The sequence below is a fragment of the Bradyrhizobium sp. UFLA05-112 genome (genome assembly GCF_053572325.1).
In genome coordinates, this window is sequence record NZ_JBANBK010000067.1 from 1 (window position 1) to 47,337 (window position 47,337).

At 62.8% G+C, this 47,337-nt stretch carries 43 protein-coding genes, 1 tRNA gene and 2 pseudogenes; 22 read left to right on the forward strand and 24 right to left on the reverse strand.

Annotated features, from left to right (window positions below; translation table 11 throughout):
- Positions 1-151: 151 nt before the first annotated feature.
- Genes SO180_RS30620 through nthA form a run of 3 tightly spaced genes read right to left on the reverse strand, consistent with a single transcriptional unit; the run spans position 152 to position 1,817 of the window.
- On the reverse strand, positions 152-529 hold the full coding sequence (locus SO180_RS30620; RefSeq protein WP_449382559.1) for a nitrile hydratase accessory protein: 378 nt from the start codon (positions 527-529) through the stop codon (positions 152-154).
- Positions 529-1,188, reverse strand: a complete 660-nt coding sequence (nthB, locus tag SO180_RS30625) for a nitrile hydratase subunit beta (RefSeq protein ID WP_449382560.1) — start codon at positions 1,186-1,188, stop codon at positions 529-531. The genes SO180_RS30620 and nthB overlap by 1 nt, the downstream gene beginning before the upstream one ends.
- The gene (gene nthA, locus SO180_RS30630) at positions 1,185-1,817 is read right to left on the reverse strand and encodes a nitrile hydratase subunit alpha (protein WP_449382561.1); all 633 of its coding nucleotides are present in this window, start codon (positions 1,815-1,817) and stop codon (positions 1,185-1,187) included. Before nthA ends, nthB begins: the two co-directional genes overlap by 4 nt.
- Positions 1,818-2,016: 199 nt before the next feature.
- Between nthA and SO180_RS30635 the strand changes: the two genes are divergently transcribed.
- The 4 genes from SO180_RS30635 to SO180_RS30650 all read left to right on the forward strand — a co-directional run bounded on the left by SO180_RS30635 (position 2,017) and on the right by SO180_RS30650 (position 6,291).
- Positions 2,017-3,525 (forward strand): DASS family sodium-coupled anion symporter, encoded by a 1,509-nt coding sequence (locus tag SO180_RS30635; RefSeq protein WP_449382562.1) that lies wholly within the window; start codon positions 2,017-2,019, stop codon positions 3,523-3,525.
- Between the two features lie 220 nt (positions 3,526-3,745).
- Entirely contained in the window at positions 3,746-4,867 is a 1,122-nt protein-coding gene (locus SO180_RS30640) for a methionine ABC transporter ATP-binding protein (protein WP_449382563.1), read from the forward strand.
- Positions 4,857-5,522 (forward strand): methionine ABC transporter permease, encoded by a 666-nt coding sequence (locus tag SO180_RS30645; protein WP_449382564.1) that lies wholly within the window; start codon positions 4,857-4,859, stop codon positions 5,520-5,522. The genes SO180_RS30640 and SO180_RS30645 overlap by 11 nt, the downstream gene beginning before the upstream one ends.
- Before the next feature lie 94 nt (positions 5,523-5,616).
- On the forward strand, positions 5,617-6,291 hold the full coding sequence (locus tag SO180_RS30650; RefSeq protein ID WP_449382565.1) for an HAD family hydrolase: 675 nt from the start codon (positions 5,617-5,619) through the stop codon (positions 6,289-6,291).
- On the opposite strand, the gene SO180_RS30655 is transcribed toward SO180_RS30650, so the two are convergent.
- Positions 6,288-7,280, reverse strand: a complete 993-nt coding sequence (locus tag SO180_RS30655; protein WP_449382566.1) for a LysR family transcriptional regulator — start codon at positions 7,278-7,280, stop codon at positions 6,288-6,290. The two genes, SO180_RS30650 and SO180_RS30655, sit on opposite strands and share 4 nt — an antisense overlap.
- 117 nt (positions 7,281-7,397) lie before the next feature.
- Here SO180_RS30655 and SO180_RS30660 point away from each other — a divergent pair, with 117 nt between their 5' ends.
- Both SO180_RS30660 and SO180_RS30665 read left to right on the forward strand, forming a co-directional pair.
- The gene (locus SO180_RS30660) at positions 7,398-8,336 is read left to right on the forward strand and encodes an MBL fold metallo-hydrolase (protein ID WP_449382567.1); all 939 of its coding nucleotides are present in this window, start codon (positions 7,398-7,400) and stop codon (positions 8,334-8,336) included.
- Positions 8,337-8,425: 89 nt separating this feature from the next.
- The gene (locus tag SO180_RS30665) at positions 8,426-9,253 is read left to right on the forward strand and encodes a hypothetical protein (RefSeq protein ID WP_449382568.1); all 828 of its coding nucleotides are present in this window, start codon (positions 8,426-8,428) and stop codon (positions 9,251-9,253) included.
- Positions 9,254-9,315: 62 nt separating this feature from the next.
- Here SO180_RS30665 and SO180_RS30670 read toward each other — a convergent pair whose 3' ends face one another.
- The gene (locus SO180_RS30670) at positions 9,316-10,635 is read right to left on the reverse strand and encodes a GDSL-type esterase/lipase family protein (protein WP_449382569.1); all 1,320 of its coding nucleotides are present in this window, start codon (positions 10,633-10,635) and stop codon (positions 9,316-9,318) included.
- 186 nt (positions 10,636-10,821) lie between these two features.
- The gene (locus SO180_RS30675) at positions 10,822-12,015 is read right to left on the reverse strand and encodes a M24 family metallopeptidase (RefSeq protein WP_449382570.1); all 1,194 of its coding nucleotides are present in this window, start codon (positions 12,013-12,015) and stop codon (positions 10,822-10,824) included.
- Between the two features lie 486 nt (positions 12,016-12,501).
- Between SO180_RS30675 and SO180_RS30680 the strand changes: the two genes are divergently transcribed.
- From SO180_RS30680 to SO180_RS30695, 4 genes are all read left to right on the forward strand, one after another.
- Entirely contained in the window at positions 12,502-13,521 is a 1,020-nt protein-coding gene (locus SO180_RS30680; RefSeq protein WP_449382571.1) for a TRAP transporter substrate-binding protein, read from the forward strand.
- A 15-nt stretch (positions 13,522-13,536) separates the two neighbouring features.
- The gene (locus SO180_RS30685; protein WP_449382572.1) at positions 13,537-15,426 is read left to right on the forward strand and encodes a TRAP transporter large permease; all 1,890 of its coding nucleotides are present in this window, start codon (positions 13,537-13,539) and stop codon (positions 15,424-15,426) included.
- Between the two features lie 20 nt (positions 15,427-15,446).
- Positions 15,447-17,108, forward strand: a complete 1,662-nt coding sequence (locus tag SO180_RS30690) for an acyl-CoA synthetase (protein ID WP_449382573.1) — start codon at positions 15,447-15,449, stop codon at positions 17,106-17,108.
- Between the two features lie 225 nt (positions 17,109-17,333).
- The gene (locus tag SO180_RS30695; RefSeq protein ID WP_449382574.1) at positions 17,334-18,704 is read left to right on the forward strand and encodes an autotransporter outer membrane beta-barrel domain-containing protein; all 1,371 of its coding nucleotides are present in this window, start codon (positions 17,334-17,336) and stop codon (positions 18,702-18,704) included.
- A gap of 9 nt (positions 18,705-18,713) precedes the next feature.
- On the opposite strand, the gene SO180_RS30700 is transcribed toward SO180_RS30695, so the two are convergent.
- The 6 genes from SO180_RS30700 to SO180_RS30725 are packed head-to-tail and all read right to left on the reverse strand — an operon-like array spanning position 18,714 to position 25,317.
- Positions 18,714-19,511, reverse strand: coding sequence for an MBL fold metallo-hydrolase (locus tag SO180_RS30700; RefSeq protein WP_449382575.1), 798 nt, complete (start codon positions 19,509-19,511; stop codon positions 18,714-18,716).
- 14 nt (positions 19,512-19,525) lie between these two features.
- On the reverse strand, positions 19,526-20,302 hold the full coding sequence (locus SO180_RS30705) for a TatD family hydrolase (protein WP_449382576.1): 777 nt from the start codon (positions 20,300-20,302) through the stop codon (positions 19,526-19,528).
- Between the two features lie 10 nt (positions 20,303-20,312).
- On the reverse strand, positions 20,313-22,283 hold the full coding sequence (metG, locus tag SO180_RS30710) for a methionine--tRNA ligase (protein WP_449382577.1): 1,971 nt from the start codon (positions 22,281-22,283) through the stop codon (positions 20,313-20,315).
- 42 nt (positions 22,284-22,325) lie between these two features.
- A complete protein-coding gene (locus SO180_RS30715) occupies positions 22,326-23,372 on the reverse strand; it encodes a DNA polymerase III subunit delta' (protein WP_449382578.1) in 1,047 nt (348 codons plus the stop codon).
- A complete protein-coding gene (gene tmk, locus SO180_RS30720) occupies positions 23,369-24,055 on the reverse strand; it encodes a dTMP kinase (protein ID WP_449382579.1) in 687 nt (228 codons plus the stop codon). The genes SO180_RS30715 and tmk overlap by 4 nt, the downstream gene beginning before the upstream one ends.
- Positions 24,056-24,057: 2 nt before the next feature.
- Entirely contained in the window at positions 24,058-25,317 is a 1,260-nt protein-coding gene (locus tag SO180_RS30725; RefSeq protein WP_449382580.1) for a D-alanyl-D-alanine carboxypeptidase family protein, read from the reverse strand.
- A 154-nt stretch (positions 25,318-25,471) separates the two neighbouring features.
- Here SO180_RS30725 and SO180_RS30730 point away from each other — a divergent pair, with 154 nt between their 5' ends.
- Positions 25,472-26,428: an alpha/beta fold hydrolase gene (locus SO180_RS30730; protein ID WP_449382581.1), complete on the forward strand. Its 957-nt coding sequence runs from the start codon at positions 25,472-25,474 to the stop codon at positions 26,426-26,428.
- Here the strand turns inward: SO180_RS30730 and SO180_RS30735 are convergent.
- Positions 26,422-27,336 carry a septal ring lytic transglycosylase RlpA family protein gene (locus tag SO180_RS30735; RefSeq protein ID WP_449382582.1) on the reverse strand — a complete coding sequence of 305 codons (915 nt, stop codon included), beginning with the start codon at positions 27,334-27,336 and terminating at the stop codon, positions 26,422-26,424. The two genes, SO180_RS30730 and SO180_RS30735, sit on opposite strands and share 7 nt — an antisense overlap.
- An 831-nt stretch (positions 27,337-28,167) precedes the next feature.
- On the opposite strand from SO180_RS30735, the gene SO180_RS30740 reads away from it, so the two are divergent.
- Positions 28,168-28,299 (forward strand): hypothetical protein, encoded by a 132-nt coding sequence (locus tag SO180_RS30740; RefSeq protein WP_256375276.1) that lies wholly within the window; start codon positions 28,168-28,170, stop codon positions 28,297-28,299.
- 27 nt (positions 28,300-28,326) lie between these two features.
- Here the strand turns inward: SO180_RS30740 and SO180_RS30745 are convergent, their stop codons facing one another.
- On the reverse strand, positions 28,327-28,593 hold the full coding sequence (locus SO180_RS30745; RefSeq protein ID WP_449382583.1) for a hypothetical protein: 267 nt from the start codon (positions 28,591-28,593) through the stop codon (positions 28,327-28,329).
- Positions 28,594-28,751: 158 nt separating this feature from the next.
- On the opposite strand from SO180_RS30745, the gene SO180_RS30750 reads away from it, so the two are divergent.
- Positions 28,752-29,336, forward strand: coding sequence for a TIGR00645 family protein (locus SO180_RS30750; RefSeq protein ID WP_449382584.1), 585 nt, complete (start codon positions 28,752-28,754; stop codon positions 29,334-29,336).
- On the opposite strand, the gene SO180_RS30755 is transcribed toward SO180_RS30750, so the two are convergent.
- Positions 29,333-29,650 (reverse strand): DUF1476 domain-containing protein, encoded by a 318-nt coding sequence (locus SO180_RS30755; protein ID WP_449382585.1) that lies wholly within the window; start codon positions 29,648-29,650, stop codon positions 29,333-29,335. The genes SO180_RS30750 and SO180_RS30755 overlap by 4 nt on opposite strands.
- 233 nt (positions 29,651-29,883) lie before the next feature.
- Between SO180_RS30755 and SO180_RS30760 the strand changes: the two genes are divergently transcribed.
- The 5 genes from SO180_RS30760 to SO180_RS30780 all read left to right on the forward strand — a co-directional run bounded on the left by SO180_RS30760 (position 29,884) and on the right by SO180_RS30780 (position 32,575).
- Positions 29,884-30,108, forward strand: coding sequence for a hypothetical protein (locus SO180_RS30760; protein ID WP_449382586.1), 225 nt, complete (start codon positions 29,884-29,886; stop codon positions 30,106-30,108).
- A gap of 365 nt (positions 30,109-30,473) precedes the next feature.
- Complete coding sequence (locus SO180_RS30765; protein ID WP_449382587.1) at positions 30,474-30,761, forward strand: DUF3551 domain-containing protein; 288 nt, start codon at positions 30,474-30,476, stop codon at positions 30,759-30,761.
- Between the two features lie 358 nt (positions 30,762-31,119).
- Entirely contained in the window at positions 31,120-31,287 is a 168-nt protein-coding gene (locus tag SO180_RS30770; protein WP_449382588.1) for a hypothetical protein, read from the forward strand.
- 430 nt (positions 31,288-31,717) lie between these two features.
- Entirely contained in the window at positions 31,718-32,170 is a 453-nt protein-coding gene (locus tag SO180_RS30775; RefSeq protein ID WP_449382589.1) for a hypothetical protein, read from the forward strand.
- 168 nt (positions 32,171-32,338) lie between these two features.
- Positions 32,339-32,575, forward strand: coding sequence for a hypothetical protein (locus SO180_RS30780; RefSeq protein ID WP_449382590.1), 237 nt, complete (start codon positions 32,339-32,341; stop codon positions 32,573-32,575).
- A 1,068-nt stretch (positions 32,576-33,643) separates the two neighbouring features.
- On the opposite strand, the gene SO180_RS30785 is transcribed toward SO180_RS30780, so the two are convergent.
- The 9 genes and pseudogenes from SO180_RS30785 to SO180_RS30825 form a co-directional block, all read right to left on the reverse strand.
- The gene (locus tag SO180_RS30785; RefSeq protein ID WP_449382591.1) at positions 33,644-33,949 is read right to left on the reverse strand and encodes a hypothetical protein; all 306 of its coding nucleotides are present in this window, start codon (positions 33,947-33,949) and stop codon (positions 33,644-33,646) included.
- Positions 33,950-34,574: 625 nt separating this feature from the next.
- Positions 34,575-34,853: a hypothetical protein gene (locus SO180_RS30790; RefSeq protein ID WP_449382592.1), complete on the reverse strand. Its 279-nt coding sequence runs from the start codon at positions 34,851-34,853 to the stop codon at positions 34,575-34,577.
- A 410-nt stretch (positions 34,854-35,263) separates the two neighbouring features.
- The gene (locus tag SO180_RS30795; protein ID WP_449382593.1) at positions 35,264-35,449 is read right to left on the reverse strand and encodes a hypothetical protein; all 186 of its coding nucleotides are present in this window, start codon (positions 35,447-35,449) and stop codon (positions 35,264-35,266) included.
- Between the two features lie 480 nt (positions 35,450-35,929).
- Positions 35,930-36,019 (reverse strand) — tRNA-Ser (locus tag SO180_RS30800).
- A 315-nt stretch (positions 36,020-36,334) separates the two neighbouring features.
- Positions 36,335-36,661 (reverse strand): hypothetical protein, encoded by a 327-nt coding sequence (locus tag SO180_RS30805; protein ID WP_449382599.1) that lies wholly within the window; start codon positions 36,659-36,661, stop codon positions 36,335-36,337.
- Positions 36,662-36,890: 229 nt separating this feature from the next.
- On the reverse strand, positions 36,891-38,741 hold the full coding sequence (gene ilvD, locus SO180_RS30810; protein ID WP_449382594.1) for a dihydroxy-acid dehydratase: 1,851 nt from the start codon (positions 38,739-38,741) through the stop codon (positions 36,891-36,893).
- A 207-nt stretch (positions 38,742-38,948) separates the two neighbouring features.
- A pseudogene (locus SO180_RS30815) lies at positions 38,949-39,479 on the reverse strand (ABC transporter permease); the annotation flags it as partial.
- A pseudogene (locus tag SO180_RS30820) lies at positions 39,456-39,686 on the reverse strand (ABC transporter substrate-binding protein); the annotation flags it as partial. The pseudogenes SO180_RS30820 and SO180_RS30815, both read right to left, overlap by 24 nt.
- A gap of 30 nt (positions 39,687-39,716) precedes the next feature.
- Positions 39,717-40,538: a sugar phosphate isomerase/epimerase family protein gene (locus tag SO180_RS30825; RefSeq protein ID WP_449382595.1), complete on the reverse strand. Its 822-nt coding sequence runs from the start codon at positions 40,536-40,538 to the stop codon at positions 39,717-39,719.
- Between the two features lie 642 nt (positions 40,539-41,180).
- On the opposite strand from SO180_RS30825, the gene SO180_RS30830 reads away from it, so the two are divergent.
- The 4 genes from SO180_RS30830 to SO180_RS30845 all read left to right on the forward strand — a co-directional run bounded on the left by SO180_RS30830 (position 41,181) and on the right by SO180_RS30845 (position 46,331).
- Positions 41,181-41,555, forward strand: coding sequence for a DUF1330 domain-containing protein (locus SO180_RS30830; RefSeq protein ID WP_449382596.1), 375 nt, complete (start codon positions 41,181-41,183; stop codon positions 41,553-41,555).
- Between the two features lie 586 nt (positions 41,556-42,141).
- Complete coding sequence (locus SO180_RS30835) at positions 42,142-42,729, forward strand: hypothetical protein (RefSeq protein WP_449382597.1); 588 nt, start codon at positions 42,142-42,144, stop codon at positions 42,727-42,729.
- 1,569 nt (positions 42,730-44,298) lie between these two features.
- Positions 44,299-44,781 (forward strand): hypothetical protein, encoded by a 483-nt coding sequence (locus SO180_RS30840; RefSeq protein ID WP_449382600.1) that lies wholly within the window; start codon positions 44,299-44,301, stop codon positions 44,779-44,781.
- Between the two features lie 1,031 nt (positions 44,782-45,812).
- Entirely contained in the window at positions 45,813-46,331 is a 519-nt protein-coding gene (locus SO180_RS30845) for a hypothetical protein (protein WP_449382598.1), read from the forward strand.
- The last annotated feature ends 1,006 nt before the right edge of the window (positions 46,332-47,337 follow it).

The window sequence follows — 47,337 nt, forward strand, 5'->3', positions numbered from 1 at the left end:
CTTCGAACAAGGAGATGATCTGAAATGATCTAACAACCACTCATCCTTGACCAAGCCCATACAAGTATTCCAGAGGCGGTTGTGGGATACGGAGGAGCCGCGGCGTACTGGATTCCCGGCTTTCGCGGGGAAAGACAGTGGGTTGGGGCGACTAGCCGAAATCCTCCGCCCTGAGCACGATCGGCTGGCCGTGTGGCGTGCGGTCGGCGGCGTGATCCCAGGCATTGCGGTAGCGGTGCAGGGTTTCCGTCGAGGTGACGCCCTTGGTGGCGACCAGTTTTTCCAGCGTGGCAAGCCAGTGCAGATAGTAGGTCTCGCCGGTGTCGGGATCGCCCGCAGCCTGGGCGCGCCTGATCTCCTCTGCGAGCGCTGAGGCCCATTCGCTCCAGGTGAAGACGCCGCGCTCGTGCAATGTCAGCGCCATCGCGAAGGCCTGCGCCTCCCAGGGCGCGCGGAACACCGGACCGTCGTCATCTCGGGGAATGCTTGGGACGGCCGCAGTCGCTCTCGCAGCGGCGGCGGTACTCATCACGCCGGATCCAGATAGGGCTCGAACGCATCGATCGAGATCTTCGAGGTCGGATCGCCATCCGCGCCCCAGAGATCCCGCCCCTCGAACACCACCGTGTAGAGCCATTGCGGATTTTCGCCCAATTCCATCGCGGCCGAATCCGGAAACACCTGGCAGCCATGGTTGCGCTCGACCACGCCAACATGGCCGCGCACATAGCGCGGCAGCCGTGTATGCGTCGCCGGATGGATGTTCTTCGCGCGCACGCGATCGCCGATATTGAAACGCGCCGGCACTGGGGCGGGGCGGGCGAACTTGCCGCGCACCATGATCCGCTCGAGATCGTCGACCTCGAACTTGCCATTCCTAAGCGGCTTTGCCGGCGTCACCGCATGGCCAGCCGCGACGTCCTCCTTCGCGATATAGCCCTTGTCGAGCAGCATCTCCTCGAGCCCCAAAAACCATTTCTGGTAATAGGAGCTCGAGAGATAGACGTGCGGCAGCAGGGTCTCGCGATAGAAGCGCGAGGTGTCGATGTTGAAGGCTCCGGCGCCGCCCATCGCGCGCACCATGGCGAGGACGCGGGCTTCCCAGTCCGCGTGGAAGGTCGGCTCGTTCGGCTCGGGCTCGACCTTGCCGAACCCGTCCATGCCCCCCATGTCGTGCACGCCGTTCATGACGGCGCTCCCGGCGTCTTCGCAAAGCCGGTGCCGATCATGGAATCGCGCGTCACGAGCTCGGCGAGCTGCGCTTCGCTCCAGCCTTCCGTGCCCTCGGGCCGCATTGGCAGCACCAGGAAGCGCGTTTCGGCGGTCGAGTCCCAGACCCTGATTTCCGTCTCCTTCGGCACCGTCACGCCGAAATCGGCGAGCACGCCGCGCGGATCCTTCACCGCACGCGAACGATAGGGCGCAGCCTTGTACCAGACCGGCGGCAGCCCCAGCATTTCCCAGGGGTAACAGGAGCACAGCGTGCACACGACCATGTTGTGGCGTTCGGGCGTATTCTCGACCACGACCAGGTGATCGCCGACGCGGCTGACATGGCCGAGCATGCCGATCGCCTTGCTGCCGTCCTCCAGCAGGACCTCTTTGAAGGCGGGATCAGTCCAGGCCTTGGCGACGACGCGCGCGCCGTTGTGCGGGCCGATCCTGGTCTCGAAGGCCTGGATGATCGCATCCAGCGCGGCCGGATCGACGTAGCCTTTTTCGGTCAAAATGCTCTCGAGCGCGCGCACCCGCAGCTCGGTTTCGGAGAGTTCCGAATGGTCATGATCGTGATGATGGTGGTCGTGTTCGCTGCTCATGCCCGGCAAGATAGGCGCTTCGGTCCGAGCCTGTCGAGACCCCGCGAACCGGATGACGCCACGTGTTTGTGACCTCGCCGGCAGGCTGGCCTCGCGCGGCCATTGATCGCATTGTACTATCCGTGCACGGCCCCGTGGGGCCGGCTGAGCCTCGGTCAACGAGCCGGTACAATGCCACGGGAATTGAGGGGGAGAGCTCATGAAGGCAGACTCAACGCCGGATGACGCGAAGGTGGTCGGCGCGAAGGCACCGGAGGCGAAGGCATTTCGCTGGAAGCTGTACGCCCCGCTCGTGGTGTGGCTTGCGATCTACCTGTGGCCGGTGCCGCAAGGTCTCAACGCCAATCAGTGGCACTATTTCGCGGTGTTCGCGGCCGTCATCACCGGTCTCATCCTGGAGTCGATGCCGGTCGGCGCCGTCGGCCTGATCGGGCTGACGGTCGCCGGTATCAGTGGCTACATCGACCCCGATCCGACGAAATCGCTGCGCTGGATGCTGGCGGGCTTTGCCGAGAGCACGGTGTGGCTGATCGTCGGTGCGTTCGTGTTCTCGATCGGCTACCGCAAGAGCCAGCTTGGCCGGCGCATCGCGCTCGTGCTGGTACGCAGCCTAGGGGGCAACACGCTCGGGCTCGGCTATGCGGTCGCGATGTCGGATTTCCTGCTGGCACCGGCAACGCCCTCGAACACGGCGCGTAGCGGCGGCATCGTCTATCCCATCATCAGCAACATTCCGCGTATCTACGGCTCCGAGCCCGGCCCGACCGCTGGCAAGATCGGCACCTATGTGATGTGGACCGCGTTCGCGGCGACCGCCGTCACGAGCTCGTTGTTCTTCACCGCGCTTGCGCCCAATGCCGCGGCGCTCGCCATCGCCAAGAGGACCGCAGGCATCGACGTAAGCTGGGCGCAGTGGTTCATCGGCTTTGCGCCGCTCGGCATCCTCCTGATGCTGCTGGTGCCGCTTCTGAGCTATGCCATCTGCCGTCCCGAGGTGAAGCGGAGCCCCGAGATCTCCGAATGGGCCAGCAGGGAGCTGGCGACGATGGGGCCGATGTCGCGCCACGAATGGATCATGCTGGGCCTGATCGTGCTCGCGATGTTCCTGTGGATCACGGGATCGACGCCCGACATCAGCCTGCCCATCCTCGGCTCAAACTTCATCAACGCCACCACGGTTGTGTTCATCGTGATCTCCCTGATGCTGGTCACCGGCATCGTCGAGTTCAACGACATCGTCAGCGAGAAGAGCGCCTGGGAGGTGTTCTTTTATTTCACCTCGCTGCTGACGCTGGCCTCGGGCCTGAACGAGATCGGCTTCATCAAATGGTTCGCGAACGAATATGCAAAGCCGCTCGCCGTGCTGTCGCCGTCAACGGCGATGATCATGCTGGTCGCGCTGTTCTTCTGGATCCACTATTTCTTCTCGAGCATCACCTCGCACGCGGCGGCCGTGCTGCCGGTGGTGCTGGCGGTGGGCTCCGGCATCGCCGGGCTTCCGGTCACGACGCTTGCGATGCTCTGCATGTATTCGCTGGGCCTGATGGGCGTGATCTCGCCTTACGCCACCGGGCCGGCGCCGATGTATTTCGGCAGCGGCTATATCGGCAAAGGCCAGTTCTGGAGCTTTGGCCTGATCTTCGGGCTGATCTATTTTGCCGGCCTGCTCGTGATCGTGCTGCCGTGGTTGCAGCTCCGCGGAGGCTAGGACAGAGCGCGAACGAGTTTTTCTCCGACGGAGAGAAATCGGGAAAGCTTTGCCTAGCACGGCCCGAATATCTGCGATTGCAAGACGGACCGGATCGGACGATTGTCCTTGCTGCAACGCAGCGCGCAGTCCGGCAATTCCGCTCGCCTGACGCCAACCACCGCTGCGGCCTCGCCTGGCTGCTCGAGCCGGCGATGTCTTGCGAATGAGAGATTTTCGAATGAATGCACATCAAGCGCTCGCGGTCGGGGAACCGATCGGGGCACACGCAGCGATTTCGCCGGGCGATGCGCCCGACGCCATGGTCCGGTTCGAAGGCATCTCGAAGATCTATCCGGCCTATCGCGACAAGCCGGGCGTCCATGCCTTGCAGGACATCGACTTCGCCATTGCGCGCGGATCGATCACCGGCGTGATCGGCCGTTCAGGCGCAGGCAAGTCGAGCCTGGTGCGCCTGATCAACGGGCTGGAGAAGCCGACCACCGGCCGCGTCGTGGTCGACGGCCGCGACATCTCCGTGCTCGCCGGCCGGAGCTTGCGGCTCGCGCAGCGCTCGATCGGAATGATCTTCCAGCACTTCAACCTGCTGTCCTCGCGCACTGCCGCCGACAACATCGCGCTGCCGCTGGAAATAGCCGGCTGGCCGAAGGCCGAGATCAAGGCGCGTGTTGCCGAGTTGCTCGCGCTCGTCGACATCGCCGACAAGGCCGACCGATATCCCTCGGAGCTCTCCGGCGGCCAGAAGCAGCGCGTCGGCATTGCACGGGCGCTCGCGACGCGCCCTAACGTGCTGCTGTCGGATGAGGCGACCTCGGCACTGGATCCGCAGACCACGCGCGCGATCCTCGATCTGCTCGCGAACATCAATCGCGAGCTCGGCGTAACCATCGTGCTGATCACGCATGAGATGTCCGTGGTGCGGCAGCTCGCGAAGGAGGTGGTCGTGATCGATGCCGGCCACATCGTCGAGCGCGGCCACGTCGCCGACATCTTCACCAAGCCTGCGCATCCCATTACGCAATCCTTCATCGCGGAGGTGGTTGGCGACAGCCTGCCGGTGTCGCTGGCCTCGCGCCTCACGGCGCAGCCGGTTGCGGGCGGGCAGGCCGTGATCCGCGTCCAGGTGCGCGGCACGGGCGCGGGCGATACGCTCGTCGCGCGGCTCGCGCGCGAAGTTGGCATCGACGTGGCGCTGCTCGCGGCGCGCATCGACGAGATCGGCGGCCAGCATGTCGGTTCGCTGACGATCGGAATTCCAGGCGGCGAGGGGGCGGCACAGCAGGTGCTGGCCTGGCTCGCGCAGCATCAATTCAATTCGGAGCGTCTCGGCCATGTCGCCTGAAATGATCAATCTCATCGTCCAGGCAACCGGCGAAAGCCTGTTCATGGTCTCGATCGCCGCACTGCTCGGCACCGTCTTCGGACTGCCAATCGGCGTGTTCCTGGCGACCAGCCGCAAGGGCGAGCTGTTCGCCGCGCCTGCGGTCAATGCCGTGCTCGGCATGGTCGTCAACGCGACGCGCTCGACGCCGTTCATCATCCTGGTGGTCGCGATCATTCCGTTCACGCGGCTCGTCGCGGGCACGTCGATCGGATCGACGGCGGCGATCGTGCCGCTGACGATTGCGTCAACGCCGTTCATCGCAAGACTCGTCGAAGCCGCGATCCGCGAGGTCGATGCCGGCCTGATCGAGACGGCGTCCTCGTTCGGCGCCTCGCCGCTCCAGATCGTGTTCAAGGTGCTGATCCCCGAGGCGCTGCCCGGCCTCGTCCTCGCTCTCACGCTCGCGGTCGTCAGCCTGCTCGGCTACTCCGCGATGGTCGGCGCGGTCGGAGGAGGCGGGCTTGGCGATCTCGGAATCCGCTACGGCTACCAGCGCTTCATGCCGGAGATGATGCTCGCCGTCGTGGTCGTGCTGATTGCGCTGGTGCAGGCGGTCCAGTCCGCTGGCGACTACCTGGCGCAGCGGGTCAATCGCCGGCTGCGGCATCGCTGACGCCAAAAGGAACAAGCTATCGTCTTGATCGTATGCTTCCATGTCGTGGCGGAGGCGAGGGCGCTCCGCCGCTACGATCAGATGGAGAGCTTGCATGCGCATCGAACCGGCCTTCCTGTTTGACCTCGACGGCACGCTGGTCGACAGCGTCTATCAGCACGTACTCGCCTGGAAGCACGCGCTGGATGCCGAGGGCATCGAGCTCTCGGTCTGGCGCATCCATCGCAAGATCGGCATGAGCGGTGGTCTCTTCACCAACCAGCTTCTGCGCGAGATCGGGGTGGAGATCAGCGAGGAGCGCATCGACCGGCTGCGCCGCGCGCACGCGGCATCCTACCAGCAGCAGGCAGGCCAGATCCGTCCGCTGCCGGGCGCGCGTGAATTGCTGCAATGGCTGTCGGAAGCGAAAATCCCATGGGCGATCGCAACCAGCGGCCGGATGGAGACCGCGGCCGTGAACCTCGCTTCGCTCGGCGTCGATCCGCAACGCACGCCCGTGGTGACGCGCGACCAGGTCAAATATGCAAAGCCCGATCCCGATTTGTTTCTCGCTGCCGCGGCGCGGCTCAATGCGCCGATCGAGACGGCGGTCGTGGTCGGCGACAGCGTCTGGGACATGATGGCGGCCGTCCGCTGCCGCGCGCTGGGCGTCGGCCTCTTGAGCGGCGGCTACGGGCCGGACGAGCTGCGCCAATCCGGCGCCTTCCGCGTCTATGACGATCCCGCCGACATGCTGCGCCGGATCGACGAGGTCGGCGGCCGTCGCTAGCGCCCGCGCGAGGAGAGGGCGGGTGGCGCTTTCTTCCTGGTTCTTGCCTGACCTGGGATCATTGCCGGCGCCTGTCGAAGTTCCTTCGCGCCTTTGGGCCTCTCTTGGTCCTTCCTCAGATCAGCGAATTCTTGCCTGAGCAGGTCCACGACGGTTCTGACTTTGGGGAGATCCGCCATGCGCTTGTGGCAGATGATAGCGAGTTCTGCGCGGAGCGAGGCTGGAAGCTCGAGCTTGAGCTCGACGAGTTCGCCCGGTCGCCTGAGTCGATGGGACGTCTTCAGAAGGATCATCGCACCGACGCCTGCCTGGCAGGCCGCGACCTGTACGCTGTAATCGTCGGACGTGAAAGCGGGACGAAAGTCCGCGATCCTGGCCGCTAGCTCCGGATTCGGGCTCGTCATCTCACGCTCTCCCGCCCATGCGATCCAGTCGAGGTCGCGGAAATCGTATTTCGCGGGCAGTCTGCGTGCGTAATCCCTGCTCGCATACGCGCCGATCGGAACGACAACTTCATCGACCGTGATCAGATCAGGATCATCGGACGGATGTCTCCTGAGTGCGATGTCCGCCTCGCCGAGCGAGAGATTCAAGCGTTGCGTGCTGGCCAGAACTTCGAGCGTGATCTGTGGATGCTTTCTCTTGAGCTTCTCCGCGATCGGCGCCAGGAAATCGAAAGCGAACGAGGGGGCCGCCGTGATGCGCACGCGGCCGCTCACGGGCGAGTTCTTCGCATCGAGTGAGCGATTGGCTTCGGTCGCCCATTGCGCCATGCCTTGCGCGGCGGGAAGCAGCCCCGTACCTGCTTTTGTCAAGGCGATGCCCTGGCTCTTGCGGACGAAAAGCGGCTCGCCGAGTCCGTACTCCATCTCTGCGATCCTGCGGCTCAAAGTGGGTTGGCTGACTTTGAGGCGTCGCGCCGCGCCACTCAGGCTCCCGGCGTCGCAAATGGCCAGAAAAATGCGGAGGTCATCCCATTGCAGGTCCACGTTCACTCCTCAGGCTCAGCCGGAGCTATCCAATTATGTATGGCAACATAGGAACTTAGGCGATTGCTATTCTATCGGTCCAGGGCAAAAGCGGCAGCAGAAACGAGGAAGACAATCATGCTCCGCAAATCAGGACTCCTTTTCATTGGCGCCCTTGCCATTGTCGCGCTTTCCGCATGCGCACAGACATCCCATCCAACGCAGCATGCCGGTCTCGGCAAGCCTGTCAGCTCGTCGGCCATGGAAGCGCTGATTGATAAGCCGGGCCCCATCGAGGTTGAGACGGTTGCCAGCGCGGATTGGGTCGCCGATCTATCGGGGCTGCTCAATCTGAAGGACCCCCAAGCCGTGCAGGCAGGGCTCACGGATCACGAGGAGCCGATCCAGATCTACACCCATCTTGTGAAACATCCGACCGAAGGATTCTATATGGTCGACACCGGTGTTTCGAAGCGGTTTGTCGAGGACCCCAAGAGCTTGGGGGTCGGATGGGTGGTGCGGAACTTCGCAAAGCTCGACAAGATGCAAGTCCGGCAAGACCCTCTGTCGATCATCAAATCGGAAGCGGCTCGCCTCAAAGGGGTGCTCATGACCCATCTTCATCTCGATCATATCTCCGGGATGCCGGACATTCCGAACGATGTGCCGTTCTATACAGGTCCTGGAGAGGCCGGGGAGAAGAAGTTCGAGAACGTCTTCGTCGAGGGGATGGAAAACGCCTTCTTTGAGGGCCGGCCAGCCATACAGGAATTTCAGTTTACCAAGGATCCGGACGGGACTTTCAAAGGGGTGATCGATGTCTTCGGTGACGGCTCGTTGTTCGCAATCCTGACTCCCGGACACACGGCAGGCCATGTTTCCTATCTCGCCCGAACGCCGACAGGTCCGGTGCTCCTCACTGGCGACGCTTGCCACACGCGCTGGGGCTGGGAGCACAGCGTCGAACCTGGGAGTTTTACATTCGACCGGGAAGAGGAACGGAAGAGCTTGCTTGCGTTGAGGGCCTTGAGTGAACGTCACCCGAAAATGATCGTGAAATTGGGTCATCAGCCCTAACGCTGCGAGGCCAGCTTCTTCTCCGCCGATGAACCTTCCCGCGGAATCCGGGCACAAAGGGAGACAGCCCTTACCTCCGCGGGACCCTCATGAAATGGCTTAGCCTCGTCTGCCTGCTCATACTCGCCACCAACGCGCGTGCGGCTTCTCCAGAGCAGCACTACCTTGATCTGCGTGATCGCTACATCGCAAAATTCGCCAAGGCTCCCGAAAACGACGAAACCAACAAGCAGCACGACGCAGCAATCAAGGAGCTGTCTGAGGTGCTGCGCGGCCTTATCGGACCTGTGACGATCAAGGGGCTTCCCGCCGAGGCAACCTCCAACGTCGACACGCTGTACAAGGACGACATCGGCTTCGGCCATCTCGACGGGCTCGTTTTCAGGAGCGAAGGCGACAAGACGAACGTCGTGGTGACGACCACGGGGCTGCTCAAGCACTGGCTCGGCGATCACCGCAAAGACAGCATGCCGCAGGAGATCGACGCCGCGTTCAAATCGGAAGAGTTCTACTATGCTGCCATCCAGGACGCCGCCTTCGCCAAATATGCGGAGCTGCCGATCACCAAGCCTGCAGCGGCGAGTATCGCGATCGCCGTGCTGGGCCTGCGCGGCAATGGCGAGATCAAGGGGCTGCCTAGCGAAATCGACGTGGTCGTGATCCAGGGCGAGAATGTCTTTTTCGTCGCGGTCCGCGACGCCGTGAAGACGGCAGAGATCCCGGCCTGCGAGCAGGTCTGGAAACAGATGATGGCAAAGCCCCTCAACAAGAAGGACCCGCGGGGCGATATGGCCCGCGAGGACCACGCGATGACCGCATACACGGCGTGCTTCGCCAAGGCGGCCCCAAACCAAAGCTGGTTCGCAACGGCCATCAAGAAGGCGCAGAGCCAGATCGAGCTATTGCCGTTGCGATAGTCTTGGTGCGCGTCTCGCCGAAAAATGCGTGGGCGCTCCTGAAAGCATGACCGACGGAAGCACTATTTACGCGCCGTGATCATCTCCAGTTCGATCGCAGTGCCCATCGCGGCATATCCTGCGCGGTTGGGGTGGAGCTTGTCGCCCGGTCCACCCGTCGATGAATTGGGCTGCATCGCGGCCTTGATCTCGCCGGTCGCGGCATCGAACGTCACCGCGTCGAAATCGGCGACGCCGTCGAAAATCTTGCTCGTGCGCAGGAACTCGTTGAGCGCCTTGCGCTTGGCGTCGACCTCAACGCGGCCGTGCGTCACGATGATGCTGTGCAGCGCCGATGTCAGGGTCGCGGCAACGATCGTCACGCCGGGGATGCGCTCGCGCAGCCGCGCGACGCCGCTGGAATAGCCGTCCTCCACCGTCTTCACGGCCGCATCGGCTGCCCCGAAGTCGTTGATGCCTTCCATCCAGATCACCGCAGCGACACCCGGCAGGCTGATGACGTCACGATCGAGCCGCGAGATTGCCGAAGGGCCGCCCGCAAACGGCTTGTCCGGGGAATAATCCGATGGGCCTGCGACCTGGTTGCCACCGATGCCTTGATTGACGACGACGTATTCGTCACCGAAACGCGCATGCAACCGGCGCGACAGGACGTCCGGCCAGCGGTCATCGCCGTTGATCGTGGTCCCGGTGCCGTCCGTGATCGAGTCGCCAAAGGCGACGATCAATTGGGTACGATCGGCGACGCTCATGTCGACCTCATCCAGGAAGTACCAGGAGGTGGTGGAGAACGGGAAGCCGGCCTCGGCGATCTCGCTGCTCCTGGAACCATCACCGGGCGCGGTCAGATAGGATGTGGTCAGCGCCTTTGCGTGCCACGTCATCGGACCGCTCTCTCCGGCCACGTGGAAGCTGACTGCAAGCTTCCGGCCTCCGAGCAGCGCCGCGGTGGAGGGGCCGACAAACCCGAGCGTGACGGGATCGGAGACAACGCTTTCGCCCGCAGGGATCGTGATGAGGGACTTGCCGCCGAACCGAGCCGCAACATTGGTGCCCTCGACAATGGCGGCGCCGCTCTGCTGCAAGCCGACGAATACGTCATCGAATGTCGCCGGCCGTGTTCCAAACACGTTCGACAGCCGAATGCGGGTCTGGCCTCCCCACACATCAGGCCGAACGACGAGGCGAAAGCTCTGATCCCGAGCGCCCAGCTCCGGAGAGGGAAAGGCAAATCGGAGCTCGGGCTGCGCGGTCGCATTCCCTGCCGGATAGGGCCCCTGAGCCGAGCCGGTCCAACTCGCGATCCAGCGGTCCGCACGCGCCGGCACCGACAACGCTAGCAGGGCGACAACGGTCCCCACGGCGCGCGCGAAACCCTGCATCAGCGTCTCCTCTCGATGCCATTTTTGGTTGCAGGCAGTCTGCTCCGCCAGGCAAGATGCGCGGCCCTCATGCCTGAGGGCCCGGCGACCTCTCGAATTCAATCGCAATTTTCGCCAGCGCGTTGGACTGTCCCCACGGGATTACCGGCATCAGCAGCAGAGCTGACGGATATCGGAGCGACGCCGTTAAAGCGTCCCACCGAGATTCCAGCCGCGGCCGCCCTCGCCAAAAATCTCGTAGCCCGTCGGCGTCACCGCGACGGTATCCTCGAGCTTGATGAAGCCACGCTTGGGATGCTTCATCGTGGTCTCGATCGAAACCACCATGCCGGGCTCTAGCGGCAGCCGTGCGTCGGGATCATCGTAGGGAACCGGACCCTTGGCGGTCAGGCGAGGGGCCTCGTGGCTGACGAGGCCCATGCCGTGAGCCAGGAAGTCCGTGCAGTCACGCTGGCTGATCTTGGCCAACTCTTGCTCGGCCGCGGCATAGATGGCGCCGCCAAGTGCACCAGGCCGCACGGCGGCAAAGGCTGCGCGCTGGACGACCTCGATCTCGGCCAGCAAGTCCTTCAACTCGGCGTCCGGCTCGCCCAGCACGGCCATGCGGGCGAGGTCGCCGATATAACCATGGTAGTTTCCACCCGAGTCGAGCGAGAGCACGTCGCCTTGCTCCCAGCGCTGCGGCGACGGCGCCCGATTGTGGCTGTTGCCGCAGGCAAGCAGGCAATACTCAAAGGTCAGCCCACGCTGCACCTCCGCGACGCGCAAGGCGTCGGACAGCTGCCGCTTGGTCGTGCCCGGACCGTGCTTCGAAATCACCTCCAGCATGGAGGCGATGACGAGCTCCGATGCCGTCTTGAGCTCGGCAAGCTCCGCCGCCGACTTGACCGCACGCAAGCGCTCCAGCACGAAAAGCGCGTCCTTGAACTCGGCACCGGGCAGGGCGTCGGCAAGCGCCCTCCCTGCGTCCATCGGCAGGAACGCCATCTCGACCCCGACCCGCTTCACCGGCACACCAGCGTCCTTCAGGACGTTAACGGCGCAGGTGACGGCGTCGACCGAGCCGCTCGACTCGGTCCGGAGCTGCGACACCCAGGGCGGCGCCACGGCGCGTTGATGGGTCTCCAGACGATGCCCGACATAGATGGCCTTGCCGGGCGCGCCCTTGGGATAGACCAGGACCGGCAGATATCGGCTGACGCCCATCGCATCCATGTAGTCGAAGAAGATCGCGCGCTCGGCCCCGAGCAGGTACTGCACGTTGTGCTTTGAGGTCGCAATCAGGACGTCGAGGCCGGCGGCCTCCATCAGACGGTCGAGCTTGGCGGCATCGAATGGAATGGCGCGGGACTCAGATCCGCGGGCGACGTGCTCCTGCATGATGGACCTCCCATTGAAGCGGCGGTTTGGATCGCCTGTGTTCGTTGCAGCGCCACCCGATTAACAGTCGTCGGATGGTCGCTGATCGGTCGCGGATTGTGAGCCGGGAGCGGGGTTCCGGGTAGCTGCGGAATTGTCCGGCCTGATCTGCGCACCCATATCCGTAATTCGCATAAGGTATATTATGGAATATATTTATATCAAATTAGATCAGATATTTAGACGGAATTCCTGACACCACGCATTCGATTGCGCCCTCAACTCGTCGCAGCCGTTGAGCTCGTAACCGCGATCGGGCGCTACTTTGCATGGGGTTGTTTTGCGGATTTTGATGGCGTGCACGCACCTTGCGAAAGCCGATATTGCCGCGGCTTGGCTCGGCTGCAATAAGCGACACCTCGCGAGATCGCAGATGACCTCATGGCCTTCCGTCCGTATAGGTTTGCGTCTCAGAACAACAACAAACCTTTTGGGAGCAAACCCCCGATGAGCTTTTCCCGACGCACGCTTCTCAAGGCCTCCGCCGCGACCGCGGTCCTCAGCGGTATCGGCGCCCCCCATGTGGCGCGCGCCCAGACGGCCCAGTTTGCGTACAAATACGCCAACAACCTGCCGGACACCCATCCGCTGAACATCCGCGCCAAGGAGATGGCCGCGGCGATCAAGAGCGAGACAGACGGCAAGTTCGACCTCCAGATCTTCCCGAACAACCAGCTCGGCTCGGACACCGACATGCTGAGCCAGATCCGCTCCGGTGGCGTCGAGTTCTTCACGCTGTCCGGCCTGATCCTGGCGACGCTGGTGCCGGCGGCCTCGATCAACGGCATCGGCTTCGCATTCCCGGACTACGACACGGTCTGGAAGGCCATGGACGGCGACCTCGGCGCCCATGTACGCGGCGAGATCAAGAAGGCCGGCCTCGAGGTCATGGACAAGATCTGGGACAACGGTTTCCGCCAGACCACGTCCTCGACCAAGCCGATCAACGGCCCGGACGACCTGAAGGGTTTCAAGATCCGCGTGCCGGTGTCGCCGCTATGGACCTCGATGTTCAAGGCGTTCGATGCGGCGCCCGCCTCGATCAATTTCAGCGAGGTCTATTCGGCGCTCCAGACCAAGGTCGTCGAAGGCCAGGAGAACCCCCTGGCGATCATCTCGACTGCAAAGCTCTACGAGGTGCAGAAATACTGCTCGCTGACCAACCACATGTGGGACGGCTTCTGGTTCCTGGCGAACCGCCGTGCCTGGGAAAAGCTCCCACAGGATGTCCGCGCCATCGTCGCCAAGAATATCAACGCCGCCGCGCTCAAGGAGCGCGAAGACACCGCCAAGCTCAACGCCAACCTCCAGCAGGAACTGGCGGGCAAGGGCCTGACCTTCAACCAGCCGACGACTGCGCCGTTCCGCGACAAGCTGCGTAGCGCCGGCTTCTATGCCGAATGGAAAGGCAAGTATGGCGACCAGGCCTGGGACCTGCTGGAAAAGGCCGTCGGCAAGCTGTCGTAACGCACAAAGGCCGTCATGGCTCACATCGAGGTTCAGGTGACCGAGGTGGTGGGCGAGGTGACTGTGCAGTCCCCTCGCCGACCTTCGTTTCTGGCTTCGCTGGAGCGCGTGCTCGGCTTCATCGTCGAGATCCCGGCGGCGATCCTGGTGGTCGCCGAGATCGTCATTCTGTTCGCCGGCGTCGTCGCACGCTACGGCTTTCACCGGCCGCTGATCTGGTCGGACGAACTCGCATCCATCCTGTTCCTGTGGCTTGCGATGCTGGGCGCGGCTGTGGCGTTCCGCCGCTCCGAGCACATGCGCATGACGGCGATCGTCGCGAGCGCGAGCCCCGCGATGCGCGCCTATCTCGATCTCGTGGCGGTCTGCGCCGCGCTGGCGTTCCTCGTGATGATCGTCTGGCCGTCCTACGACTACGCCTATGAGGAAAGCTTCATCACGACGCCCGCGCTGCAGATCTCAAACATGTGGCGCGCCGCTGCGCTACCGATCGGCATCTGCCTGATGGCGGTGTTTGCGGTGCTGCGCCTGCTGCGCGCCGCCGACTATCGCACCGTGCTGACGGCCGCCGTGACCGTTGCCGCCGTCGTCGGTTTGTTCTGGCTCGCCGAGCCGTACTTGCGGACGCTCGGCAATCTCAACCTGGTGATATTCTTCGTCGGCGTCGCCGGCTTCTGCGTCTTTGCCGGCGTTCCCATTGCGTTCGGCTTTGGCCTTGCGATCTTCGGCTATCTTGCGCTGACCACGCGCACGCCGGTGATGGTGCTGGTCGGGCGGATGGACGAGGGCATGAGTCATCTGATCCTGCTCTCGGTGCCGCTGTTCGTATTCCTGGGACTTTTGATCGAGATGACCGGCATGGCGCGGGCCATGGTCGCGTTCCTGGCGAGCCTGCTCGGTCATGTCCGCGGCGGGCTGCATTACGTGCTGGTCGGCGCCATGTACCTGGTCTCCGGCATCTCCGGCGCCAAGGCAGCCGACATGGCCGCGGTCGCGCCGGTGCTGTTCCCAGAAATGAAGCAGCGCGGCGCCAAGCCCGGCGATCTCGTCGCCCTGCTCGCGGCCACCGGCGCGCAGACCGAAACCATTCCGCCCAGCCTCGTGCTGATCACCATCGGCTCGGTCACGGGCGTCTCGATTGCCGCGCTGTTCACCGGCGGCCTGCTGCCGGGCGGGGTGCTCGCCCTGACGCTCTGCATGCTGGTCTGGCGGCGCTACCGCCACGAGGACATGAGCCATGTCCGCCGCGCCAGTGCGGGCGAGATCGGCAAGACCTTCGTCATCGCCCTGCCCGCGCTCGCGCTGCCCTTCGTGATCCGCTACGCCGTGGTCGAGGGGATCGCGACCGCGACCGAGGTCTCGACCATCGGTATCGTCTATGGCGTGCTGGTCGGCCTTTTGATCTACCGCCGCTTCGACTGGCGACGGCTGTTTCCGATGCTGGTCGAGACTGCCGCGCTGTCGGGGGCGATCCTCCTGATCATCGGCACCGCCACGGGCATGGCCTGGGGCCTGACGCAATCGGGCTTCTCGCGCTCGCTTGCGTCCGCCATGACCGGACTGCCCGGCGGCTCTGCGTCCTTCATCGCGGTCTCGATCCTGGCCTTCACCATCCTCGGCAGCGTGCTGGAAGGCATTCCCGCCATCGTGCTGTTCGGGCCGCTTCTGTTTCCGATCGCGCGCGCCGTCGGCGTGCACGAGGTGCACTATGCCATGGTCATCATCCTCGCCATGGGCATCGGCCTGTTCGCCCCGCCCTTCGGCGTCGGCTATTATGCCGCCTGCGCGATTGGACGCGTTGACCCCGCCGAAGGCATCAGGCCAATCTGGGGCTACCTACTGGCGTTGCTCGTAGGATTGATTATCGTTGCGATCTTCCCGTGGATTTCGATCGGATTCCTTTGAAGCGTTGAGGGAGTGTGCCGATGAGTGAGACGCAGAACCCCTACAATATCGGCCTGGACAAGACGCCCGCGAACTACGTGCCCTTGAGCCCGCTGAGCTTCCTCGCGCGCAGCGCCGCCGTCTATCCCGACCATGTCAGCACCGTCTATGAAGGCCGCAGTTTTACCTGGGCCGAGACCTATCAGCGGTGCCGGCGCTTTGCATCGTATCTGGCAGGCAAGGGCATCGGCACCAGTGACACCGTGGCGGCCATGCTGCCGAACGTGCCGGCGATGAACGAGGTGCACTTCGCGGTCCCCATGACCGGCGCGGTGCTCAATGCTTTGAACATCCGCCTCGATGCGCCCTCGATCGCGTTCCAGCTCGATCACGGCGCGGCCAAGATCATCCTGGTCGATCCCGAGTTTGCCGGTGTCATCACCGATGCGCTGGCGCAGATGAAGGGACCAAAGCCGTTCGTGATCGACGTCGACGACGCTTCGTTCAAGGGTGGCAAGCGCATCGGCGAGATCGAGTATGAGGCAGCGGTCGCGCAGGGCGATCCCGGCTTCAACGCGATCCCGCCGCAGGACGAATGGGACGCGATCGCACTGAGCTACACCTCGGGCACCACGGGTAATCCCAAGGGCGTGGTCACCCATCACCGCGGCGCGTATTTGAACGCCGTCAGCAACATCCTCGCCGGCAATCTCGGCCAGCACCCGGTGTACCTCTGGACGCTGCCGATGTTCCATTGCAACGGCTGGTGCTTCCCCTGGACCATTGCCGCAGCCGCCGGCATTAACGTCTGCCTGCGCAAGGTTGAGCCGACAAAGATCTTCGAACTGATCAAGACGCATGGCGTCACCCATATGTGCGGCGCGCCGATCGTCTACAACACGCTGATCAACGCACCCGATGCGCCCAAGGAAACTTCGACGGGAACGGCTGCGCGGCGCGTCGTCGGCCTGATTGCAGGCGCCGCTCCGCCGGTTGCGGTGCTCGAGGGCGCCGAAAGCATCGGCATCAAGCTCACGCACGTTTATGGGCTCACCGAGGTCTATGGCCCTGCCTCCGTCTGCGCCGAGCAGCCGGGCTGGGACGAGCTGTCCGCGCCCGAGCGCGCGCGGATGAAGCGGCGGCAGGGCGTGCCCTACCCGCTGGAGGAAGGCGTCACCGTCATCAATCCGCAGACCATGCAGGAGGTGCCGCGAGACGGCGAGACCATCGGCGAGGTCATGTTCCGCGGCAACATCGTGATGAAGGGCTATCTGAAGAACGACAAGGCCACCAAAGAGGCCTTCGAAGGCGGCTGGTTTCACACCGGCGATCTCGGCGTGCTCGACGAGCACGGTTACGTCATCATCAAGGACCGCTCCAAGGACATCATCATCTCCGGCGGCGAGAACATTTCGTCGGTCGAGGTCGAGGACATCCTCTACAAGCACCCGGCCGTACTGTTCGCCGCGGTCGTGGCCAAGCCGGACGCGAAATGGGGCGAGGTGCCCTGCGCCTTCGTCGAGCTGAAGGAGGGTGCGAGCGCAAGCGAAGCCGACATCATCGCCTTCTGCCGCTCGCATATGTCCGGTTTCAAGACCCCGAAGGCGGTCGTGTTCGGGCCGATCCCCAAGACGTCCACCGGCAAGATCCAGAAATTCCTGCTGCGCAACCAGGTGGACTCGGCGAAGGCGATCTCGGCCTGATTCGCCCGTTATCTGCGATCGAGGCTCGGGTTCCCGTGAAAGTCCGGAAACGGCCGGAAAAGATTTGAAAAAAATCCCGGCCCGCCTACGGTTTCGCAAGGTCGGATTCGCTGATTCCCGAACGAGGCGCTGCGCGATTGGCGCGGCGAGGCGACCGGCTCGGTGGGGCGCTTCATGCGATATGTCTTGCGCACAGACGCATCTTTGCGTCTGGCGCCGCTATTGATGATCGGATTGCTGCCGGGCATCGCGCACGCGCAAGGCCTGCCGGAGGCTCCCGTCGGTGCGCCTGCGCCGGAGCAGACCACCGCTCCCACACCTTCCCCGCAAGTAACCCAAACGCCCGCAGGTCCGGCGTCGCCAGCGACCACGAGTGCGGGCAACGCGGCCGCCCTCAGCAGCAGCGTCGTCACGGGCGGCACGACCTCACCTCCCGCCGGCAGCAATCCAACCAGTCAGCCGAGCATCGCTGCTACGGCCATGGCGCCGCCTTCGGGTGTGAACGCCGGCTTCAGCCTGGCATCTCCGTCCGGGCCGTTGGCGCTGGCGCAGGCCGAAACCGCGCAAGCGACTTTCCTCGCAATGACGCAGTTCACACAGACGCTGCTTGATCCTGCGATCGACGGCCGAGCAGCGGACGCCTCGCCAGCGCTCGCCGACGAAACATTGGCAGCCTACGCGGCAATCCCGTCAGATCGAATGCGCGGCGGTGTCGGGCGCGAGGTCTACGAGGCCGTCTACGGCAAAATGCCCCTCACCGGCTCCTCTTATGCGCCGCATTGGAACGTCTGGGCTTCGGGCATCGGCGGCTCGCAAGTGGCGGGCAGCAACGCCGCGCCGGGCGCGGGTTCATCGAGCCGGATTTTTGCAACCGCGGTCGGCGCCGATTACTCCCTGTCGCCGCAAACGCGGCTTGGCTTTGCGATGGCCGGCGGCGGCACCAATTTCGCCGGCAGCGCCGGCAGCGGCCGCTCCGATCTGTTTCAGGCAGGCGCCTTCGTCAGGCGTACGGTCGGGCAGGCCTATGTCGCCACAGCGCTCGCCTATGGCTGGCAGGCGATCACCAGCGATCATCCCGGCATCGACCAACTCAATGCGGCCTTCAACGCCAATGCCTATTCCGGCCGTGTCGAGACCGGCTACCGCTTCACGACGCCTTGGCTCGGCGTGACCGCCTACGCCGCTGGACAGTTCATGGCCTTCAGCCTGCCGGCCAATGCGACCCAACCGACTTTTGCTACGAACGCCTTTGTAGCGGCCTTCGGCAGCGATCGTGTCACCGATAGCCGCAGCGAACTGGGCATGCGCACCAACACGTCCTTCGCGCTCCAGGGCGGTGTGCTGAATTTACGCACGCACCTCACATGGGCGCATGATTTCAGCGCCGCAAGCACGGTTGCACCGGCCTTCCAGGCGCTGCCCGGGCTCGGCTACGTCGCCAGCGGGGCGGCGCTGGCACCGAACGCAGCGCTTGCGGGCGGGGCGATCGAATTGAAATGGCTCAACGGCTGGGCCGCGGCCGCAAGCTTCGACGGCGAATTCGCCAGTCAGGTGCGGTCCTATACCGGCAAGGCCGTCATGCGCTACGCCTGGTAGGACTCACGCTCAACGCGTTTCCAGCCGCATACCGTCATACGCCGGCACCACGCCCGCCGGCAGCTTATGCCTCACCACCTCGTAATCGACGTCCGCGGTCATGTTGGTGATGACGGCGCGCTTCGGCTTGAAGCGCTCGATCCAGGACAGCGCGTCGTTGATGCTGAAATGGCTGACGTGACCGGTGTAACGCAGGCCATCGACGATCCACAGATCTAGATTTTCCAGGGCGCCCCAGCTTTCGCGCGGAATGTCGTTGAGGTCGGGCGTGTAGGCGGCATCGCCAATGCGGTAGCCGAGCGCGGGGATCTGGCCGTGCTGCACGAGGAAGGCCGTCATCTTCACCGCGCCCCCCTTCCCCAAAATGGTCTGGGTCTCGCCCGCCTCGATGGAGTGCCGCGTCAGGATTGGCGGATAGTCGCTGCCCTCCGGCGAGATGAAACAATAGGAGAACCGCGCCATGATGTCCTTGGCGGTCGACTGATTGAAATAGGTCGGAATGCGCTTGCGCATATGCAGCACGACCGAGCGCAGATCGTCCATGCCGTGGGTCTGGTCGGCATGCTCATGGGTCAGGAACACGGCGTCGATGTGATCGACATTGGCGTCGATGAGCTGCTCGCGCAGGTCGGGCGAGGTGTCGATCACGATCCGCGTGGTGCCGTGCTCGCCGGCCTGCTCGACCAGCAGTGAGCAGCGGCGGCGGCGGTTCTTTGGATTGTTGGGATCGCAGGCGCCCCAGCCGAGCGCCGGGCGCGGCACGCCGGCAGAGGAGCCGCAGCCCAGAATCGTCAGCGTCAGTGTCATGCGGCGTCCCTGGTTCAGGCCTTCACCCTGGAGAACAGGCGGAAGAAGTTTTCGGTGGTCTGGCGCGAGATCTGCTCGAGCGATACGCCGCGCGTCTCGGCGAGCACCTTTGCTACCTCCACAACATAAGCCGGCTCGTTGCGTTTTCCCCGGAATTTGCCCGGCGCGAGATAGGGCGAATCCGTTTCCACGAGGATGCGGTCCGCTGGAAGCTCGGCCGCGAGCGCGCGCAAGGCTTCCGACTTCTTGAAGGTCAGGATGCCCGTGAAACCGATGTATAGCCCGAGTGAAATCGCTTTCAGCGCAAGCTCACGTCCGCCGGTGTAACAATGCAGCACGGCGGCAAATGATCCTTTCGCGACTTCCTCCTCCAGGATGCGCCCACAATCCTCGTCCGCCTCGCGGGTGTGGATCACGAGCGGCAGGCCGGTTGCGCGTGCCGCGGCAATATGGGCGCGAAAGCCCCTCGCCTGCGCCTGCGGCGAGCCGTTGTCGTAGAAATAGTCAAGCCCAGCCTCCCCAAGCGCAACTACTTTGGGATGCTTCGTCAGCGCGATCAGCTCGTCCGGCGGGATGCCGTCCTCTTCATCCGCATTGTGCGGATGGGTGCCGACCGAACAATAGACATTGTCGTAGCGCTCGGCGATCGAGATGAGCTGGTCGAGCTTGCGCACCCGCGTCGAGATCGTGACCATGCGGCCAACGCCTGCGGCAGCCGCACGCGACACGATCCCGTCGAGATCGTCCGAGAAATCCGGAAAATCCAGATGGCAGTGACTGTCGACCAGCATCGTCCGGGCCTTAGGCAGCCGACTCGACGTAGCGCGGGAACGCCGGCGTCGGCGCAGGAAGCGCCGAGCCGGGCGCGATCCGCTTCTCGCCGCCGAGCATCGCGAAGGTGCGTTCGCCTTCGGGGATACCGAGGCTATCGAGCAGCTTGGCCGAGGCGCTCGGCATCGCGGGCTGGGTCAGGACCGCGATCTGACGCACGACTTCGGCGGTCACATACAGGACCGTCTTCTGCCGCGCCGGATCGGTCTTCGCCAGCGCCCAGGGCGCCTCGCCCGCGAAATAGCGGTTGGCTTCGGCGACCACGGCCCATACCGCGTTGAGCCATTGATGGATTTGCTGCGTCGCCATCGCTTCGCGCGCAAGCGCGATCATGCCGTCAGCCTGCGCCAGCATCGCCTTGTCGTTGTCGCTGAACTCGCCGGGCTCCGGGAGCACGCCACCGAGCTGCTTGGCGATCATCGACAGCGAGCGCTGTGCGAGATTGCCGAGATCGTTGGCGAGATCCGCATTGATGCGCGCGACGATGGCTTCATGGTTGTAGTTGCCATCCTGGCCGTACGGCACCTCGCGCAGAAAGAAATAGCGCATTTGGTCGACGCCATACTGATCCGCGAGATTGAAGGGATCGACGACATTGCCGACCGACTTCGACATCTTCTCGCCCCTGTTGAACAGGAAGCCATGGGCATAGACCCGCTTCGGCACGGGAATGCCGGCTGACATCAGGAATGCAGGCCAGTAGACTGCATGGAAGCGGATGATGTCCTTGCCGATGATATGGACATCGGCCGGCCAATAGCGCCAATTGCCATCGCTCTCGTCGGGAAAGCCGACGCCGGTGATGTAGTTGGTCAGCGCATCGACCCAGACATACATCACGTGTTCTTCGTCGCCGGGCACTTTCACGCCCCAGTCGAAGGTGGTGCGCGAGATCGAGAGATCGCGCAGGCCGCTTCTGACGAAGCTCACCACCTCGTTCTTGCGCGCATCCGGACCGATGAACTCGGGATTGTCCTCATAGAGCTTCAGGAGCCTGTCCTGATAGGCAGACAATCGGAAGAAATAGCTCTTCTCCTCCACCCATTCGACCGGCGTACCCTGCGGGCCGAGCCGCACGCCGTCATCGTTCAGGCGCGTCTCGTCCTCAGCATAGTACGCCTCGTCGCGCACCGAGTACCAGCCGGCGTAGGTGTCGACGTAGATGTCGTCGCTCGCAGCCATCCGCCGCCAGATCTCCTGGCTGGAGCGATGATGCTGCTCCTCGGTGGTGCGGATGAAACGGTCGAACGAGACGTCGAGCCGCTGATCCATCTCCCTGAAGCGGTTGGCGTTACGCGTCGCGAGCGCCGACGGCGTCAGCCCCTCGTTCTGCGCGGTCTGGATCATCTTCAGCCCGTGCTCGTCGGTACCGGTCAGGAAGAACACGTCCTTGCCCTCGAGCCGCGCAAAGCGCGCGAGCACGTCGGCCGAGATCGCCTCGTAGGCGTGGCCGATATGGGGCTGACCATTGGGATAGGCGATCGCGGTCGTGATGTAGAAGGCATTTTCGCGCGACGGCGCGGCCACTGGCGCGGCGGCCTGCGGAGCGACTACTTTCTTCGCAGGCGTGCGCGGCGCTTTCGGCTTCGCAACTTTCGGAAGAGCCGCGGCGGCGGCCGGCGCCGCGGGAGGCGCAGCCACCACGGTCGTCGTCACGGCCTTGGCCGGTTTCCCGGCGGCCTTCTTCTTGGCCGCGAGCTGCTTCTTCGCGCTCTCCTTACTGGCCTTCTTCGGCGTCTTGGTCACGCGCGCCTTGGCCTTGGACTTCTTCGCTGTCTTGGCAGCAACCTTGCTGGTCTTTTTGACAGCCTTGCGCGCTCGCGACTTGGCCGACCGCTTCGCAGCCTTCTTGGCGGTTTTCTTGGCCGTTTTCTTGGCGGTCTTCTTCGCAGCCTTTTTGCCGCTCTTGCGTTTGACGGTTTTCTTAGCTCGCGTTGCCACCACGAATTCCTTTACGGCTCTCAAAAAAATGGAAACCAGCGCCTAGCGCGTTGCGTCCGCGAGCCAGCCGAACACCGAAAAAACCAGCGGCTTGCGCTCCAGATTGTAGGTTTCGGTGTCGCGTGCGGCGCGGACGATCTTTTCCCATACCTCCGCAAGCCGTGCAAGGCGCGGCAGGTTCTGGTTGGCGCTGGCCTCATCCGCATGCAACCGCTCGGCGATCCAGCGGTCGATGCCGTCGATGAAGGCCGCGAGCGCCACGCGGTCGCTGGTGCCAAGCGAATCGCCGAGCGTGTGTAACTCCTTTGGATCGACCTGCGGCAGGCGCGCAAGCAGCGCCGCGGTACGCTGCTGGAGCTTCAGCGCATCGCCGCCGAGCAGCGTCAGCGCCCGTGCGACGCTGCCCTCGGCAGCCTCTGCCGCCTCTCGCAGAGCTGGATCGCTCACGTCAAGATCGGCGGCCACGGCCGCAGCGCCGATCACGTCGTCGATCGCCAGCGAGCGCAGCCGCAGCTTGCGGCAGCGCGACTGGATCGTCGCCAGCACCCGCGCCGGCGCGTGGCTGACCAACAGGAACAGCGATTGCTGCGGCGGCTCCTCAAGGATCTTCAGCAGCGCGTTCGCCGCGTTCGGATTGAGCTCGTCGACGGTATCGACGATGCAGACGCGCCAGCCTTCGGCAGCCGCCGTCGAGCCGAAAAACGCTATCGTCTCGCGCGTCTCGTCGACCGTGATGACCGTCCGCATTACGCCGCGATCGTTCGCAGTGCGCTCGAGCGTCAACAGTCCGCCATGTGAGCCGGCGGCAACCTGGCGCGCCACGGCGTCGTTCGGATCGATCGACAGATCCTCGGCCCGCTGCACGGCGGGCCCGAGCGGCTGGCCGTGTGCGAGCACGAAACGCGCCATCCGGTACGCCAGCGTCGCCTTGCCGATACCTTGCGGTCCGCCGATCAGCCAGGCATGCGGAATGCGCCCGCTGCGATAGGCGGTGAGCAGCGCCACTTCGGCTTCGCGATGGCCGAACAGGCGGCTGGTCTCGCGCGGATGCGGGATCGCGGTCTCGCGCTCGGTCTGGCGCGGGCTCATGCGGACGCAGCCTTCGTCGGCGCGCTGAACACGCGATCGCGCAACGCCGCCCAGATTCGCGCGGCGACCGTGTCCGCGTCGCCGCTGGCGTCGATCAGCACGCAGCGACCGGGATCGCCGGCTGCGATCTTGCGATAGGCCTCGCGCAGATCCTGGTGGAATTTCAGGCTCTCGCCCTCGAAGCGATCCGGCGTGCCGCTACCACGCCGAGCGGCCGCGCGTTGGAGACCGATCTCAACCGGCAGATCGAGGATGATCGTGACGTCCGGCTTGAGATCTCCAATCGTGACCCGCTGCATCGCGTTGATGACACCTTCGGGCACGCTGCCGAGGCTGCCCTGATAGGCTCGCGTCGAGTCGGCGAAACGATCGCACAGGACCCACGTGCCCTGGTTGAGTGCCGGCTCGATCACGGTGCGGACATGGTCGTCGCGGGCGGCCGCGAACAACAGCGTCTCGGCATCCGGCCCGAGCAGCTTGCCCATCCCGGACAGCACGAGATGGCGCATGATCTCGGCGCCCGGCGAACCGCCAGGCTCGCGGGTGACGATGGTCTTCAGCTTCATGGCGTTGAGCCGGTCGGCGAGCCGCTTGATCTGGGTCGATTTGCCGGAGCCCTCGCCGCCTTCAAAGGTGATGAATCGCCCGCGCCCCGACGGCGGCTTCATTGCAATCTCGCTCATGGTCAGAGCTTCTCGGCGCCCGCGCGGAACATGCCGATCACGAGCTCGCTCGCGCCGTCGATCGCGCGCCGCACGGTTGAGCCGGTGCCGATTGCCTCCGCCGCATAGACCGGTGTCTCCACCGCGATTTGGCCGCTGCGCCAGACCCGCACGACGCCGACCGGCTGTCCCTCCTGGACCGGCGCGCGCACCGGGCCGCTATAGACGATGCGCGCGATCAGCTTGTCGCCGCCGTTCTTGTGCACCATCACCTTGACCGGGGTTTTGGCGACGAGCTTGACCGAGCGGCTCTCGCCGCCGAACACCTTTGCATAGCCCACCGGCTGATCGGCCGCGATCAGCGTCCGGGTCTCGAAGTTGCGAAAGCCCCATTCCAGCATCTTCTTGGCTTCGGTGGCGCGATCCTCGGAGTCCTCAAGACCGTTGACGACGACGATCAGCCGCGTGCCGTTCTGCACGGCCGAGCCGACCATGCCGTAGCCACCCTCCTTGGTGAAGCCGGTCTTCAGACCGTCGGCGCCTTCCATGGCGTTGAGCAGCGGGTTGCGGTTGGGCTGGCGAATCTTGTTCCAAGTGAACTCCTTCTCGCCGAACAGCTTATAGAACTCCGGATAATCCAGGATGATGTGGCGCGCGAGAACGCCGAGCTCGCGCACCGTCATCTTGTTGCCGGGATCGGGCAGCCCGTTCGAATTGGCGAATGTCGATTTGGTCAGGCCAAGCTCGCGGGCGCGCTTGGTCATGAAATCGGTGGCGAAAAGGCGCTCGTTGCCGGCCAAGCCCTCGGCAAGCGCAATGCAGGCGTCGTTGCCGCTCTGGATGATCGCGCCATGCAGGAGATCGTCGACCGATACCTTGCTGTTGATCGCGGCGAACATGGTCGAACTGCCGGAGGGCGCACCGCCCTTCCGCCAGGCATTCTCGCTGATCCGGTACTCGTCGGTCAGCTTGACGTCGCCCTTCTTGACGGCATTGAAGACGACCTCTGCGGTCATCAGCTTCATCATGCTGGAGGGCGCGCGCAGCTCGTCGGCATTCTTCTCGAACAGCACGCTGCCGCTCGACGCTTCGATCAGGATCGCGGTGGGTGCGTCGCCGTCGAAGCCGGCTTCTTCCTTCTTGGCGCCCTGCACGCTTTGATTGGCAGCATAGAGCACCCCGCCCCAGCCGAGGCTCAAGGCCACGCCGACCGCAACGAGCCCGCGCGCGAGCCACCCGGCGGCGAACCGGGATGGTCGGATCGGAGGAAAGCGAAATACCATGGCGAAGCCCCGAGAGCGGCGTTCTAACAGTTGGCCCCCGCGCAAACAACACGGGGAACCGGATCATCACCCGAAGATTGCACAGGTGGGCCGGCATCCTTATCGTGGCGCCTCACGATTTCCGACCAAACCTCTGAAAGAAGGCGGAAAAGCGATGTCCTCCTCCCGCGTGATCCCAGCCAATGGGATCGATCTTTTCATCCGCGAACAGGGCCAGGGACCGCTCGTGGTTCTCTGCCACGGTTGGCCTGAGCTCTCCTACTCCTGGCGTCACCAGATCCCGGCGCTGGCGGCAGCCGGTTTCCGTGTCGTTGCTCCGGACATGCGGGGCTACGGCCGGACCACCGCACCGTCGAATGTTGCCGCCTACTCCATCCTCGACACGGTCGGTGACGTCGTTGCCCTGGTGCAGGCACTTGGCGAGACCAAGGCCATGGTCATCGGCCACGACTGGGGCGCGCCGGTGGCCTGGCATGCGGCGCTGTTCCGGCCGGACATGTTCACGGCGGTGGCGGGCCTGAGCGTTCCGCCGTCGTTCCGCGGTCGCGGTAAGCCGCTCGACCTGTTGCGTGAGAACGGCATTACCAATTTCTACTGGCAGTACTTTCAGACGCCCGGCGTTGCCGAGGCTGAGCTCGAGCGCGATGTCGCCCACACCATGCGCGTCGTACTGGGCGGGCGCGGACTGTCCGACCCGACGGCGGCGATGTTCGTTCAGGACGACAAGGGCTTTCTCGGCCACGCCAGCGGCTCGGAGCCGCTGCCGGGCTGGCTGACAGAGGCAGACCTTGCCTATTTCACCGAGGCCTATCGCAAGTCCGGCTTCCGCGGCGGCCTCAACTGGTACCGCAACTTGGACCGCAATTGGGAGCTGACCGCGCCTTGGCAGAATGCGCAGATCCATCAGCCCTCGCTGTTCATCGCCGGCTCCAAGGACGGCGTGATCACCGGTCTGATCGGCGCCAAGCGCGTCAATGAGCTCGAGCGCGTGCTGCCCAACCTGAAGCGCAAGCTGATCATCGACGGTGCCGGCCACTGGGTGCAGCAGGAGCGGCCCGACGAGGTCAATACGGCCCTGGTGAAGTTCCTGAAGGAAAGCGCGGCTCAGTAGAGCCCGCGGCCGCTCAGGATGTTGCGCGCCTCTGCCGCGCCGTCGTCGGAGACATAGGCTGCCGATGGCGCCGCATCCGACGTATCGCGGCCGTCCTGGTCGTAGGACACCGCCCGCGCGTTGTGGAGCGCACGGCCGCGGCTGCGGCTCGAAGCCGACATTTCCGAGGTCGCGTTGATCGAGGCCACATCCGCCGAAGTATTGCCGAGGCTGTAGGGCCGCCCTTCCGGCAACGGAACCTCGCCACGGATCGCACCATGGCTGGAGGCTGACAGCTCCGGGACGAAGGGCCTTGCCGAGGCGACGCGGACCATGGAGGGGGTCGGCGCCGGAATGCCGGTGCGCAAGGTGGCCATCAGCTGGCGGTCGTCGGATCCCTCAAGCGGCGCCCGGCCAACATACTCGACGCGGACCTTGGCAACACCGTTGCCTTTGAATTCAAGCAGTTCAGCGGCCTTATTCGAGACGTCGATGAGGCGGTTGCCGTGATACGGCCCGCGGTCATTGACCCGGACGATCAGCGACTTGCCATTGGAAAGATTCGTCACCCGCGCGTAGCACGGCATTGGCAAGGTCGGGTGCGCCGCAGTGAGCGAGCCCATGTCGAAGATCTCGCCATTGGCTGTCAGGCGTCCGTGGAAATCGTCGCCGTACCAGGAAGCGAGGCCCTCGGCGCGGTAGTTGGCGTCTTCCTCCGGCACGTATGTCTTGCCGGCCACCACATAGGGCTTGCCGATGCGGTAGGTGCCGCCGCCCTTGGGCACGGGATCGCCCCAGGCCACCACGCGCGGGCTGGAGGATACGCCGTATTTCGGATCGACGCGGCTGGCGAATTTGCCCGATGAGGCACAGTTGGCGAGCACGAGGCAGGTCGCGGCAGCCGCAACACCACGCGCGGCCCGCACCATCGAATCTGACCGTCGGATCCCCATTCGCCCCAATACCATCTCGCCGGACGCGTGCCCACAAGGAGGCCTTCTGCCGGACTTGCCCGAAACGGCCCACCACCGGTTCGGAAGTGGTGACAATATCGCAACGCGATCACGGCGGAAATGGGGAGCGCGCGACTCTCGCGCCGAGATGGTAAACCAGAGGTTGGCATTCTCTCCGTTGATCTACGGAGCACCGGCGCGCCAAGCGCCCTATTCCCGTCCCAGTCCTGGACAAACTGTTGCGCCAAATCCTCACTGCCTGCCGATTGCAAGTGCGCACATTGGAATCCTTTTGACTGTGCAAGGCGGTACGCGTTTTGTCGCGTGTGCGAGGGGCGCAACGGAAGTTTGCGATGATTGAGACGGTTTCAGCACTGATGGGTCTGGTAAGCGCGGGGATTTTTCTGGCCCATGCGTTCGAAGGATACCGCACGAGGGCATAATGCCTCGCGCGGAAGCATCACCTCTTTCAGTTGAGCGCGTTCGGAAACTTTTAATCAATCCGGTCGAGCATCGAGTAAGAGAGCGGCAGGTGTACTATGCGCAATCATGATCTGGTGTCCGACGGCTTTCTGGCGTTGACCGCAGGCGGCTTGGTTCTGCTCTGCTCGAGTCTGATGGCCTTGGCGTTCGCCTGAGAGCGCCAACCTTTCCATTATCCATCTGCCGCGATGTTGCGGCGCAATAGCCTGCCGATCGGCCTGTGCAGAGTTTTCGGATCGCCCGCCTCCCTTTTAGTTGATTGAATTTCCGCCTCTCGCGCCTCGACTCATTTCAAGAGGCCATCACCAACGAGGGTGACGAGACATGCTTGCCGAGAAATTCTTCCTGGTTCTGGAAACGCTGATCCGGACGAGCCGCACTTATCCGGACGGAAGTCCCCGCGTCGTCAGCAGTTCCCCGCACGTGCCGGTCAAGCTGCCGAGCGAGAGCAAGTAGCTCACGAGGCACGCGGCCAGGTGCAGCTCAGCGCACGCCCAGCACCGAGCCGCGATAGCCGCTGCTCTTAGCTTCGTTGAGGCAGACGAAGCTGCCATCAAAGCCCTGCCCGTAGAGCTTCTGGCCCTTGGCGTAGTAGCGTCCCTTTCTGAAATCCAGCCACACCACCCTGTCGTTCGGACAATAGCGTTGCGCCTGGTCCGCGTAGCGAAATGGCGTCAGCGGCACCGCGGCCGCTTCGGTGATTACGGCTCCGCAGAGCACGATGGTCGCAACAGCCGCAATCGTCCGCACGATGTCTCCAATGATCTCAGCTGAAAATCAGCGCCGCCCGGAAGTCAGAATAGCATCATGCCGCAGGCGGCGCATGATCCTGACGTCACGTCTTCCGCAGGCCATCATGTCGGGCTACATCTGGCCACCGTGCAACCGAAGCGGGGAATTGCCTGAAAATGTCGAGCGAGCCTGAGACGACGAGCCAGCCCCGCCTTCCGGCCTCGCCGCGCCTGCGCGCGCTGCCGATGGTCATCTTCGGCTCGCGCTGGCTGCAATTGCCGCTCTATCTTGGGCTGATCGTTGCGCAGTGCGTCTACATTGCGCTGTTCGTCAAGGAGCTCTGGCATCTGTCCTGGCACGCGCTCGATCTGACCGAGCAGCAGATCATGATGAGCGTGCTGGCGCTGATCGACGTGGTCATGATCTCGAATCTGCTGGTCATGGTGATCGTCGGCGGCTACGAGACCTTTGTCTCGCGGCTCGATCTCCAGGGCCATCCGGACGAGCCGGAATGGCTCGGCCACGTCAATGCAAGCGTGCTGAAGATCAAGCTCGCGATGGCCATCATCGGCATCTCCTCGATCGCGCTGCTACGCACCTTCATCGAGGCCGGCAATCTCGGCTCAGGCCGCGCCAGCTTTACCGAGCAGGGCGTGATGTGGCAGGTCCTGATTCACATCACCTTCGTAGCATCAGCGATCGGGATCGCTTTCGTCGATCGCCTGAGCGACACGGCCACGCGCAATCACGAACAACCCTAGTCGGGGCCCTTCAGCTGCTGTACGGCCTGGTGCAGGAATTCCTGAAGCTTCTGTGCAACCTGCTCGGGCGTGATGCCCTTGCCGGCGAGATCGCCTGAGACCTTTGCCAGGACATCATCGACCGTCTTGTTGTCCAGATTGGCGGTCACGAGCTCCGTCGAATAGCGGCTTGCGGCATCGCCGCTCAGTCCGAGCTGCCCTGCGGCCCACATGCCGAGCAGCTTGTTGGACCGGGCCGTGGCTTTGAACATGAGCTCCTCGTCGTGAACGAATTTGGCTTCAAAGCCCTGCTCGCGCTTGTCGAACGTGGTCATGATCAGGCTCCCTCCCGTTGCGATCGTCTCCGTGGTCGCTTTGCCATCTGCCTTGGTTGCCTGGTCGAGTCGCCGGCCGAACGATGGAACCGTCGGTGCGGGCCGTCGGGGATCAGGTCATGCGCTGGACTATAGCACAGGCGGGGGTGACCAGCCTGGGGCCAGCACGGCCTGATTTACCGCGCATTAAGGAGAATCGCGGTTGGGTTATCCTCAACCATCGGGGACAGCGCATGAGCAGAGAGCTGCGGGAATTCCGCCGTTTGGAGCGTGTGTGTCTGGAGCAGGCGGAGCTCTCCACCCTCGACCTCGCGCGGATCGGCCTGCTGAAGGTTGCCGCGGATTGCCGCGTCGCGGCGGAAGCGATTGAAGCCAGATCGTCGACACGTTCGACCGCGGGCTTGATCGCGGCGCTGAAGCATTCCTTCAGTCCCGCGCGCTCATCCCGCCGGCATTGAACAAAAACGCCGCCTGACCGGATTCCAATAGCGAGATTTGCCTCATTCTGATTGCGGCCCAGTCCAAGCCTGGGCCGCTGCGCAGACAAGTGAAGCACCTCGCCTCGGCTCCACGCAAAAACACCCCCGGCATAGCAACAGCCGGGGGTGCGTTTTTAAATAATGGATAAGTAAAGCAATGCGTGATCTGTAGCAGGGGATCGGCATTCCGGATGTGAGGCAGTTCACACATGGCGAGAAAAAAATCGCGCCTGGGTGGACTGGCGAGCCACTTGGCTTGATCCTCCACGCGCTTGATCGCGTTGAGGCGGCGTGTGGGATGGCTCGAGGGCTTGCCCGCCGCCAAAGACCTTAGGACAGGAGATATGATCATGCGCATGACGTTAGCCATCTTGGCCCTGCTGGTCGCGGCAACAGCCGCTCGCGCAGGCTCCGCCCTTCCCGCCTCCTATGATTACCCCTGGTGCGTCTTTGGCGGACAGCTCGGCTGGTCTGGAGACTGCTCGTATGAAACGAAGGCGCAGTGCCTGGCGTCCGCTTCGGGCCGGTGGAACACCTATTGCGATCTGAACCCGCGCGTCCTCTTCCAGCAGCAGCAACAGACCGGACAGCAGCCGGGCGCGCAGCAGCCCCGGGTGTACCGCAGGCAGTGAAACTTCCGCCCCGACACACGCCGATCAGAGCATCGGCGTTGAAAAACCGCCGCGGGACCGGCGCGGACCACGCTTAAACAAAAATATCGAAAACAACCCCATGCACAGTAGCGCGGGCGTTGCCGGCGAGGGTTGCCTCGGCGGCGCCCGCAATTGACGCGTCGGGCAAATTGCCGGCACAACGATCGGACCCAGCCGCACGCGCCAAAGGCTTGTCTTGCCGCGGTCGCTTGGCGCGATCGCTTGGCACTATCTCTTGGCACGATCGTGAGAATGCCTGGACCGATAGTCCTCGCGCTGCCGTCATAAATCCGCAATTCTACGGCGCTGTGCCCCTTCCAAAACACCGGGGTAAGGAATGACCGAACGGACACAACCAGGAACGACGCCACGTGATCGCATCCTGGAAGCGGCTCGAAGGGAACTCAGTGAATTCGAGCGGCGAGAGATCGAGTTTCGCAAGAAGGATCGCGAAGAACGCGCGGCCGAGCTTCGGCTCCCGTTGAAGGAAATCAAAATCCACTGACGTTGAAAGCTGATTAAAGCTGATTGCGGGGATCACCCAACTCGTGCCCGCGTTGCGGACAGACGCGCGGTCGGAATCCGAAAGACGCGCGAATAGCCTACGCGGCAGTTGGCCGCGGCGGCGAATAAGGAAACGCGGCACCATGCACAACGTCTTCCTCGGCATTACCTTCATTGGAGTCGTCGTGATCGTCTTTACTGCTCTCGTCGCCCTGGAAAGGATAATCGGATAGTGGCCCTCAGCACTGAGACTTTGCCGGGGCAAAGGAGGCGTCGACGGAAGTCTCCCCTCAGCGCGGTGCTTTCTCTCGCGCAGCATTCAGATCCGCTTTTATTCCCGGCACCGCCGCTTCGTTGGCGGGCTCTCGACTTGGGGGCGGCTCGTTGAGATCGCGAGCCCATGGCGCGCCCGATCGAATTGTCGGCCTCGCATGGTCAGAATTCACGCAAGCAGAGACAAGAACACCAACAAGGGTCAGCGAACCTGCCCATGTCATGACCCGGATGCGCATCCGGATCCAACCGATTACCCCGAGAATCGATCCTCCGTTTCACAATCACCGATCGAGGGAATTTTGGGAAACGGGCCCGCTTCCCCAGCAAAACTGGCGCTCAGCGGCTTCTCCGCGACTGATATCGCTTCGCTGCTACTTTCAGGACGCCTTGTGGCCGCTCAGAGGTTGAGGGACACTGTTCTCATTTCAGGCAGTCATTTTGGGGGGCAAATCATGCCCAAGATTCTGGAAGATCTATTGTGGTGCGCGGCGCTGGCGACTTGGCTGATGCTTTTCTGCGGCTTCGCCGTCGCCGCGGTGCGGCCACTTGCAAAGACCATTCGTCAGCAGATCGGGATGCGGCTGAGGTCGAAAGAGAAGCGAAGCTGAGCAGCGACGCTTCGGCCAAACTCGTTGTCGTCGGTCCGACGCGGGTCGCATTCAAGATGTGACGCGCATCAGGAACGTGGCAGGCCTGCGTCGCCGCCCTGCCCGCCCGCGGAACTATTTACATATGTGGGACATTTCAGCTTACGGGCAGGCTCTTGGAGCTTTGGAATGGGTATGCTCGACCCTGGTCGATTTCTGATCTCGTGTCCGCAATGCGAAGCTTGGCCGATGTCGGCCAACCTCAAGCATGCGAGCTGGTCGAGCCGACCGCATGAGGTGAAGTTCGTCTGTCCGAAGTGCCGCCGTCAGGAGGTCGCCATCATCTCTCCATCCGGCGAACTGACGCCGATCAAGCCGCGCGCCGCGCCCTCCCAAGCGGCGCAGGCGAAAGGTCGGGTCCTTTGATCGTGAGGCCACGTCGGGCTGGCAACTTCTTTCGCAGGCCCGAGCCGCAGCTTACTCAAAGGGTCCCGATGATCGCGCCCAAACAGACGAAGAAAATCCCGCCATAGAGGATGGCGGGCTCACTTCTCACCCCATGCGGCATCGCCAAGCGACTCGCCACCTTGATCTAGATCAAAGGATATCCAGGCCGAGGGTACTCACTTTTGAGATGCGAAAGCTTCAACCTGACAGCTGGGTTTTCATCGCATGGTACTCTTGGCTGATCGTGCTGCTCGCGACCATTGCCTACGTAGTTTCCCATTGAAAACAGGTTTGGCTCTCGAATCGATTCACATATGCGCTCGCCGGAAGGCCTCTAGGAAACCAGGCAATTCCGGGGGCGAGCTTTTTCATTTCGTATTTTTGAAACCGGGGAAGGCCGCTGGTCATGGCGGCGGCCTTGCGCCTCGAACGCACAGACGGAGTTAGGACGAGCGGCAATTTGCGCCGTGGCGTCGCTCTATTTCCTAATCGTGGAAAGCGCGATGAGATTAGGGTGAATCGCCAGCGCACCTTGGGTTGTTGTTTGAGCATGATCTCCGCGCAAGCGCGTTCCTGGCGTGCTGCCGAAAAACGGCCCCAGCACCACCTACAATGCCGGGGCCGTTGGAGTTTTGCTTGGCGGTATTGGCTGGCCAAGCCGAGCGAGCCTAGAGCGGTCCGGCATTTTGTAATGTCCAATTTTGCACAGAGGAACAGATTCAAATTTGCCGACTTTTCTCGATCTGATTTGCATTTTAAAGCGGCGTATGCAGACGTTGGTAGCCTTCTCTCGCCGGGCAGACGTTTGAATTCCCGATCTACTGTTGCACCCGGGGCTGGTCGCAGCTTGAGGCTTTGGCTGCGAGTTCATTTCAACACGGAATTAGATCAGCGCTTTCGAATTGAGGCCGCCTTCCGAGGCGGCCTCCTTGTGTCGACGGCCTTCACCGGTTGTGCTTCCTGTGCGAACGGCGCCGGCCGACGCGGGACCCGCCCCAAACGCACGGGATACGGCCGACAGTTTTTCGCTCGGATCGTCCGGAAGGGTCATAACGGCCTTGGCAGCAACAGGATCAGCAGCAGCGCCAAGGTAAAATCCAAAGCAAGCGCGAAGCTGAGGCGATCGGCCAATATCGAGAAGATGTTCCTGACCGACGTGGTTGGCTGCTGCCCCAAGCGACCGTCATCCCTGGTATGTGAAACATTCGGCTGTGGAGGCCCGAGATATGGCGCATATGCCAAATATTCGACGTGTCGTCTGCGTGAGACGACTTCTCGGGTGCCGTAACCAACGGCAAAACCCAACCCGACTGCCGCGAACAGAATTGCCAATCCAAGCATAGAATAACCCACCGCTGCCTCGCCTCGGTTTTCGTTAACCCAGATTGGCCGAATTCGATCCTAAGCGGGGTCAGTTCCCGCCAGCCTTTCCCCACGTCCGCAATGGCTCGCGGCCGTTGCGAGCCTCTTTGCGAGGTTCTTGGGAAGTCGCTTTGATTGCGGCATGTCGTCCGCGCAATAGACCACGACGCCGCTCACGCGCATCGCGCGCATCTTGCCGGTAGGCATATGACGTCGACCAGGGCGCGGCCGTCTACTTCTGCCGGACACGGCGACGATCGGCCCCGCCACTCGTGAGACACACGGTGGATTTTGTGTTTCGGTTGGAGTGAACTCCGCTGTGCCGCTAGCGAACCCAGAGGGCCACGAGGGCACACGCGAAGCCTACCGTTAGGATGCTCGCAGCCGTTGCCGTGACCAGATCAATTGACCAGTGGTGTCCTTTTCCACCGATCAAATCGAAGTGCCTGGAGCGGCTGTCGTCCTTGAATGTCTGAAGGCGCATGACACGCACTCCCATGTGCGCGCGTTCGGCAAGGATTTAATCGGCGACAACCCAGATAGTTCCTTATGTCCCTTCGCCTGTCCGGGAAGCCGCCGCGCGCAAGCTGGTCGAGATCGCGGCTCACATCAAGATCTATTGCCGTTCCTCGTATTTCTTGCAGCGAGGATCGCCTGGTTTCACCCGGGCAATCTCCTGCAACGACGGCGGCGATCCACAAGTTAGCAGCGTGTATTCCTTGTAGGAAGGCGCAGGCACGCGCCAGCAAAGAGCCTCGCCGGCGGGCACGTCGTACGAATCCCCGCTGCGTAGAGTATAGCTACACGACGACACAGACTGTTTGGTCTTGTCTTGTGCATGAGCGAGGGTTAGCCCAGCTGATAATGCGAAGAACGCCACCAAGAACAGGCGCATTTTTCTCTCCCTTGCAACCGCGTGGTCGCAGGCCCCGGAAACATGGCGGGGGTCGGTGCCACGACGGCACTGTCAAGTTGTCAACATACAGCTCCCCGAAGCGTCCGCGAAGTGCTGACTTCCTCATCTTGTGCCCGGTACCCTCTAGCCTGCCGGCAAGAATAGACGTGGTTGCACAGGGCTGGGGAGCGGCTTTGACGATCCGATCGAGGCCAACGGCCGCAAGCTGGTGATGCTGCGTGATGCCGGCGAGTACATCGCTGCGCTGCCGCAGAAGGAGCACGACGCGCCAGAATGGCAGGCTGCAAGGCGGCCCGAACCGCGGAAGTTGCTCAGACGCGACTTGGCGAGAACGATCCCGAGGGGGCGCCTGCGCGTATGAGGCGATAGGCGCGCGCCGGCGTGAGCCACTAACTGCCAGTCGCCTTTCGCCTCTCGAGCAGCGCCATCTCTACCTGATCCGCAAGAACTGTGAGGTGAGCGGCGAGGCGATCAAACAAGTCGCGTTTGTCTCTGTCGGTCGCCAGATCGCGGATCAAGGCGCACTCTGCCGCGTCCCTGCGCAGCTTCTCGAGCTGGGCTTGATAGTCTTTCATCGCTACGGTCCCCGCGCCGCATCTTACCAATGTCGGCATCGCGATACCGGAAGTCAATTCTCCTATGTTAAGGCTCGCCAGCGTGAACCGGCAGTCACGCGACGTTTTCCCGCATTGATCAGCCGTCGATAGGTTTGTAACTCAAGGTGGGGCCGCCGACCCTGTGCAACGGCCAGCGGCCCCTGCCGGCCACTTCCAATTGCCCTGCCTCAACAGAAGCGATGGCCGACGCAAATTAGTACGATTAGGGGCCCGCCAGGTTCCGCCGGCGGGCCTCGTCGTTCCCGTACATGCCGTTCTCGAAGATCGCGGGCGCGATCGGCAATGGTCCCCGTGAGGCAGTGCATTCCGTCCAGCACTATCTCTGCATCCGGTTGCGCCAGCACCATGCAGCGCGGAGATCGCCTCCGCTGGCGTGAGGCCAAACCGATCGCGCGAATCTTTGATTCGGGCCGCTCGGCTTCCGGATCCGAGCTGCATTGGCGGAAGGGGTGGGATTCGAACCCACGGTACCCTTGCGGGCACGCCGGTTTTCAAGACCGGTGCCTTAAACCACTCGGCCACCCTTCCAAATCAGGAATTTCAGTCGCTTAACGCAGGCAGTCCGCAAAGGCAACGCGAAGTTGGACTGGTCCGGCTGGCAGGTGTCGTCGCCCACCGGAACCACCTGTAAGGTCGCTGTCAGCTTGCCCGCTTAGCTTGCGAAGCCTGCAACGGCCCTCGTCACGTGGCCGGACACAATCAATTCCCGACATCGGCGCCGCCGCCCAGGGCGTCGCCGATTACGAGGCCCGGCTGGACTAGTCTCCAACTCCGGGCCTCGTTCGCTTCAAACGAAAGCGCAGCGCCAGGGGCGCCACGCTTTTTGTCTGCTCTGATTCTGGTTCAGTAGCCGCCGCAGGACGCGCAGGGCGAGACGACGGGGGCATAATAAGAGTAGCCGGGCGAGACCATCTCGACGCGCTGGCGCGTCGCGTATTGCGGCGGGATTCGCTCGTACTGCACGCCGGCCGGCGCGACCATCACGGTCTGCGGCACCATCACGGTGCGGTACTGCGCGGGCGTGCGATGCGCAACGACGGAGCCAGGCGAGACCATCACGGTCTCATCGACGGTGCGATATTGCGGCGCCACGTATTGCTGCTGGTAGCAGGTCGTGCACGGCGGCGGGGTGTAGCAATTGTAGCAGCCGGCGGACGCCGCGCCCGTCATGGCAATGGCGACGGTTGCACTGGCGAAAACGACGGCAATGGTACGAGACATGGTGGTTGGTGCCCCAGTTACGCGGGAAATGACTTGGATCGGTGGGTCGGCACGCAGCAGTATATGCTGCGAAATCCGCATCGATGAAAGTTCGTTGGGGCATCCTTAACGGGACCGCGCAATCGCGGCCGGTCGATAAGAACTCATTGACCAAGGATCGTAGCCCGCACGTGCGAGCTTAGTTCGAGCGCCGCTTGACCTCGCGCACCGCGCCGCGCGCGGCGCTGGTGGTCAGTGCGGCATAGGCTTGCAGCGCAGTCGAGACGTTGCGCTTGCGGTTCTGCGGCTGCCAGGCCGCATCGCCCTTCGCCTGCTCCGCCGCGCGGCGCTTGCTCAGTTCCTCGTCGGAGACTTCGAGCTGGATGCTGCGGTTCGGGATGTCGATCGCGATGCGATCGCCGTCGCGCACCAGGCCAATGTTGCCGCCCTCGGCGGCTTCCGGCGACAGATGCCCGATCGACAGGCCCGAGGAGCCGCCGGAGAAGCGGCCATCGGTGACGAGCGCGCAGGCTTTGCCGAGCCCGACCGACTTCAGGTAGCTGGTCGGATAGAGCATCTCCTGCATGCCGGGGCCGCCGCGCGGACCCTCATAGCGGACGACGACGACTTCGCCAGCAACGACCTTGCCACCCAGGATGCCTTCGACCGCAGCGTCCTGGCTTTCGAACACGCGGGCCGGGCCCGAGAATTTCAGGATCGAGGCATCGACGCCCGCCGTCTTCACAATGCAGCCGTCTTGCGCAAGGTTGCCATAGAGCACGGCGAGGCCACCATCCTTGCTGAAGGCGTGTTCGAGATCGCGCACCACGCCCTTCTCGCGGTCGAGATCGAGCTCCTCATAGCGGCGCTCCTGGCTGAAGGCCACTTGCGTCGGAATGCCACCGGGCGAAGCGCGATAGAAGGTGCGGACCTGTTCGCTCTTCGAGCGCTTGACGTCCCAGCGCTCCAGCGCGTCGGCCATGGTCGGTGCGTGCACGGTAGAGACCTTGGTGTCGATCAGGCCGGCGCGGTCGAGCTCGCCCAGAATGGCCATGATGCCGCCGGCGCGATGCACATCCTCGACATGGACGTCGGCGACGGAAGGCGCGACCTTGCACAGCACGGGCACGCGGCGCGACAGGCGGTCGATGTCGCGCATGGTGAACTCGACCTGCCCTTCATGGGCTGCGGCGAGGAGATGCAGCACGGTGTTGGTCGAGCCGCCCATCGCGATATCCAGCGTCATGGCGTTCTCGAACGCCTTGAAGTTGGCGACGTTGCGCGGCAGCACGCTGGCATCGTCCTGCTCGTAGTAGCGGCGGACGAGGTCGACGATGGTGTGACCGGCCTCGACGAAAAGGCGCTTGCGATCGGCATGGGTCGCGACCACCGAACCGTTGCCGGGCAGCGCGAGACCCAGCGCCTCGGTGAGACAGTTCATCGAATTGGCGGTGAACATGCCGGAGCACGAGCCGCAGGTCGGGCAGGCCGAGCGCTCGATCACCTTGACGTCGTCATCGCTGACCTTGGAGTCGGCCGCCGCAACCATCGCGTCGATCAGGTCGACCGCGTGTGTCTTGCCGTGCAGCTTGACCTTGCCGGCCTCCATCGGGCCGCCCGAGACGAACACCGCGGGGATGTTGAGCCGCAGCGCCGCCATCAGCATGCCAGGCGTGATCTTGTCGCAATTGGAGATGCAGACGAGCCCATCGGCGCAATGGGCGTTGGCCATGTACTCGACGCTGTCGGCGATCAATTCGCGCGACGGCAGGCTGTACAGCATGCCGTCATGGCCCATGGCGATGCCATCGTCGACCGCGATGGTGTTGAATTCTTTGGCGACGCCGCCGGCCTGCTCGATCTCGCGCGCGACGAGCTGGCCGAGATCCTTGAGGTGGACGTGGCCGGGCACGAACTGGGTGAAGGAGTTGACCACCGCGATGATCGGCTTGCCGAAATCCGCATCCTTCATGCCCGTCGCACGCCAGAGGCCGCGCGCGCCCGCCATGTTGCGGCCGTGGGTGGTGGTGCGGGAGCGATAGGCTGGCATGGCGGTTTCCGTCCTCGTTGGGTGGGCCTGGCGGGAAATTTTGAAGCCGCCTCAGGCCTTTCCGGCCGGATAGCGCACGGGACCGAAGGGCGCAACGAGAACTTGCCTCGAAACCGCCCAGATCGACCCGGTGCAGGCCTCCCCTGCTCCCGACGCGGGCTTTTCGTAGTCCGGATCCGCTTCGCTCCATCCGGGCTGCAAGTGCCCCTATTGCAGGGTCGGATCGAGCTTATCGCGCAGCCAGTCGCCGATGATGGAGACTGCGAGCGTGGTCACGACCATCGTTGTGGCTGGCGCCAGCATGATCCAAGGCGCCCGGGTCAGGTACTCCCGCCCATAGCCGACCATGTTGCCGAGGCTGGTCATCGGCGGCTGAACGCCCAGCTCAAGGAAGGACAGACCGGACTCCATCAGGATCACCTCGGGGAAGACCAGTGTCGTGGAGACGATCAGGGTCGAGGCGATGTTGGGCAGGATGTGCCCGAGGTAAATCCGACTCGGCGTCGCGCCGAGCTGGCGGACGGCGGCCGCATAGCCCTGCGCATGGGCCGATATCGCGAGGCCCCGCGCGATGCGGGCATAGCGCTCCCAGCCGAACAGGCCCATGAGCAGCGTCAGGGAGTTGCCGAAGAAGGCGAGCACCGCGAGCGCCATGATCAAGAACGGCATGCTCGCCTGGAAGTCGGACAGCATCAGCACGAGTTGCTCGACCGCATTGCCGCGGAAATTCTTCGAGATCAGCCTTCCCAGATCGAGGAGAAGAATACGCGCTCCCCAACGTTCGACTGCTCGCGCAGCACGTCGAGCACGTTTGTGTTCGTGACCTTCTGTACCGCGATCGTGACCGAGGGACGGTTGTCGCCCTGCGCCATCGAGAACCGCGGCAGGAGCTGCCGGCGGCCGCCGTGCCGGATTTCAGGATGGTCGACGTGTGAGCTTGCTCATGACGATGACCCCTGCCCTTATTTGTGTTGGTTATTCAGCGAGACCGAGCGACTTGAGATGTGCCGCTGCCGTGCGGACGTGATCGTGATTGCGCAGCTCGAGGATCAGCCGCGGATGGGAATTGAGGCGCCCCAGCGCACGGAACACCGCCGGCCAGCGGATATTGCCCTCACCCGGCGCCCAATGGCGGTCGGCGAAGCCGTCGGTGTCCTGGAGGTGCACATGCGTCAGCATGTCGCCGGCCGCGTCGACGTAGTAGTCGACCGGCGGCGCGCCGGTGGAAACATGGGCGTAGTTGGCGTGACCGGTATCGAGCGAGACGCGCACTTTCGGGCTCTCGAGCGCTTTCGCAAGGCGCACGCGATCACGGGGATCCTTGTCCTCGATGTTCTCGATCACGATCTCGCAGCCGCTTTGCTCGGCCCGCGCGATCACTTCGGCAAGCGTTGCGCGCACCCGCTCGACCAGGTTGCCGCGGCTCTCTGGGTAAAGATCGAGATTGTTGTGATCCCAGGTCGTGAACGGCGAATGGATCACCATCTGCGTCGCACCGAGAAATTCGGCTGCGTCGAGGCCCTGGAGAAGTCGCTTCGTGACAGCCTGGCGGATCATCGGATCATGGCTGTCGATCGTGAAGCCCCAGAATGGGCCGTGGATGCCGAGCCGGCCGGTGTGGCCCGCGAGCATCTGCTTGATCTCGCTCGCAGTGGCGCGCCAGTCGCTGTCGAGCAGGTCCGCGCGGAAGAAATCCTGGATCTCGAGGTCGCGCTGGCGTTCGAGGAGCCAGTCACGGTGCGCAGGGATCGATTTGATTGACAGGGCAGCGCCCAGCACAGGCAGCACAGCGGACATGTCTTGAACTCCCTTGGCCATCGCGTGATGACATCGGCAGCGCTAACGCGGTTCAGTGACACGCCGGTGAAAGGCAGGTTCCCGACGTTCAGGGAGATGTGGTCATCGCGCCGGCCTCGGCACACGCGTGCGTGGCACTGAGACGGCAGTTCACGTCCGTAATGACGCGGATAGCAGCGCCCGATAATTTCGCGTATCTCCGCGCGACCGACGGCCAACACGCATCACACTTTCCTGGCCGCGTCACATGGGCGGGGGCCTCATGAGGCGGGGGATGAAGTCACGAGGTCCGGACTCCTAGGCACTCCGGACCTCGTGGCAGCTCATCCCCATCTAAACGCCATCGAATCTCCCTTACATTGCAGATGAGTTCGCGCATTTATGACGCTCGATTCTGAGCCGGAAAAATGCGCGAGAAAATCGATTTGGGTCCCTTTTTGGGTCCACGTCGGTTCGGAACGGCCTTGTATTGGCGCTCCGTGCGAGAACGATGGGTAGTCCCTTGCCGATCAGTGCAATTACTTGCCGTCATCCTGATATCCTGGTCACGACTTCGTTAGCGCAGTTGCGATGCTACTGGCGCATTGCAACTCAGACCGACAGATGAGCAACGGGTCGCTCGAAATGTTCGGAGCAAGTTCCATGCGGTGGATCGGATTTCTGCTTGTTCTCGGGTTTACTTGCCTTGGCACCGTGTCGATTGCGGAGCAGCAGCATCCGGCCTTTGTCATTATTGAGCGAACTGAGACCACCGCAAGCGAATCGATCCAGAACGAGTACGCAAAGCTCGCGCGGGAAATCTTGCCGAGATACGGCGGGCGCTACCTGGCGCGCAGCCAGAACAATCTCCTTCTGGAGGGAGCAGGCTCCGCGCCATGTTGTATGGCTATTTTGCAATTCCCAAGCCTGGATGCAGTTCGCAGCTGGTACGAGTCACCCGAAAACCAATCGGCCGCAAAAGTCCGACAGAGCGGCGCCAAATTTCGAATCGTTGCGATTGAAGGCCTGCCCGGGTGACCGTTTGGGAGGGTTCGTCTTCGCTGAATGCAGCAGCGCGTGCAGTAGCTCGCGTGCATGAAGGGAGACGAGACGTGGCACGCTCTACTCAGCGGGCCGTAGCACTTCGTCGTGAACCTTCCGACGCGCTCCGCACGGTCGTCCGGTTCTTCTGGGGCGTGTAGGAAAAGCGGGGTACGCGCGACTGCACATACTGAGCATATTTGGTACGAAAGAAGTCGTGGTTGCAGTTACAGGAAGAGGTGCGTCCTACTCAATGTCGGCTATGCGCCGATAGCGACCAACTTCCTCATCGCCACGAAATGACGCGATGAGGCCAGAAGGCGGAAGTGAGCTATCCTGCCCGCGACGCAACAGGACGGAAACACGATGCCTGAAACCGTTACCTTTGATGGCTCGCCTGTCGCTAAGGGGGGCTGGGACCGTCAGCGCGTCGACACTCGCGCTGCACCTCGATTGCACCCACCTACATCTGCAAGCTCGCAGCGGAAGGCGTGATCCAGCGGCAAGGTGACAGCTTCCCGCGCGACCGACGGCAATCGCCACGCAGCGAGGTTGACGCTGGTCACGTCAGGGCTAAGACCGAATGCTGCAACTGCGGTTGATGGAGAAGCGACGCGAGCTGGTGCGCCGGGACGATGTCGATGCCCTGATCGACCAGCTCGCTGGCATAACGCTGACGCATCTATCCGGCATCGCGGCCCGATGCTCGCGCGACATACAGGTCCGGCGCAGTATCGACGCCGTCGTGGATCAGGTCCGCCGGGAGATCGCGTCAGCCTGTCTTGCCAAGGCGGACGAGTGGAACGAGCCACCGCTCGATGAGTGGGTACATCTCGCACAGAAAGGCGGTGCGCGATGGGCTTACGGAAGCTGTGATCTTCACCGTTGGAACGCGGGGACCGACACAAGGTTAGACAGATTGCGTACCATCGCGGCTGCGCTGACCGGCGCGTTGCATTGGAGGCGGCGCATGAAAGTCATCGTTGATGAAACCGGCGAGATCATCGCCATAGCAACGGATGATTATACTCTAATCGGCGGCCACCATCGCCTCGCGGTGGCGGGCAGCATGGGCAAAAGACTGTTCTGGCGAGATACTGGCGAACCTGTGAAGCTCGATCTCTTCTTCAAGCATCATGATCATGGAAGTTCCGTTCGACATTCAGCCTGAGCCGTTCGCCCGGATTATCATTTGGGTACATCGCAGTGTCGCCGTCGCGGTGTGCGCAAACTTCGATAGTGTTATTCGTCAAACAGGTCAGCGCGCTTTACTTTCTGAATACCTGCCCTGCGGAGCGCTGCAAACGTATAAGCCACCAGCTCCGCCCAAGGGCAGCCATCGCTAACAGGAGCGTTACTGCCCTTGGCTCTGGGAGTGCAAATCTCGGAATAGCTACTTTCACTCGAAAATTCCCCGAGTAGTCGAGCGTCAGCCCATGCCCGAAATGCCCACCGCCCGACTGCCGCATGAAACTCGTCGCCGAACGTCCCTTCGCCAACCCGGAAGCCGCAGCTCGCAAGCTTGTCGAGATCGCCGCCGGCATTGAGCCCGTCCAGGACCAGGACGGCCGCATCCATAAGCCAGCGGCCCGGAGTTCGGCGCCGGCATCAAATATGCCGTCGAGCGCGGCTGGCCACGCGGAAAAGCTATGCAGCGTGTGCCAGTGCGGGCATGCGGCGGCGACTGATGTCCCAGTACGTTCGCAACTGGACCGAAGCCACGCGCTCGGTTCTCATCATCGCCTGAACTCGCCGGCGACGAGTTTGCTGCCGGTTGGGAACAAGAATCGGTTGTGCTGTTTAGGGAGTCCAGGGGGACGAGAGTCTGTCAGGAGTTCCCTCATGACCAGGAAAATTGTTATCGCGATGGCGGCAACGGCCGTGATTGCGCTTGCCCCCACAGCATCCTCCGCGCGTGCGGGCTTTCACGGAGGCGGCTTTCACAGAGCTGGGCTCCACAGTGCTGGTTTTCACAGAGCTGGTTTCCACAGAGCCGGCGGTTGGCGCGGCGGCGGCGTCGCTTGGCGCCGGGGCGGCCGGGGATGGCATGGACCGGCTGTAGCAGCTGGCGTGGGTCTCGGCCTCGCGAGTGCTGCCACCTGGGGCCGCCCGGGTTGGAACCAAGGTTGGGGCTGGAATCAAGGTTCGGGATGGAATCAAGGATGGGGACAGGGCTGGAACCAAGGTTGGGGATGGGGCCCAGGTTCGAGTTATGCTGCCTGGGGCGGCAGCTGCACGCAGTGGCGCCGAGTCTGGACCGGTCGGGGATGGCGTGCTGTGCCAGTGAACGTTTGCCGATGACGGCTGTCTAAGCACGAACACTGCAGTAAAAACCCGCCGGCGCTCTCATGTCGGCGGGACTTCATTCGGCGCGGTAATAATTCAATCCTTTGCTGTACCTGGACGCCCCGACGCCCCTCTCACCGCCGCTGATGGCTTGGTCGCTACTGAGTTCGTGTAGTCCGCGTGGGATTGTTCGACCGGCTATGTATCCCAGTACGACCTCGAAACCGGGAGCTTCAATGCCTTGCCGATCCTGCTCGGGCGTCTTTCGGTACGCATCGAGGGGCGACCGCGTCTGGCCCAGCGATGCGTGGTCACTTCCTGGAAGTCCGGCAGCGAAGGCCACCGTCCCCCCGCGCCGTTGCGATGCCCCGGGCATTCGGCTTTTTAACCATCCGTTAACCGTAGCTTTCCATGATGCTGCTGGTGTGTGTGTTAGCAACGGGGCTTGAATTTGATGGCGCAGCGTAATTCCAGTGCGTCAGTTGGACGGGACGAGACCGTCCTGAACTTTCCCCCGCCGCCGGCACCAGACAAGGGAGCAACAGCCCTCGACTTGGTGTATCAAGCGGCCGACGTCTTCCGCAGTATGGAGGAGCATGCCCGTGAGACCGAAGCCCGCGCCCAATCGCTTTGCGCGAGCGCCTTAGAAAGGCTGCGGCACGCTGAAATTCGGGCTGAGGCCGCCGAGCGGGCGCAGCGTGAACTGATCACCACCGCCGAACATAAGTTGCAAGGTGCGTGCAGAGCGCTAGAACAAGCCCAGTCGTGCATTGAAGCTCAAAAGGATAAGCTGACGGCTGCAGACCTTCGCGCCAAAGTTGCCGAAGCTGAAGCGCGAGAGGCCAAGGAAGCACTGGCGCTCGTTGAAGAAGCCATTCGCAAACGTCTGCTTTGCGCAAACCCGGATGCAGATAGCAGGTTGACAGCAGTTGCCTGATTGCTACCCATAGCTTGCTGGGCGCCGCCGACGAGCGGCTTGTTAGTGTTCGTGGTCGTGCTTTGGTGCCTCAGCGGAAAGTTCGAGGTTTCGTAGGTCCTCTTCGAGTTCCGCCACGAGCTGATTTATCTGCGATAGCAGGTCAGGGTCCTGCGAAAACACCTCTGCCAGCAACCTGTATCGGGCGACGGCGTTCATCAGTTCCATATGGAAGTCGTATTCACCCATGCAAATCAAAGCGTGCGCGACCACTTAGTTTCGTAGCGATGCAATAGCAGCACTCTGCTGCTTAACCTCGGCGGCGGCAGCGGCTACGAACTTGAAATCGGGTTGGCCAGCGTCTCGACATAGGATCACCTAGCGGTAGATGGGGTCAGCTCGATTTGCGGGGACGGCTATCGATCTTTGGTCTCAAGGACTGTGCAAGATCAGTCCTGGCCCGAAGACGCTGATCGCTCGTGCAGCCCAGATTGCTTCCGGCGACACCAAGACAATGGCGAGCGCCACTAGAGCGATCGAGTGGCCCCCAGCACCGCCTTTAATGTTCTAAAAGTTCCTAACATGGTCCCAGTTCCCTGAGAGAATAAAACACCGGGAACTGCAAGATGGTCCAGAACCGGAGTTCACCCCCAAGGGTTAACATCATGAAAGGCCGAAAGCAGGACCCCAATCATTGGCACGGGCACGCTGAGATAAGAAATGGCGGCCAGCCAAGAATATAGTTTCTCCGCTATGAAACTCCTGACTGAATACATAGAACACGCATTGCAGTTTGAGCGCTTGGCTGCCCACGAAGCTGATCCAAATCTCAAGGCGCAGCTCGCCGAACAAGCGAAAGCCTATCGCGAGTTGGCTGCAGAGCGCGCTGCCCGGTACGGACTCCCGCCCCCTAGTCCGCCCCGAGAAGCCACGCCCGTTTGAAGACCGCTTCAGTTGCCAGTCTTTTCGACTCCTCCCTTAACTTCGGAGATCAGCAACTAGAGTTTAGAACCTTACAGAGCGGCAAAACGTAGCTTGTCACCGTAGCTACTATGGCAGTCGGCAACACTGCTCTTGCCGCAAATCTGGTGGAAGCTACGGGCCTGCCACTGATGACGGTGCTCGTGACGATTCCGATGAAACATTTTCGGAAAGGACAGTGGGTTTTCTGGTGTCTCCCTGCTTTGCTTTTGCTGAGCGGTTGCGGCGGGACGACGCCCGAGTGTGATTCTTTCGATACGCGCAGTACGGTGGTTAAGATCGTTTCAGACAACAGCGACAACGCGCTTGTCAACTACGCGGTCAAGAATTCGAGCGCGATCGCGGCGATGGTAAGTAATACGAGCACAGAAGCCGAAAAATTAGCCACTTTGAAAAAGGCTAGACAAGGCGCCGCATACAGGTTGGATGAAACAATACGCACAAATTCAAAAGCCAAGCGAGCAGTTACTTGTACGGCGTTGTTGCATGTGACCGTTGAGGATGTAACAGCGCAAAAAGAGGTGGACTTTAAGGTAGAACAAGCTGCGGACGGCAAGATTTCCATTTCGGTCAGTCCGTTTCAATTTTGAGATGCCACTCCACTGACGACTTCCGACGAGGTAGGCGAATGATCTCGTTCATTGGCCATTCTGAAGTGTCTACACGTGCTGTCGAGGTCTCAGGATTTAGCGGACCCGATTTGCTCTCACTGGCATTTTCTGACCCAACTCGGACATTCCTTGGAAAGCCTCTCCCTCAAACTATTTGACGGCTGAACTTCAACTAAGGCTAGTCGATAGAAGACGCCGCCGGGTCGCGACGGCCGATCCCCAAGCGAACTCGCTGGCTCTAAGGTGTCTCGCTCAACCACGCACTTCCCGATTTGAAAGCGTGTGCCAACGTGAGCGACAATTACGTCAGCCACACAGTCATACTTCTGCTTAACACTTGAGCTTGCCGAAACCAAAAGATGACGCTTCGATGAGGTGTCGGGTCTTGGCGTGACACCTAGACTCCTCCAAATCCAGCTTCACGCCATCCCCGCAACGGCCCCCCGTGGGATCCAGCGACGCGGCGGGTTCTTGGGTAAAATACGGCGATGCGCAACGGTACAGTCGGACTCTGACAGGAATGCTGTTCGGTGGATGGACCGCGGATGCGATGCCCACATTGCTATGACTCAGGTTGGGTCTGCGAGGCTCATCCCGAGCGGCCTTGGGAAGGAGGGCCGCGCGCATGCGGATGTGGCGCGCCCGGTGAGCCCTGCCCGGTCTGCAATCGCCCAACTGCTGATGCTATTCCGGAAATGCCGGAGGACGTCGTGATCGACGCCAAGAAAGACGACAGGGAATAGAACAACCGCACGAAGGACCACCGATGTAAGCCGTCCGTCAGATCGACACCCTCTGTCGAAGCGGCTTTCGAAGATCGCATTGGGCGATTGTCTCACACTTCACGTTCTTTGACGTCTCCTTCCCAGGACGTCACTTTACCCCAGCCCATTCTTGTCCAGATGATCCGTAATCCTCCGCTGGGGGCCGCCTTGTCAGGTGGACCGTTGTGTTGAGAACTGTCCTTATGGACAGGCATACTCAC

Excerpts from the sequence above, each read along its gene's own strand:
- SO180_RS30620 (WP_449382559.1), bottom strand. The coding sequence starts at position 529 with ATGAGTACCGCCGCCGCTGCGAGAGCGACTGCGGCCGTCCCAAGCATT.
- nthB (WP_449382560.1), bottom strand. The coding sequence starts at position 1,188 with ATGAACGGCGTGCACGACATGGGGGGCATGGACGGGTTCGGCAAGGTC.
- nthA (WP_449382561.1), bottom strand. The coding sequence starts at position 1,817 with ATGAGCAGCGAACACGACCACCATCATCACGATCATGACCATTCGGAA.
- SO180_RS30635 (WP_449382562.1), top strand. The coding sequence starts at position 2,017 with ATGAAGGCAGACTCAACGCCGGATGACGCGAAGGTGGTCGGCGCGAAG.
- SO180_RS30640 (WP_449382563.1), top strand. The coding sequence starts at position 3,746 with ATGAATGCACATCAAGCGCTCGCGGTCGGGGAACCGATCGGGGCACAC.
- SO180_RS30645 (WP_449382564.1), top strand. The coding sequence starts at position 4,857 with ATGTCGCCTGAAATGATCAATCTCATCGTCCAGGCAACCGGCGAAAGC.
- SO180_RS30650 (WP_449382565.1), top strand. The coding sequence starts at position 5,617 with ATGCGCATCGAACCGGCCTTCCTGTTTGACCTCGACGGCACGCTGGTC.
- SO180_RS30660 (WP_449382567.1), top strand. The coding sequence starts at position 7,398 with ATGCTCCGCAAATCAGGACTCCTTTTCATTGGCGCCCTTGCCATTGTC.
- SO180_RS30665 (WP_449382568.1), top strand. The coding sequence starts at position 8,426 with ATGAAATGGCTTAGCCTCGTCTGCCTGCTCATACTCGCCACCAACGCG.
- SO180_RS30670 (WP_449382569.1), bottom strand. The coding sequence starts at position 10,635 with ATGCAGGGTTTCGCGCGCGCCGTGGGGACCGTTGTCGCCCTGCTAGCG.
- SO180_RS30675 (WP_449382570.1), bottom strand. The coding sequence starts at position 12,015 with ATGCAGGAGCACGTCGCCCGCGGATCTGAGTCCCGCGCCATTCCATTC.
- SO180_RS30680 (WP_449382571.1), top strand. The coding sequence starts at position 12,502 with ATGAGCTTTTCCCGACGCACGCTTCTCAAGGCCTCCGCCGCGACCGCG.
- SO180_RS30685 (WP_449382572.1), top strand. The coding sequence starts at position 13,537 with ATGGCTCACATCGAGGTTCAGGTGACCGAGGTGGTGGGCGAGGTGACT.
- SO180_RS30690 (WP_449382573.1), top strand. The coding sequence starts at position 15,447 with ATGAGTGAGACGCAGAACCCCTACAATATCGGCCTGGACAAGACGCCC.
- SO180_RS30695 (WP_449382574.1), top strand. The coding sequence starts at position 17,334 with ATGATCGGATTGCTGCCGGGCATCGCGCACGCGCAAGGCCTGCCGGAG.
- SO180_RS30700 (WP_449382575.1), bottom strand. The coding sequence starts at position 19,511 with ATGACACTGACGCTGACGATTCTGGGCTGCGGCTCCTCTGCCGGCGTG.
- SO180_RS30705 (WP_449382576.1), bottom strand. The coding sequence starts at position 20,302 with ATGCTGGTCGACAGTCACTGCCATCTGGATTTTCCGGATTTCTCGGAC.
- SO180_RS30715 (WP_449382578.1), bottom strand. The coding sequence starts at position 23,372 with ATGAGCCCGCGCCAGACCGAGCGCGAGACCGCGATCCCGCATCCGCGC.
- tmk (WP_449382579.1), bottom strand. The coding sequence starts at position 24,055 with ATGAGCGAGATTGCAATGAAGCCGCCGTCGGGGCGCGGGCGATTCATC.
- SO180_RS30725 (WP_449382580.1), bottom strand. The coding sequence starts at position 25,317 with ATGGTATTTCGCTTTCCTCCGATCCGACCATCCCGGTTCGCCGCCGGG.
- SO180_RS30730 (WP_449382581.1), top strand. The coding sequence starts at position 25,472 with ATGTCCTCCTCCCGCGTGATCCCAGCCAATGGGATCGATCTTTTCATC.
- SO180_RS30735 (WP_449382582.1), bottom strand. The coding sequence starts at position 27,336 with ATGGTGCGGGCCGCGCGTGGTGTTGCGGCTGCCGCGACCTGCCTCGTG.
- SO180_RS30740 (WP_256375276.1), top strand. The coding sequence starts at position 28,168 with ATGCTTGCCGAGAAATTCTTCCTGGTTCTGGAAACGCTGATCCGGACG.
- SO180_RS30750 (WP_449382584.1), top strand. The coding sequence starts at position 28,752 with ATGTCGAGCGAGCCTGAGACGACGAGCCAGCCCCGCCTTCCGGCCTCG.
- SO180_RS30755 (WP_449382585.1), bottom strand. The coding sequence starts at position 29,650 with ATGACCACGTTCGACAAGCGCGAGCAGGGCTTTGAAGCCAAATTCGTT.
- SO180_RS30760 (WP_449382586.1), top strand. The coding sequence starts at position 29,884 with ATGAGCAGAGAGCTGCGGGAATTCCGCCGTTTGGAGCGTGTGTGTCTG.
- SO180_RS30765 (WP_449382587.1), top strand. The coding sequence starts at position 30,474 with ATGATCATGCGCATGACGTTAGCCATCTTGGCCCTGCTGGTCGCGGCA.
- SO180_RS30770 (WP_449382588.1), top strand. The coding sequence starts at position 31,120 with ATGACCGAACGGACACAACCAGGAACGACGCCACGTGATCGCATCCTG.
- SO180_RS30775 (WP_449382589.1), top strand. The coding sequence starts at position 31,718 with ATGGTCAGAATTCACGCAAGCAGAGACAAGAACACCAACAAGGGTCAG.
- SO180_RS30780 (WP_449382590.1), top strand. The coding sequence starts at position 32,339 with ATGGGTATGCTCGACCCTGGTCGATTTCTGATCTCGTGTCCGCAATGC.
- SO180_RS30790 (WP_449382592.1), bottom strand. The coding sequence starts at position 34,853 with ATGCGCCTGTTCTTGGTGGCGTTCTTCGCATTATCAGCTGGGCTAACC.
- SO180_RS30795 (WP_449382593.1), bottom strand. The coding sequence starts at position 35,449 with ATGAAAGACTATCAAGCCCAGCTCGAGAAGCTGCGCAGGGACGCGGCA.
- SO180_RS30805 (WP_449382599.1), bottom strand. The coding sequence starts at position 36,661 with ATGACGGGCGCGGCGTCCGCCGGCTGCTACAATTGCTACACCCCGCCG.
- ilvD (WP_449382594.1), bottom strand. The coding sequence starts at position 38,741 with ATGCCAGCCTATCGCTCCCGCACCACCACCCACGGCCGCAACATGGCG.
- SO180_RS30825 (WP_449382595.1), bottom strand. The coding sequence starts at position 40,538 with ATGTCCGCTGTGCTGCCTGTGCTGGGCGCTGCCCTGTCAATCAAATCG.
- SO180_RS30830 (WP_449382596.1), top strand. The coding sequence starts at position 41,181 with ATGCGGTGGATCGGATTTCTGCTTGTTCTCGGGTTTACTTGCCTTGGC.
- SO180_RS30835 (WP_449382597.1), top strand. The coding sequence starts at position 42,142 with ATGCTGCAACTGCGGTTGATGGAGAAGCGACGCGAGCTGGTGCGCCGG.
- SO180_RS30840 (WP_449382600.1), top strand. The coding sequence starts at position 44,299 with ATGGCGCAGCGTAATTCCAGTGCGTCAGTTGGACGGGACGAGACCGTC.
- SO180_RS30845 (WP_449382598.1), top strand. The coding sequence starts at position 45,813 with ATGGCAGTCGGCAACACTGCTCTTGCCGCAAATCTGGTGGAAGCTACG.